Origin of the sequence: Brevibacterium salitolerans (assembly GCF_039531405.1) — a bacterium.
In the GTDB taxonomy this organism is placed as follows: Bacteria; Actinomycetota; Actinomycetes; order Actinomycetales; family Brevibacteriaceae; genus Brevibacterium; species Brevibacterium salitolerans.
The window spans coordinates 1-56557 of sequence record NZ_BAAAPZ010000004.1 but is presented as its reverse complement, the minus strand read 5'-3'; the positions used below and the strand labels follow the sequence as shown (position 1 = coordinate 56557).

Annotated in this window: 51 protein-coding genes (1 of these 51 cut by a window edge); 28 read left to right on the top strand and 23 right to left on the bottom strand. The window is 69.0% G+C overall.

Going from position 1 to position 56557, the window contains the following annotated elements; all coding sequences use genetic code 11:
• Both ABD240_RS05970 and ABD240_RS05965 read right to left on the bottom strand, forming a co-directional pair.
• Positions 1 to 1668, bottom strand: partial view of a class I adenylate-forming enzyme family protein gene (locus ABD240_RS05970; protein ID WP_344336179.1) — the 5' portion only. It extends 135 nt beyond the left edge of the window; the window shows 1668 of its 1803 coding nt (coding positions 1–1668); its start codon is at positions 1666 to 1668; its stop codon lies beyond the left edge, outside the window.
• 255 nt (positions 1669 to 1923) lie between these two features.
• A complete protein-coding gene (locus tag ABD240_RS05965; protein ID WP_291797974.1) occupies positions 1924 to 3090 on the bottom strand; it encodes a PucR family transcriptional regulator in 1167 nt (388 codons plus the stop codon).
• A gap of 146 nt (positions 3091 to 3236) precedes the next feature.
• Between ABD240_RS05965 and ABD240_RS05960 the strand changes: the two genes are divergently transcribed.
• From ABD240_RS05960 to ABD240_RS05950, 3 genes are all read left to right on the top strand, one after another.
• Positions 3237 to 3539, top strand: a complete 303-nt coding sequence (locus ABD240_RS05960; protein ID WP_344336175.1) for a hypothetical protein — start codon at positions 3237 to 3239, stop codon at positions 3537 to 3539.
• A 166-nt stretch (positions 3540 to 3705) separates the two neighbouring features.
• Entirely contained in the window at positions 3706 to 4365 is a 660-nt protein-coding gene (locus ABD240_RS05955; RefSeq protein ID WP_344336172.1) for a VOC family protein, read from the top strand.
• Between the two features lie 38 nt (positions 4366 to 4403).
• Positions 4404 to 5183, top strand: a complete 780-nt coding sequence (locus tag ABD240_RS05950; RefSeq protein ID WP_344336170.1) for a VOC family protein — start codon at positions 4404 to 4406, stop codon at positions 5181 to 5183.
• A gap of 164 nt (positions 5184 to 5347) precedes the next feature.
• Here the strand turns inward: ABD240_RS05950 and ABD240_RS05945 are convergent, their stop codons facing one another.
• Positions 5348 to 6070: an AAA family ATPase gene (locus ABD240_RS05945; RefSeq protein ID WP_344336168.1), complete on the bottom strand. Its 723-nt coding sequence runs from the start codon at positions 6068 to 6070 to the stop codon at positions 5348 to 5350.
• Positions 6071 to 6157: 87 nt separating this feature from the next.
• On the opposite strand from ABD240_RS05945, the gene ABD240_RS05940 reads away from it, so the two are divergent.
• Positions 6158 to 6334, top strand: a complete 177-nt coding sequence (locus ABD240_RS05940) for a hypothetical protein (protein WP_291797960.1) — start codon at positions 6158 to 6160, stop codon at positions 6332 to 6334.
• 26 nt (positions 6335 to 6360) lie between these two features.
• On the opposite strand, the gene ABD240_RS05935 is transcribed toward ABD240_RS05940, so the two are convergent.
• From ABD240_RS05935 to ABD240_RS05920, 4 genes are all read right to left on the bottom strand, one after another.
• Entirely contained in the window at positions 6361 to 8016 is a 1656-nt protein-coding gene (locus ABD240_RS05935) for a sodium:solute symporter family protein (RefSeq protein WP_344336164.1), read from the bottom strand.
• Between the two features lies 1 nt (position 8017).
• Positions 8018 to 8188 (bottom strand): hypothetical protein, encoded by a 171-nt coding sequence (locus ABD240_RS05930; protein ID WP_344336161.1) that lies wholly within the window; start codon positions 8186 to 8188, stop codon positions 8018 to 8020.
• 95 nt (positions 8189 to 8283) lie between these two features.
• Positions 8284 to 8955 (bottom strand): TetR/AcrR family transcriptional regulator, encoded by a 672-nt coding sequence (locus tag ABD240_RS05925; RefSeq protein ID WP_344336158.1) that lies wholly within the window; start codon positions 8953 to 8955, stop codon positions 8284 to 8286.
• Complete coding sequence (locus ABD240_RS05920; RefSeq protein WP_291797947.1) at positions 8952 to 10937, bottom strand: oxidoreductase; 1986 nt, start codon at positions 10935 to 10937, stop codon at positions 8952 to 8954. Before ABD240_RS05920 ends, ABD240_RS05925 begins: the two co-directional genes overlap by 4 nt.
• A 248-nt stretch (positions 10938 to 11185) precedes the next feature.
• Between ABD240_RS05920 and ABD240_RS05915 the strand changes: the two genes are divergently transcribed.
• From ABD240_RS05915 to ABD240_RS05880, 8 genes are all read left to right on the top strand, one after another.
• Positions 11186 to 11857, top strand: coding sequence for a TetR/AcrR family transcriptional regulator (locus ABD240_RS05915; protein ID WP_291797944.1), 672 nt, complete (start codon positions 11186 to 11188; stop codon positions 11855 to 11857).
• A complete protein-coding gene (locus ABD240_RS05910) occupies positions 11850 to 12542 on the top strand; it encodes a YqeB family protein (protein ID WP_291797941.1) in 693 nt (230 codons plus the stop codon). Before ABD240_RS05915 ends, ABD240_RS05910 begins: the two co-directional genes overlap by 8 nt.
• A gap of 321 nt (positions 12543 to 12863) precedes the next feature.
• Positions 12864 to 14489: an ABC transporter substrate-binding protein gene (locus tag ABD240_RS05905; RefSeq protein WP_291797938.1), complete on the top strand. Its 1626-nt coding sequence runs from the start codon at positions 12864 to 12866 to the stop codon at positions 14487 to 14489.
• Complete coding sequence (locus ABD240_RS05900) at positions 14489 to 15445, top strand: ABC transporter permease (RefSeq protein ID WP_291797935.1); 957 nt, start codon at positions 14489 to 14491, stop codon at positions 15443 to 15445. The genes ABD240_RS05905 and ABD240_RS05900 overlap by 1 nt, the downstream gene beginning before the upstream one ends.
• On the top strand, positions 15442 to 16521 hold the full coding sequence (locus ABD240_RS05895; RefSeq protein WP_344336152.1) for an ABC transporter permease: 1080 nt from the start codon (positions 15442 to 15444) through the stop codon (positions 16519 to 16521). Before ABD240_RS05900 ends, ABD240_RS05895 begins: the two co-directional genes overlap by 4 nt.
• On the top strand, positions 16518 to 18428 hold the full coding sequence (locus tag ABD240_RS05890; protein WP_291797928.1) for a gamma-glutamyltransferase family protein: 1911 nt from the start codon (positions 16518 to 16520) through the stop codon (positions 18426 to 18428). Before ABD240_RS05895 ends, ABD240_RS05890 begins: the two co-directional genes overlap by 4 nt.
• Positions 18429 to 18433: 5 nt before the next feature.
• Positions 18434 to 20149, top strand: coding sequence for a dipeptide ABC transporter ATP-binding protein (locus ABD240_RS05885; protein WP_344336147.1), 1716 nt, complete (start codon positions 18434 to 18436; stop codon positions 20147 to 20149).
• Positions 20142 to 20810 (top strand): GntR family transcriptional regulator, encoded by a 669-nt coding sequence (locus ABD240_RS05880; protein WP_291797921.1) that lies wholly within the window; start codon positions 20142 to 20144, stop codon positions 20808 to 20810. Before ABD240_RS05885 ends, ABD240_RS05880 begins: the two co-directional genes overlap by 8 nt.
• Before the next feature lie 57 nt (positions 20811 to 20867).
• Here the strand turns inward: ABD240_RS05880 and ABD240_RS05875 are convergent, their stop codons facing one another.
• The 7 genes from ABD240_RS05875 to ABD240_RS05845 all read right to left on the bottom strand — a co-directional run bounded on the left by ABD240_RS05875 (position 20868) and on the right by ABD240_RS05845 (position 27993).
• Positions 20868 to 21533 carry a YoaK family protein gene (locus tag ABD240_RS05875; protein ID WP_344336142.1) on the bottom strand — a complete coding sequence of 222 codons (666 nt, stop codon included), beginning with the start codon at positions 21531 to 21533 and terminating at the stop codon, positions 20868 to 20870.
• A gap of 210 nt (positions 21534 to 21743) precedes the next feature.
• Complete coding sequence (locus ABD240_RS05870) at positions 21744 to 22616, bottom strand: LysR family transcriptional regulator (protein ID WP_291797915.1); 873 nt, start codon at positions 22614 to 22616, stop codon at positions 21744 to 21746.
• 87 nt (positions 22617 to 22703) lie between these two features.
• Positions 22704 to 24239 (bottom strand): tripartite tricarboxylate transporter permease, encoded by a 1536-nt coding sequence (locus ABD240_RS05865; protein ID WP_344336138.1) that lies wholly within the window; start codon positions 24237 to 24239, stop codon positions 22704 to 22706.
• 42 nt (positions 24240 to 24281) lie between these two features.
• Positions 24282 to 24695, bottom strand: a complete 414-nt coding sequence (locus ABD240_RS05860; protein WP_291797907.1) for a tripartite tricarboxylate transporter TctB family protein — start codon at positions 24693 to 24695, stop codon at positions 24282 to 24284.
• Between the two features lie 176 nt (positions 24696 to 24871).
• A complete protein-coding gene (locus ABD240_RS05855; RefSeq protein WP_344336134.1) occupies positions 24872 to 25882 on the bottom strand; it encodes a tripartite tricarboxylate transporter substrate binding protein in 1011 nt (336 codons plus the stop codon).
• A 177-nt stretch (positions 25883 to 26059) separates the two neighbouring features.
• Positions 26060 to 26794, bottom strand: a complete 735-nt coding sequence (locus tag ABD240_RS05850) for a FadR/GntR family transcriptional regulator (protein WP_344336131.1) — start codon at positions 26792 to 26794, stop codon at positions 26060 to 26062.
• Positions 26795 to 26862: 68 nt separating this feature from the next.
• Complete coding sequence (locus ABD240_RS05845) at positions 26863 to 27993, bottom strand: L-talarate/galactarate dehydratase (RefSeq protein ID WP_344336128.1); 1131 nt, start codon at positions 27991 to 27993, stop codon at positions 26863 to 26865.
• A 216-nt stretch (positions 27994 to 28209) separates the two neighbouring features.
• Between ABD240_RS05845 and ABD240_RS05840 the strand changes: the two genes are divergently transcribed.
• Genes ABD240_RS05840 through ABD240_RS05830 form a run of 3 tightly spaced genes read left to right on the top strand, consistent with a single transcriptional unit; the run spans position 28210 to position 32146 of the window.
• Positions 28210 to 29142, top strand: coding sequence for a 5-dehydro-4-deoxyglucarate dehydratase (locus ABD240_RS05840; protein WP_344336126.1), 933 nt, complete (start codon positions 28210 to 28212; stop codon positions 29140 to 29142).
• Between the two features lie 50 nt (positions 29143 to 29192).
• The gene (locus ABD240_RS05835) at positions 29193 to 30812 is read left to right on the top strand and encodes an aldehyde dehydrogenase (NADP(+)) (protein ID WP_344336123.1); all 1620 of its coding nucleotides are present in this window, start codon (positions 29193 to 29195) and stop codon (positions 30810 to 30812) included.
• A complete protein-coding gene (locus tag ABD240_RS05830) occupies positions 30809 to 32146 on the top strand; it encodes an enolase C-terminal domain-like protein (RefSeq protein ID WP_344336120.1) in 1338 nt (445 codons plus the stop codon). Before ABD240_RS05835 ends, ABD240_RS05830 begins: the two co-directional genes overlap by 4 nt.
• A gap of 116 nt (positions 32147 to 32262) precedes the next feature.
• Here ABD240_RS05830 and ABD240_RS05825 read toward each other — a convergent pair whose 3' ends face one another.
• The 5 genes from ABD240_RS05825 to ABD240_RS05805 form a co-directional block, all read right to left on the bottom strand.
• Positions 32263 to 33792, bottom strand: a complete 1530-nt coding sequence (locus tag ABD240_RS05825; protein WP_291797883.1) for a tripartite tricarboxylate transporter permease — start codon at positions 33790 to 33792, stop codon at positions 32263 to 32265.
• A 1-nt stretch (position 33793) separates the two neighbouring features.
• Entirely contained in the window at positions 33794 to 34444 is a 651-nt protein-coding gene (locus tag ABD240_RS05820; RefSeq protein ID WP_344336117.1) for a tripartite tricarboxylate transporter TctB family protein, read from the bottom strand.
• Positions 34441 to 35439, bottom strand: a complete 999-nt coding sequence (locus ABD240_RS05815) for a Bug family tripartite tricarboxylate transporter substrate binding protein (protein WP_344336114.1) — start codon at positions 35437 to 35439, stop codon at positions 34441 to 34443. The genes ABD240_RS05820 and ABD240_RS05815 overlap by 4 nt, the downstream gene beginning before the upstream one ends.
• A 309-nt stretch (positions 35440 to 35748) precedes the next feature.
• A complete protein-coding gene (locus ABD240_RS05810; protein ID WP_344336111.1) occupies positions 35749 to 37068 on the bottom strand; it encodes a TM2 domain-containing protein in 1320 nt (439 codons plus the stop codon).
• 268 nt (positions 37069 to 37336) lie between these two features.
• Positions 37337 to 38758 carry a TM2 domain-containing protein gene (locus tag ABD240_RS05805; protein ID WP_344336108.1) on the bottom strand — a complete coding sequence of 474 codons (1422 nt, stop codon included), beginning with the start codon at positions 38756 to 38758 and terminating at the stop codon, positions 37337 to 37339.
• A 365-nt stretch (positions 38759 to 39123) separates the two neighbouring features.
• Here ABD240_RS05805 and ABD240_RS05800 point away from each other — a divergent pair, with 365 nt between their 5' ends.
• The 4 genes from ABD240_RS05800 (at position 39124) to ABD240_RS05785 (ending at position 42515) form a co-directional block, all read left to right on the top strand.
• Positions 39124 to 39450 (top strand): hypothetical protein, encoded by a 327-nt coding sequence (locus tag ABD240_RS05800; RefSeq protein WP_291794764.1) that lies wholly within the window; start codon positions 39124 to 39126, stop codon positions 39448 to 39450.
• Between the two features lie 7 nt (positions 39451 to 39457).
• Complete coding sequence (locus ABD240_RS05795; protein WP_344336105.1) at positions 39458 to 40072, top strand: class I SAM-dependent methyltransferase; 615 nt, start codon at positions 39458 to 39460, stop codon at positions 40070 to 40072.
• Between the two features lie 305 nt (positions 40073 to 40377).
• Complete coding sequence (locus tag ABD240_RS05790) at positions 40378 to 41196, top strand: carboxymuconolactone decarboxylase family protein (RefSeq protein ID WP_291794763.1); 819 nt, start codon at positions 40378 to 40380, stop codon at positions 41194 to 41196.
• On the top strand, positions 41193 to 42515 hold the full coding sequence (locus ABD240_RS05785) for a type 2 periplasmic-binding domain-containing protein (RefSeq protein WP_344336100.1): 1323 nt from the start codon (positions 41193 to 41195) through the stop codon (positions 42513 to 42515). The genes ABD240_RS05790 and ABD240_RS05785 overlap by 4 nt, the downstream gene beginning before the upstream one ends.
• Before the next feature lie 107 nt (positions 42516 to 42622).
• Here the strand turns inward: ABD240_RS05785 and ABD240_RS05780 are convergent, their stop codons facing one another.
• The 4 genes from ABD240_RS05780 to ABD240_RS05765 all read right to left on the bottom strand — a co-directional run bounded on the left by ABD240_RS05780 (position 42623) and on the right by ABD240_RS05765 (position 46356).
• Positions 42623 to 43396 (bottom strand): SDR family oxidoreductase, encoded by a 774-nt coding sequence (locus ABD240_RS05780; RefSeq protein WP_291791589.1) that lies wholly within the window; start codon positions 43394 to 43396, stop codon positions 42623 to 42625.
• Entirely contained in the window at positions 43393 to 44913 is a 1521-nt protein-coding gene (locus tag ABD240_RS05775) for a TRAP transporter large permease (RefSeq protein WP_344336096.1), read from the bottom strand. Before ABD240_RS05775 ends, ABD240_RS05780 begins: the two co-directional genes overlap by 4 nt.
• A 13-nt stretch (positions 44914 to 44926) precedes the next feature.
• On the bottom strand, positions 44927 to 45433 hold the full coding sequence (locus ABD240_RS05770; RefSeq protein ID WP_344336093.1) for a TRAP transporter small permease: 507 nt from the start codon (positions 45431 to 45433) through the stop codon (positions 44927 to 44929).
• A 140-nt stretch (positions 45434 to 45573) separates the two neighbouring features.
• Positions 45574 to 46356: an SDR family NAD(P)-dependent oxidoreductase gene (locus ABD240_RS05765; protein ID WP_291791596.1), complete on the bottom strand. Its 783-nt coding sequence runs from the start codon at positions 46354 to 46356 to the stop codon at positions 45574 to 45576.
• A gap of 223 nt (positions 46357 to 46579) precedes the next feature.
• Between ABD240_RS05765 and ABD240_RS05760 the strand changes: the two genes are divergently transcribed.
• The 9 genes from ABD240_RS05760 to ABD240_RS05720 all read left to right on the top strand — a co-directional run bounded on the left by ABD240_RS05760 (position 46580) and on the right by ABD240_RS05720 (position 56312).
• Entirely contained in the window at positions 46580 to 47644 is a 1065-nt protein-coding gene (locus ABD240_RS05760; RefSeq protein WP_291791599.1) for an LLM class flavin-dependent oxidoreductase, read from the top strand.
• A 40-nt stretch (positions 47645 to 47684) separates the two neighbouring features.
• On the top strand, positions 47685 to 48926 hold the full coding sequence (locus ABD240_RS05755; protein WP_291791602.1) for an acyl-CoA dehydrogenase family protein: 1242 nt from the start codon (positions 47685 to 47687) through the stop codon (positions 48924 to 48926).
• A complete protein-coding gene (locus tag ABD240_RS05750) occupies positions 48923 to 49795 on the top strand; it encodes an enoyl-CoA hydratase/isomerase family protein (protein ID WP_291791605.1) in 873 nt (290 codons plus the stop codon). The genes ABD240_RS05755 and ABD240_RS05750 overlap by 4 nt, the downstream gene beginning before the upstream one ends.
• Positions 49796 to 49798: 3 nt before the next feature.
• A complete protein-coding gene (locus ABD240_RS05745) occupies positions 49799 to 50590 on the top strand; it encodes an enoyl-CoA hydratase/isomerase family protein (RefSeq protein ID WP_344336087.1) in 792 nt (263 codons plus the stop codon).
• Positions 50591 to 50686: 96 nt separating this feature from the next.
• Complete coding sequence (dctP, locus tag ABD240_RS05740; RefSeq protein WP_344336084.1) at positions 50687 to 51973, top strand: TRAP transporter substrate-binding protein DctP; 1287 nt, start codon at positions 50687 to 50689, stop codon at positions 51971 to 51973.
• Positions 51974 to 51998: 25 nt separating this feature from the next.
• A complete protein-coding gene (locus tag ABD240_RS05735; protein ID WP_291791616.1) occupies positions 51999 to 52964 on the top strand; it encodes a phosphotriesterase family protein in 966 nt (321 codons plus the stop codon).
• A 13-nt stretch (positions 52965 to 52977) separates the two neighbouring features.
• On the top strand, positions 52978 to 54144 hold the full coding sequence (locus ABD240_RS05730) for a flavin reductase (protein ID WP_344336081.1): 1167 nt from the start codon (positions 52978 to 52980) through the stop codon (positions 54142 to 54144).
• 66 nt (positions 54145 to 54210) lie between these two features.
• Positions 54211 to 55398 (top strand): CaiB/BaiF CoA transferase family protein, encoded by a 1188-nt coding sequence (locus tag ABD240_RS05725; RefSeq protein ID WP_291791622.1) that lies wholly within the window; start codon positions 54211 to 54213, stop codon positions 55396 to 55398.
• A 128-nt stretch (positions 55399 to 55526) separates the two neighbouring features.
• Positions 55527 to 56312: a TetR/AcrR family transcriptional regulator gene (locus ABD240_RS05720; protein WP_344336077.1), complete on the top strand. Its 786-nt coding sequence runs from the start codon at positions 55527 to 55529 to the stop codon at positions 56310 to 56312.
• Positions 56313 to 56557: the final 245 nt, after the last annotated feature.

The following is a 56557-nucleotide window of genomic DNA, read 5'->3' as shown; positions in this document are numbered from 1 at the left end:
CGCCTCGCTGGGCGGCGCATCCGGGACCTCGGGCACGAAGTGGGCCTCCGGCACCGTGTCGCGGATCTCGTCGGGCACGGCGATGACGGCGACCTCGCTCACGCCGGGGGCCTCGGCCGCGGCCGTCTCCACCTCGGACAGGCTCACGTTCTCGCCCGCGACCTTGATGACGTCGTCGGTGCGGCCGATGAACCGGAGCCTGCCGTCGGGCTCACACACGGCGAGATCGCCGGTGAGGAACAGCCTGCGGCCGTGCTCGTCGCGGGTGAACGTGCGGGCGGTGGTCTCCGGATCGTCGAGGTAGCCCGCGAACAGGTCGACGCCGGGCTCGCCGTCCACGGCGATGACGCCCGGCTCGCCGGCGGGGGCCTCGGCATGGGTGACCGGATCAAGCAGGACGATCAGCCGCCCAGGGAGCGGACGGCCGATGGTCTCCGGCCGCGGCGGATCGGCGGCGTCGCAGGTGACCGCGGCGACGGTCTCCGTCATCCCGTACAGCTGCCGGGGCGCGCATCCGGCCAGGCGGCTCAGCCCCTCGTAGTGCGCGGTGCTCAGCGGCTGGGCGAACCAGACGTGCCTGAGCGCGAGCGGGGCGGTCTCCGGCGGCGTCCGCGCCAGGATCATGCGGGCCGGAGCCGCGAACAGGCTCGCGTGCGTCGCCTCCAGGTCCCGGCACTGCTCCGCCCAGCGGCTTGCGGAGAACCGCGGCGCCAGCGCCACGGAGGCGCCCGCGGCGATCGCGGAGGCGAAGCAGTAGTACTGCGCGTTCGCATGGAACAGGGGCAGGCTCACGAACCAGCGGTCCTGTGGGCCCAGGTGCGCGGCGGAGGCCATGGCGGGTCCCACCTGCGCGTAGTTGGCCTGTGTGAGCTCCACTCCCTTGGGGCGGGAGGTGGAGCCCGAGGTGAACATGATGGCCAGCCGGTCCTCCGGGGTAGGAGGGAGGGGAGCCTCGGTGGACTCGGCCGAGGAGGCGGCGGCTGCCGGGGAGGCGGCGGTCACCGGCGCGGCCGCGGACAGGGTGGAAGCCGCCGAGGCGGGATGGAGCAGGCCGCCGGGCGCGAGGTCCCGGCTCGTCTCCGTCAGTTCGAGGACTGCCATCGGCGAGTCATCCGCACGCTCGCGGTAGACGGAGGCCCGGGCCTCGGCACAGATGCCGAGGACCGGGGAGATGCGCGCGAGGTGGTCCGCGATGTCGCGGGAGCTCGATTCCGGGTCCACGGGGACGATCCAGGCGCCCATCCGGGCGGCGGCCAGCCAGACGGCGACGAACCCCGGGCAGTTCCGCAGGCAGACGTGCACGGCGTCACCGGGGGCGACCCCGTGCGCACGGAGGACGCCTTCTGTCCCGCGCACCACCGCGTCGAACTCTCGGTAGGTCCACTGTGCGGGAGGGCGCAGGGGCTCCGGATCGGCTGCGGGCGGTGAGGCGGCAGCGTGCTCCGAACCGGCTGCCGGAGGTGAGGAGGCGGCCTGTTCCGTGGACGAGGGCACGGGATCGGGGAACAGGAGGAAGGGCGCGTCCGGGCGGGCGGCGACTGTGGCCGCCCACAGCTCGGCGAACGTGTGCTCGGTGGGAGCCGCACCGGCGGACCGGTGAACGGCGGAAGGCGCGTGGGTGCCCGCCGCAGCGTGTTCGGCAGTCGACCTCTCAGGCGTCTCTGGCATGTGTGGTGCTCCCTGCTGTCCTCGTCGACAATGCGGCCTGCGCTGTGATGCCGGGTGCGTGGCGGGCGCGGTCGCAGCGCCTCCGCGTCACGCCTCTACCGAGGCAGGCTCTCGCTGTCGATTCTGCTCCGTGCGGGGGCCGAGCGCGAGAGAGCGCTCCCCAGACTTCAGCGGCGAAATCTGTAGATCTCCACAGTTCCGTGGCGTGCTGCTCCGGAGCCGTGGCGTCGTCTATTCCGGAGACGCAGCGCCCGCCTAGTCCGGTGACGCGGCGCCCGTGCCGTGCGGAGTTGCGGCGTCCGTGTCCCAGGCCTCCAGCGCCCAGGCGAGCTCGAACAGCTCGGGCAGCGTCTCCAGACGGCGCCCCGTGCGTTCGCGGCAGCGCTGCAGGCGGTAGCGGACCGTGTTCTCGTGTACGAGCAGCTCCTCGGCCGCCAGCCGCACATTCATGCCGACCGCAAGGAGCGTGCGCAGGGTGGAGAGGAGCTCCGCTCCGGTGGCGGTCCGCGGTCGCAGGGGCGTGAGGAGGCTCTGGACCAGGTGATCGCCGATCTCCGGCTCCTCCGCCACGGCGAGACGCCAGGAGCAGGTGGACAGTGTGTGGACGCCGGGTTCCCGGGTGCGGACGAACCGCCATATCCTCTCTGCGATCCCCGCGGAGGACGAGAGCTCCGTGAGCGGTGCCGGCGTGCCCACCGCCACGGGTGTGCTCACCCGGAGAGCGGGCGGCTGTGCGGCCAGGCCGATGATCCGCTCACCCACCTGCGCCAGCAGGGCTGCGGCATGGGGGCCGCGGCAGGCGCGCTCCAGTTCTGCGAGGAAACGGGCGGGGCGCTCCGGCGGCGGGCCGGCGATGAGCACCGAGTAGGAGTGCTCCGGGTCGATGCCGAAGCCCACCGCGCGGTGCAGGACGTGCGGCTCGTCCGCACGGTCCTGGAGGAGGTCCGTGACCAGCGAGCCTCGGGCCAGGGAGTGCTGGACGGCTTCGGCGCCGGCATGGTCCCGGTACTCCGCGGCCGCTCCCGCCACGAACCAGTCGCCCACCTCCCAGAGCAGCGTGGACCCGGTGAGGGTCTCCTCGGCCGGCAGACCGTGCTCCTGCGCGAGGCTGAGGAAGCGTGCGTGGGTGACGCTGAGGCAGATGCGGTAGGCGCGGATGATGTCCTGGATGGGGACGCCTCGTTCGATCCGGTCGCGCGTGGTGTCCCGGTCCTCGCCGACCTGCGCGCGGGTGGGCGCGCTGCGGCTGATGAGCGTGTCGACGCCGCGGCTCACATTGGTGCGGGCGGATTCCAGGATCAGGGCGCGCGGCACCGCCGCATAGGAGGCCAGCTCCGTGAACAGACGGTCTGCGGCCTCGTTCGCGATGGTCTCCTGCGAGTCTTTGAGCCGTTCTGCGATCTGGGCAATCGTCACCGTCATGAGCCAAGGGTGCCAGAGGAGGCCGTCTCCCGGTGCTCCTCCCTCCCGGCGGTGCTGCACGCACCCCCTTTTGCACACCCGGCGGAGCGAGTAGCGTCGATGGCACCGCTCCTCTGAGCGGCTCCGTCGAGCAAGGGGAGGATGCCATGGCAGACCAGAACGGACACGACGGCAGGAACGGTCCCAGCCGTGCGCGGGAGGCCGCTGACGGTCCCGGCCCCACGCGCCGCGGGGACAGCGGTGAGGAGTCCAGCGGCAGCGGTGCGCTGGACGCGGTCAACGACGCGGCGCGGAACGTGCTGGGGGACGCGGAGGTCGATTACGACGCAGAGGTGGGGTATCGCAGAGCGGACGAGGAGGAGATCCAGGAGCTCGCGGCACAGCACGGCGACGTCATCACCCGCAATCCGGACGGCACGCACACCGTGACGGCCCGCCCGGACGACTGAGACGGGCCCGCCCGAGGCCCCTGCGGGATCGGCGTGTGCGGCCCGCCCGGACCGGCTGGCTGGTTGCCTGGCCCGCCCGGACTGGCACTGGCCGCTCGGCTCGGCCTGCTTGTCCGGCAGCTGGCAGCGTGTGACCAGCCGGTGCGTGGATCTGTATCGTCGGGGCATGGCTATCCCGCAGATCCTCGACCATCTCGTCTACGAAGTCCCGGACCTGGAAGCCGGTGTGGCCGCCTTCGCGGAGCGCACCGGTGTGACGCCGGTGTTCGGGGGCCGGCACGTGGGCCTCGGCACCGCCAACTACCTGGTGCGGCTGGAGCCGCAGGGCTGGGTGGACGAGGGCCGTCCGCGCACCTATCTGGAGATCCTCGGTCCGGACCCGGAGCAGGTGATTCCGGCCGGGACCGCGCTGCCGCTGGGTGTGCACACGGTGACGGAGCCGGTGCTGCGGACCTGGGCGGTGAGGCCGCAGGACTTCGACGCCGCCGTGCAGGCCGCCGCCGATTCCGGTGCGGACGTGGGCGAGGTGCGCGACATGTCCCGCCGGGACCCGGAGGGCACGCTCCTCGAGTGGCGTCTCACCTCCCGTGAGGAGCTGCCGCATGACGGGCTCCAGCCCTTCCTCATCGACTGGCAGCAGACGAGGCACCCTTCGCAGGCGGATCTGCCGGTCCTCACGCTGGAGTCGTTCGAGGTGCTCGTGCCTGAACCGGAGGACTTCGCGGCCGTGCTCGCTGCAGTCGGTGCTCCCGACACGGAAGTGGCGCAGGGCGACGGTCTCCTCCGCGCGGTGCTCGCCGGCCCCACCGGCTCGGTCGAGCTGTGAGCGAGGCCGTGCCCGCGCGGGGCGGTGAGAGTGAGGCCGTGCCGGCGCGCCCCACTGCGAGCGGGATCCCCTCCACCTTCGATCACCTGGTCGTCGCGGTGCCGGAGCTGGCGGCCGGGGTCGCCGAGTTCGAGGAGCTCACCGGGGCGAAGTCCGTGCCGGGCGGGAGCCACCCGGGCCGCGGCACGGCCAACCACCTCGTCCCGCTGATCCCACGCGGATGGGGCGCGGACTCGCTCACCTACCTCGAGATCCTCGGACCCGATCCTGCGCAGGACCCGGCACTGGCCGCCGCGCAGCTGGCGGGCTTCGACCGGATGGCCGCGCAGCGCTGGGCCGTCCACCCGGACGATCTCGATGCGACGGTGGCTGCGGCGGACGAGGCCGGAGTGGACTACGGCGCCGTGTTCGACATGGCACGGGACACCCCGGAGGGAGGCCGCCTCGAATGGCGCCTCACCCGGCGCGCGCCGCTGGCGTACGGCGGGGCTCAGCCCTTCCTCATCGACTGGGCGGAGTCCCCGCATCCGGCTCGGACGCTGCGCCAGGGCGCTGGTGATCCGGCTTCCGCGTCCGAGACCGGCTCGGCAGCCGCTCCGGGCGTCAGCGGGGCGGGAGAAGCGGCGCTCACGCTGGAACGTCTCGAATTCTTCGCTCCGGACCCCGCGGCACTGGCGACTGCGCTGGGAGTGCTCGCGGCCTCGGGCGCGGGTGACGGTTCCTTCACCGTGGAGGAGGCGGCGCACCCGGGCTTCCGTGCGGTGCTCTCCGGGCCCCGTGGAGAGGCAGTGCTGGAGACGCCTGTGCGGCAGGAGTGAGGCGGCGTGGGGGGCGCACCAGATCCGTGCGACCCGTCGTGTCATGGAGTCTGGACGGCCGTGCAGATGAGCTTGTCTTAGTTCCTAAAGTGTGGTGCTCGCCTTCCGGGCCTTACCTTAGTCCTTAAAGTACGGACGTTGCTGCTGCTTCCCTCACTTAGCGCTCATCGAGGAGGTGCCGGAGGTAGCGTTCCGGCGATTCCAGGTAGCGCTTCCAGTGCTGTACGAGCTCTAGGCGCTCCCAGTCGGTCTCCCGCAGACCCCACGCACCCACCTCGAGGATCCGCGCGCCCGGGAGGGAGGCGAGGATCGGGGAATGGGTGGCGCAGAGGACCTGGCCGCCCGCTGCCGCGAGCTCGCTGAGCGTGGACAGCAGCCGGGAGCGTGGAGCTGAAGGAGAGCGCCGCCTCGGGCTCGTCGAGGCAGTAGAAGCCGGGCCGGGTGAACCGTGAATCGAGCAGGGCGTTGAAGGACTCCCCGTGGCTCAGCTGGTGGAACTGAGGATCGGCGGGGCCCTGGACGCTCTCCATGTACGTGTAGAGGGAGTGCATGGTCTCCGCCCGGAGGAAGAAGCCCCAGCGCCGCTTGCCCGCCCCGCGTTGGAGCAGGAGCCACTCCGCCAGTGGGGATTCCGTGCGCCGGGTGACGTGGCGGGCATGGGTGCTTCCGCCCTCCGGGTTGAGGCCGTAGGCCTCCGCGATGCCTTCGACGATCGTGGACTTGCCGGAGCCGTTCTCACCCACGAGGAACGTGACTCCGTGATCCAGCCGGAGCCCCTCCGCCAGGATCTGAGCCACCGCGGGCACGGTCATGGGCCACGTGCCGGAAGCGGGTGCTGCGTCCTCGCTGTGCCGGACGGAGACGACCGGCGGCTGATCGAAGTCCATGCCTCCGAGTGTGCCAGGAGCCACGGACGCGAGGGTTCCCCCGGCGCGCTGTTGCGCCTGCGCTCCCGCGGCTTCTACCGTGGAGGTATGAATAGGAGCACCGTGTGGAGCGTCGTCGGCGCGATCCTGGCACTCGTCATCGCCTGGTGGCTGGTGGGGATCGTCTTCTCCCTCGTGCGGCTCGCAGTCAAGCTCCTCGTCGTCGCGGCGGTGGCCGTGGTCGTCTATCTGCTGATCAAGCGGGCCTTCAGCTCCAAGGAGTGACAACCCGGCGTCCTGCTCCCGGGCCCTCAGCCTGCGAAGGGGGCGTAGGGGACCACGTAGAGCGCAATCAGAGCGACGCTGCAGAGCGCGAGGATCGCCACTGTGACGATCATCCACGTGCGGGTGACCCGATAGTTGGCAGGGTCCTGATCCTCGGCGGGCACATGCATGAGCTTCCTGCGGAAGGCGTTCCCGGCCTCCGGCGGTTTCGTGCCAGTGTTGCCCACCACGGTGGCGATGATGGAAGCGGCGAATCCCAGGATTGTGGAGTTCAGGAAGTCCGGAAGCTCCAGACCGCCGAACTCACTGAGCGATTCGAACACAGCCACCACTGCGAATCCGGCGATCATTCCGGATGCTGCGCCACGGGCGGAGAGCTTCTCCGACCACACGCTCCAGAATGCGATGGGCCCCCACGAGGCTGCGAAGAGAGTCGCTGCGAAGTAGCCGATGGTGAGGACCGCCGGCGGAGCCACTGAAGTCACGGCCAGCACCGCCAGTCCGACCACCAGCATCGTCCACCGTGCCACCCGGAGGCCCGCGGTGTCGTTGTCCCCGGCTGCCGCCTCGGCCCCGACGACACGAGTCTCCGCGTCCCGCCGGCGGTTGCCGGAGAGGTAGGGGAGCACATCGTTCGCAGCGGAGAACCCGATCAGAGAGAGGAAGGATGCCGCGGAGGACAGACCTGCAGCGACGATGCCGGTGACGGCGATGACCCCCAGCAGGGAGGGCAGGACATTCTGCGCGGCCCAGATGAATGCGGTTTCCGATGGCTCGATGCCCGAGTCGAAGAGGTTGATCGAGAACCCGCCGAAGGTGAGGAACAGATAGGTGATGGCGAGGGCCGCGGTGGCGAACAGCGCGGAACGGATTGCGACGTGTTCGTTCCGAGCCATGAGGAAGCGACTCGACTGCCACGGACTCACTGCGACCACTGTGCACCACACGATTCCGAACGTGACGGCGTAGATGACGGCCTGCAGCGGCGACCCGATGTAGTTGTCCGCACCCGTGAGTCCGTGCCAGGCGATGCCGTCAGGCTTCTCTGCGAGCTGTGCCATCTTCTGCATGGCGGCGACCGGCCCGCCTGCCCTGCCGATCAGCCACCCCATGCCGATGATCGCTGCGGCGGTGAACACGACGAACATGATGGTGTCGTTGACCAGCACTCCTCGTGAGCCGGACAGCAGAGTGAAGATCGTGTACGCAGCCCAGACTGCGATGAGGATGACCCATTGGGGAACATCGATGAGCTGTCCCATCACCAGGACCAGACCCTGTGTCACCGCCACCAGGTACAGGCCGATCCCCATGACAACCATGATGCCGGCCAGGGCCTGGAGGCCGGGTGAGTCGAAACGCTTGCCGAAGTACTCCGGGACGGTGAGCGCCTGGGAACGGCGGAGGTATCTTCCGAAGAAGACCACCCCCACCAGGTATCCGGAGATGTTGAACGCGGTGAGGAGCAGCATGACGAGTGGGTATCCGTCGTAGGAGAATCCCAGCTCGCCCATGAATGAGACCGTCGAGAGGAATGACGCGACGAGCGTGCCCGCGACGAGGAAGGTGGGGGCGGCGCGGCCGGCCACGTAGTAGTCGGACTTGTCCTTCACCGTCCGACCCACTGCCGCGCCGATCACCAGATAGAGGACGAAGCTGCCGAAGATTGCGAGTGCGAACACCTCAGCTCTCCTCCTGTCCCGCCGGAGTCTGCCGTGTGCTTCCGGGCACACGCGGCTGTGACGGCTCCCCCGGAGGCCTGCCGTAGTCGCGGCGCACCACGGTGAAGCCGATGAAGATTGCGAGGATCGGTACGGCGCTGTACACGATCGACACGATGATGGATCCCGCCATTGGGTCTTCCTTCCTCCGGAGGCAGGGCCTCCGTATCAGTGGGGACGAACGGACGCAGAGCGTTCGCGCGACTCGTCCCGCTTGTGATCGCCTACTCAGTCACGAGGCGTGTCCGTCTCCGGGCACGCGGGTGGCTTCTCTGCTGGAGTACGCACTCCCAGCAGGGCGCGCGCAGTCTGCTGCAGAACGGATTCGATCCGTGCGACGTCCGTGCCGCACGCACCGGTGGCATGCGCGATCTCGAAGCCGTCTAGCTGTGCGAGGAGCGCATCGACCGCGATCTCAGGCGCTACCCGCGGAGAGAATGTGCCGTCGGCGACACCGGCGTCGATGAGATCCCGGATCACCTGCTTCCACGTGAGGAAGACGCTGTCCAGCAGCGCCAGCAGCTGAGGATCGCGTGCGGATGCGGCGACGAGTTCGATCCACAGGCGCGTGCGCATGGTGAAGTCAGCGACGTGCAGGAAGTCGTGCAGCGCCTGCCGCAGACCCTCCCACGGGTCCTTCTCACCGAGGACGGGCGGCTTCACCCGGTTCACGACGTCCTCCGAGTGTCTCCTGTAGGCGGAGAGCACCAGCTCCTCCCTCGAGTCGAAGTAGTACTGGATCGTGCCGATGGACATGTTCGCGGCTCGTGCGACGTCCTTCATCCGCACGCCGGCTGTGCCGCGTTCGCTGATCTGCTCCAGTGCGGCAGAGAGGATGGTCGCCTTCCGCTGCTCCACCTCGTTCTCCGTCAGAGCCGGCCGCCCGCCGCGCGTGCTCATGGGCGGACCCGCGCGGTGTCCGGCTGCAGAATGAACTCGTTGGCTGCGACGAGGCCCTCGTAGACGGCCTCCTCCACAGTTCGCGGCGCCCTGCAGTCTCCGATCCGCACCGTGGGGATCGCGCCGAAGTCCACGTCCGGCGTCTGCGCCCGCGGCGGGTGGTTGACGATCGTCGTCGTGACGTCGTCGACTTCCAGCACCTCATCGCAGAGAGTGGACTGCAGATAGGCGGTGCTCGCGTCGAGGCCGGCGAGGCGGACGTCATTCACGAACGTCACGCCGGAGCGCACGAGTTCCGCCATGAGCGCGGTCCGCGTGTACTGCTGGACGGCGGCTCCCGGGGAGCTCGCCGCTGTGGCGAGGGTGACCGGGCGCCTGCGGGCCAGCGCCACGGCGATCCCCAGACCGGCCCAGTCTCCCTTCCAATCGGCGATGAGCACACCGCCCCGGGCGAGTTCGTGCGTCTCCGCGAGGAACTGCCGGGCAGTGAGGATCTCAGGTTCGTCGATGAGTTCGACCGCGGGCTCACGATCGGTGGATCCGGTCGCCAGGAGGACCTGATCCGGGGCGAAGGAGTCGAGCATCTCCTCACAGAGCGGCGCTCCGGTGAGGATCGAGGCCCCGGCGCGGCGGGCCTCGGCCTCGAGGTTCGTCACCGCACCTCCGAACTCGGCACGGTGCGGCAGCCGTTCGGCCAGCAGCACCTGCCCGCCCACGCGGCGCTCACGCTCGACGAGCAGCACCTCGGCTCCGGCTTCGGCGGCCACGGCTGCTGCCTTGAGGCCCGCGGGACCGCCTCCGACCACAAGCAGCCGCGCTCTCCTCCGCACGGCGGGGCGAGGGAGGAAGGTCAGCTCTCGTCCCGATTCAGGATGCTGGATGCAGCTGATGCCCACGCCCTGCTGGAAGTGTCCGATGCACGCCTGGTTGCAGCCGATGCAGGCGCGGATCTCATCGACCGCGTCCCGTTCTGCCTTCACTGCGATCTCTGGATCACAGATCATCGCCCGGGTCATGATGCAGAGGTCGGTGAGGCCCTCGCGGATCGCCTGTTCCGCCTCATGGGGCTGGTTGATCCGGCCCGCGACCATGACGGGGAGTTCGGTGGCCTTCTTCACCTCCGCTGAGAGCCGACCGGCGTAGACGGGTTCGTACTGCATGGGCGGCACGATGTGCTGAGCGCCCTGGAGGGTGGAGGAGTCGCCGGCCGTCACGGAGATGTAGTCGAGCAGTCCCTGGTCCTCCACGGCGCGGACCACCTCGAGGAACTCGCCGCTCGCCATGCCGTTGCTCGTCAGGTCGTCGCCGGAGATGCGCAACCCCACCACCTTGCCGGGACCGACGGCGGCGCGAGTGCTCTCGATCGCTTCCAGCAGGAATCGCATGCGGCCCTGCGGCGAGCCGCCGTACTCATCGGTTCTGGTGTTCACACGGGGGTTGATGAACTGCACAGGGAGGTAGCCGTGGCTTGCGACCACCTCGACGCCGTCGATTCCGGCGCCGCAGATGCGCGCGGCCGCGCGTCCGTATCCCCGGATGATCTCCCGGATGGTCCCGATCTCCAGGGGCTCGGGTATGACGTGGAAGCGCTCCTGCGGCTCATCGCTGGGCGCCACTGCCTGCGGAGCCATTCCCTGTTCGCCGTCCATGACCTCCCGGCCGGGGTGGAAGAGCTGTGCGAGGATGCCGGCGCCGTGGGCGTGGACGGCATCCGCGACCGCCCGGTAGCCGTCCGCGGACTCCGGCTCCGTGGCCATGAGGACGTGGCTCGTGTAGCGGGCCGTCTCGTGCACCCCGGAGACCTGCAGCACTAAGAGGCCCGCCCCGCCCGCGGCCCGGCGCTCGTGATAGGCCACCAGGTCCGGGCCGATGAGTCCGTCCTCGGCCAGCATGGTGTCGTGTCCTGACGAGACGATGCGGTTGCGCAGGCGGAGCGGGCCCAGGCTGACAGGGCTGAAGAGGTGAGGGAACAGCGAAGACATGGAGCGGCCTCCTCATTGAGTGCTCATTATTAATATGAGAATATTATGAAGTGAACTGAGAGTTCGCAAGGATGTGACGGATCTGCCGGCCGGTCCGGAGCGAGTCCCCGGCAGCCGTGGTGGGTCGAGCGGAAGTTCTCGGGATCGGTGGGAAGCCGTGCGGGTGGGCATAATCGCGGCGTGCCGGTTCGCGCACTCCTCTGTACACTATTAACTGATCACTCAGTTAATGAATGGAGGCGAGTCTCATGGCGCGCCCTGTCGATCCAGCCCGCGCCGCGCAGCGTCGTGCGGCGATCATCGGTGCCGCTGCCCAGCTGTTCGCCATGCAGGGGTATGCCAGCACCAGTGCGGCGCAGATCGCCCGCGCAGCCGGCGTGAGCTCCGGGACGGTGTTCTACCACTTCGGCGACAAGGCGGCGGTGTTCCGGGCGATCTTCGAAGCCGACCGTCCTGACGCCGAGGCCGCTCTCGCGCGGGCTTCCGCGTTCCGGAATCCCCTCACCGGCGCTCTCTGGCTGTTGGAGCAGCAGGCCGCTGACGCGGGGAGTCCCTATGCGGCAGGCCTCGTGGTGGAGCTGCTGCGCCGTGCGGGAGAGGACCCGCAGCTCCTCGAAGTCGTCGAGGGGACTGCGGAAACGCTTCGCACCGGGCTGGCGGAGATGCTGCGCAGTGCTGCCGAGCGCGGGCTCGTCGCAGACCTCGGGGACCCGGAAGCCGCTGCGGCGTGGCTTCTGGCGATCGTGGATGCGGCCTTCCTCAACGGCGGTGAGGGGCGCGACGTCACCGGTGAGGTGCGGCGGACTGCGCTGGGCTATCTCGGTGCCGGGGACCCCGGCGCCGGGGACTCCGAATCTGAAGATCCGGGGCCAGCGGACTCTGGGGTTCAGGGGCATGAGGAAGGGAATGGTCATGAGTGAGCCTGTCGTCGTGAAAGTGCCTCGGCGGTGGACCGCGGGGTTCTGCATCGCTGGAGCGCTGGTGGGCCTCGGTGCGGCCTTCGTGGTGCGGCCGGTCCTGGGCTGGCTGCTGGGGCTGCTGGGAGATGCCCCAGCGCCTCTGCGACTGGCCGGCCTGCTCCCGTTGCCCTGGGCCGTGCCCGTCCTGATGCTCGCGGGCCTGGTGGCAGGGCTGCTCATCGCTGCGGGCTGGAGCGAGGGGCTGGGCCGCGTGGAGGTGGGCGCTGGCGGCGTGCGAGTGGTGCGCAAGGAGAGCAGCAGGTTCGTCCCGTATGCGCGCATTGCCGAGGCCTACGCGGACGCGGACGAGCTCGTGCTCGCAGATGCGCGGGGTCTGGAGCTGCTCCGCGCACCTACGGATGGAGTGCTCCTCGCGCAGCTGGAGGCGGCGTTCGCTGCACATGGACTCCGGTGGCGGGGGCGGGGCGATCCTCGCGAGGCCGAGTACCGGACCTGGGTGGACGGCGAAGAGGCGCTGGAACCCGAGGCTGAGGAGCTGCTGCGCTCTCGCGGCTACGCGCTGATGGACAAGAAGGAGGGAGAGGCGTTCCGAGCGCGGGAGTCGCTGCTGGAGCTGGGCATCGTCGTCCGTGACCGGGACGGGAATCAGCAGTTCCGCCGTGTCGAACCGCCCGAGGCCGCCTGAGCCTCCTGAACTCCAACCTTCCATCCCAGGGCTGGGCCCCCTCGGGCTGCGTGATCCCGCTGCTCCGGAAGTTACGTCTGCGTACAGGCCGCCCAACGCGGCCCGTACGCAGACGTAACTTCCGGGTGAGTGTGTGAGAGTGCGCACGAGGGGGGTGTGCGGCGGGGGCGGGGAGCGGCGGCCACCCCGAACGTCCGCACTGTGGACGGCTCATGGACTTCTCAGACTCCGGAAATGTATACAAAGAGTCTGACGGCAGAGAATTGTGTTCAATCTGCCCTGGCGGATCGCAGCTCCGCGGGGCGGGGGACGGGAGCCCATGTGACGACCAGAAGACGGCAATCCCTCGCGGTGCTCTCCGCGGGCGCACTGGCGCTCGTGCTCAGCGGCTGCATCCCGCTCCAGGACCTGGGCCCCGCGCCGCAGCGCGAGGACGTGACGGAGGTGGAGTTCGGCGACCGCGCCCCGGCCGAGGGCGGCGATCTCGTCATGGCCCTCTCCTCCGAACCGGACCGCCTGGACCCCACCACCTCGAACTCCCTCTACACCCGGTACGTCATGCAGACGATGTGCGAGAAGCTCTACGACATCGATGCGAACGGGGCGATCGTCCCCATGCTCGCCGCGGAGATGCCCCGGATCTCCAAGGACGGGCGCACCGTGGACATCCCGCTGCGCACGGACGACGTGCGCTTCGCGGACGGCACGGAGTTCGACGCGGACGCCGTCGTCACCACGCTCACCCGCAACCTCACGGACGAGGACTCCGCCCGGGTCTCGGAGATGGGGCCGGTGGAGGACGTCGTGCCCCTGGACGAGGACACCGTCCGGGTCACCTTCGAGACCCCCTTCGCACCCTTCACCGCGGCGATGGCCGACCGCGCCGGCATGATCATGTCGCCCACGGCGCTGGAGGAGAAGGGCGACGACTTCGGCGATGCGCCCGTCTGCGTGGGCGCGTTCAAGTTCGCGGAGCGGATCCCGCAGACCAGCATCACCGTCACCGCGGATCCGAACTACTACGCCCGCGACGAGGTGCACCTCGACAGCATCGAGTACCGCATCATGACGGATGCGAACATCCGCGCCGCCAACATCCGCTCCGGTGACGTGCAGGTGGCGGACATGATCTCCCCGCAGGACATCGATGCGCTGCAGCAGGAGTCCGGGATCGGCACCCTGGCGGTCGAGTCGCTGGGCTACCAGGGGCTGACCGTCAACCTCGACCGCCTGCCCGAGGGCGCGGAGCCCACGCCGCTGTCCGAGGACCCCCGGGTCCGTCAGGCCCTGTCCATGGCGGTGGACCGCGAGGCGCTCGTCAACACCGTCTTCAACGGCTGGTACCTGCCCGCCTGCTCCGGCATCCCGGACTCCTCGCCGTTCGCCTCGGAGGCCAGCCGGACCTGCCCGGAGTACGACCCGGCCGGTGCCAAGCAGCTCCTCGAGGAGGCCGGCGCTCCCGTTCCGTACCCCATCGACGTCCAGGTGACGAACTCGCAGGACTCGCTGCGGTTCGCCCAGGCGCTCCAGGCGCAGCTGGCCGAGGGCGGGTTCGACCTCAGCATCCGTCCGGTCGAGTACACGGCCCTCCTGGACGTGCAGGACCGCGGCGACTTCGAGGCCGTCCAGCTGGGCTGGTCCGGGCGCGTGGACCCCCACGGCAACCTCTACAACTTCCACTACACGGGCGGCGGCAACAACTACACCGGCGTGGACGACGCGGAGCTCAACAGGCGCCTCGACCGCGCAGCGGAGCTCACGGACGTGGAGGAGCGCGCGGACGCCTACGGCGAGGTCGTGGACCGGCTGCAGGAGATCGACTCCGTCATCTACCTCTACCGTCAGCGCAACCTCACCGCCTACACGGACGACATCGCGGGAGTGCAGGTCTACTCCGACGGCGTCGTCCACCTGTCCCGTGCCGGATTCCTCGAGGAGGAGAGCTGATGCTCCGCTTCACAGCCGTCAAGGTGGGCGAATCGCTTCTCACCTTCGTCCTCGCCGCGATCGTCATCTTCTTCGGCGTCCGCGCGCTGCCCGGTGATCCGGCGCTCGCGATGGCCGGGGAGGAGGCCACCCCGGAGCGCGTCGCCCAGATCCGCGCCGACCTGGGCCTGGACGCGCCGGTGGTCGTCCAGTTCGCCAAGTTCCTCGGCAGCATCGTCACCGGGAACCTCGGCGAATCCACCCGCACCGGCCAGTCCGTCACGGAGATGATCGCGACGACGCTGCCGGTCACGCTGTGGCTCGCCGCCTACGCGATCCTCGTCGCCGTGGTCGCGGGCGTCCTGCTGGGGATGCTGGCCGAGCGCTTCCGCGGCCGCCTGCCTGAGGCCCTCGCCAACTTCGCGGCCCTCATAGGGCTGTCCGTGCCCAACTTCTGGCTGGGCCTCCTCGCGATCCTCCTGCTGGCGGTGACGCTGGGATGGTTCCCGGCCTCGGGCTACGTGGACGTCCTGTCCGACCCGCTCCGCGGCATCTACTACCTCACCCTCCCGGCCGTCATCCTGGGAACCAGCCTCGCCGCGGTCATCACACGGCAGACGCGGGCCTCCATGATCGAGACGATGGGCACGGACTACGTGCGCACGGCCCGCGCCAAGGGGCTCTCCCGTCCGCGCATCCTGTTCCGCTACGGACTGCGGAACTCGCTCATCGTGCTCGTGACGATCATCGGCCTGCAGCTGGGCGGACTGATCTCCGGCGCCGTCGTCACGGAGCGCATCTTCGCGCTGCCGGGACTGGGCAAGCTCACCCTGGACGCGGTGTTCGCCCGCGACTACCCGGTCATCCAGGCCGTGGTCCTCGTCATCACCGCGGCCTACATCGTCATCAACCTGGCGGTGGACCTGCTCTACTCCGTCATCAACCCCACCATCCGGACAGGAGCTGCGCACGCATGACCGCTCCACACCCCTCCGCAGACACAGCCGCGGCATCCCGGGCCGGGACCGAGGCCGGCTCCCCGCCCGCTGCGGGCTCGCCGGGTGCCGCTCCCGCCGCACACCGCCGCCGAGGCGCACTCGCCACCCTCGTCCGCACGCCTCTGGGACTGCTGGGCTCCGTGCTCGTCGTCCTCTCCGTGGGTGCCGCGGTGTTCGCACCCTGGCTCGCCCCCTACGGCTTCTCGCAGACGGACTTCGCCCACCCGTACCAGGTCCCCGGCACGGTGGGCCACGTGCTCGGCACGGACGACCTCGGGCGCGACTCCCTCTCCCGCCTGCTCTTCGGCGTGCGGGCCTCCATGCAGGTGGGTCTGCTGGCCGTCGCCCTCGCCGTGGTGGTGGGCGTGCCGCTCGGCCTGCTCGCCGGCTACTGGAAGGCCTGCGACCGGGTCATCTCCCGGCTCACGGACGTGGCGCTGGCGTTCCCGTTCCTCATCCTCGCGGTGGGCTTCGTGGCGATCGCGGGAGCCAGCCTCACGAGTGCGGCGGCGGCCCTGGGGATCGCGCAGATCCCCACCATGATCCGGGTGGTGCGCGGCGAGACGCTGCGGCTGAAGGACCGGGACTTCATCCGCGCCGCGCACGCCATGGACGCCTCCGCCTGGCGGATCCTGTTCGTCCACATCCTGCCCAACGCGGTGAGCGCGATTATCGTGCAGGCCACCGTCATCATGCCCACCGCCGTGATCGGCGAGTCCATGCTGTCGTTCCTGGGCCTGGGCATCCAGCCGCCCAGCCCCAGCCTCGGCATCATGCTCTCCGACGCACAGCAGTACATCTACCGAGCGCCGGCCGCCGCGGTATTCCCCGGCCTGGCGATCCTCGTCATCTGCCTCGCTTTCAACCTGTTCGGCGATGCGCTGCGGGATGCGCTGGACCCGGGCTCCGCGCTCGCGCGGACCTCGCGGCGTGAGCGCCGGGCGCTGCGGGCGAAGAGGCGACAGGAGCGCGCACGCGGCACCATGATGGAACGAGACCAGAACGGAGACGTGCTCGCGGAGACGGGCGCGGCAGCGAAGGAGAACGACCGATGAGCGCTTTCGTCACCCCCAGCGAGCACACCACGCGGCCCACCCTGCAGGGCACGTTCGGCATGTCCTCCTCCACCCACTGGCTCGCCACCGCGGCCTCGCAGTCCGTGCTGGAGCGCGGGGGCAACGCCTTCGACGCGGCGACGGCCGGGGCCTTCGTCCTGCACGTGGTCGAACCTCACCTCAACGGGCCGGGCGGGGACATGACCGGCCTGTTCGCCACCGCCGAGGCCCCGGGCACTCCCGTGGTGATGATGGGCCAGGGAGCAGCCCCGGCGGGCGCGACGGTGGAGCACTACCGTTCGCTGGGCCTCGACCTCGTGCCCGGCGCGGGCGGTCTGGCCGCCGCCGTGCCCGCCGCGGTCGATGCCTGGCTCCTGCTCCTCCAGGAGCACGGCACCTGGGAGCTTGCGGATGTGCTCGACTGCGCGATCGGCTATGCCGAGGACGGCTTCCCCATCCTTGCGCGCGTGACCAAGCAGATCGAGTCCGTGCGCGAGCTCTTCGAGCAGCACTGGCCCAGCAGCGCCGCGCAGTGGATCCCTGACGGCCGCATCCCCCAGCCCGGTGAGCTGTTCCGCAACCCCGAGTACGCGCAGGTGCTCCGCGAGCTCATCGCCGCCGGGGAGAACGCGAGCACGCGCGAGGACCGGATCGCTGCCGCCCGCCGCGAGTGGGCGACGGGACGCGTGGCGAAGCTCGCGAGCGAGTTCCTCTCCCGCCCGCACCGCCACTCGGACGGCGGTGACTACGCCGCGGTCATCACCGAGCAGGACTTCGCGCAGTCGTCCGCGCGGTTCGAGGAGGCAGCGACGATCGAGTTCCGCGGGCACACCATCGCCAAGGTACCGCACTGGAGCCAGGGCCCCGTCCTGCTCGAGGCGCTGCGCATCCTCGACGGCTTCGACGACGAGAGGCTCGACCCGTCCACGGAGCTGGGCGCCCACACCGTCCTCGAGGCGCTCAAGCTCGCACTCGCGGACCGGGACGCGCACTTCGGCGACAACGACCTCGACCTGGACGAGATGCTCTCCGAGGAGTACATCGCGAGCAGGCGCGCGCTCATCGGCGAGCGGGCCTCGGCGGAGTCCCGCCCCGGCACCGTGGGTGGCAGCTCCGGGGACCTGCCCCGTCTCGTCACCGCGGCGGAGTTCGCCGCCACCCAGTCCGCGGACCTCTCCAGCTTCGGGGTGGGCGAGCCCACCGTCCCGGGTGCCGGCGCGGGACGTCCGGCGGAGGAGCCCGCGCCCGAGGCCGGCGCGGCCGCTCCCTTCACGGCCGCGGATCCGGCCGAGCCCGGTGCGGACGAGACCGGTGCGGTCCGCGGCGACACCTGCCACATCGACGTCGTGGACCGGTGGGGCAACATGATCTCCGCGATGCCGTCCGGCGGCTGGCTGCAGTCCTCGCCCACCATCCCCGGTCTGGGCTTCTGCCTGGGCACCCGCCTGCAGATGATGTGGCTGGACGAGGGACGGAACGCCGCTCTCACGCCGGGTGCGCGTCCCCGCACCACGCTCTCGCCCACGCTGGTCCTCCGCGACGGACAGCCGGTCATCGCGCTCGGCACGCCGGGCGGCGACCAGCAGGACCAGTGGCAGCTCCTCCTCGTGCTCCGGCTCCTGGTGGGCGGCTACACGCCGCAGCAGGCGATCGACGCTCCCGCGATGCACACCACCTCGCTCGTGGGGTCGTTCTGGCCCCGCACGTTCGAACCCGCCGGTGCCCTCGTCGAGGACCGGCTGGGCGAGGACGTCATCGCAGGCCTCGAGGCGCGCGGCCACCGGGTCACCCGTGCCGGTGACTGGGCGCTGGGGCGGCTCTCCTGCGTCACCCGTGACCCGGAGACCGGACTGCTGCAGGCCGCTTCGAACCCGCGCGGCGCGCAGGGCTACTCGGCAGGAAGGTGAGCGTGATGGATGAGGCGACTTCCGCCGCGGCGGCAGGCACAGACGGCACCCCGGTGCTCGAGGTCTCCGAGCTCACGGTGGCCTACGGCGCCACGGAGGTGCTCCGCCGCGTCTCCTTCACCCTCGGGGAGGGGGAGCGGATCGGCATCGTCGGCCAGTCCGGCTCCGGCAAGTCCACCACGGTGGGTGCGGTGCTCGGTCTGCTGTCCGGGGCCGGCCGGGTGACCGGAGGGTCCATCCGCTATCGCGGAGAGGAGATCGCCGGCGCGCCGGAGGCCCGGATGCGGGCCCTGCGCGGGCGCTCGATCGCGCTCGTGCCGCAGGACCCCATGACCAACCTCAACCCCTCCATGCGCGTGGGCGATCAGATCGCGGATGCGCTGCGGACCTACGGCACGCACGGGCGCGCGGAGGTCGAGGCGCAGGTGGTGCGCCTCATGGAGGAGGCGGGCATCCCGGAGGCGGAGCGCCGCCGGAAGCAGTTCCCGCACGAGTTCTCCGGCGGCATGCGTCAGCGCGTGCTCATCGCGATCGCCCTGGCCGGCGACCCGGACCTCATCATCGCGGACGAGCCCACCTCCGCGCTCGACGTCACGGTGCAGAAGCAGATCCTCGATCACCTGCAGCGCCTCGTGGACGACCGCGGGGTGTCCCTGCTGTTCATCACCCACGACCTCGGTGTGGCCTTGGACCGCACGGACCAGATCCTCGTCATGCACGACGGGAAGGTGGTGGAGGCCGGAGCACCCGCGCAGGTGCTCTTCCACCCGCAGGACGCCTACACGGAACGGCTCATCGCGGCCTCGCCCAAGCTGGCGGTGCCGCCGGAGGAGGATGTGCCCGAGGCCGGGGCAGGAGGCGGAGCGCGCGCAGCGGCCGGGGCGGCCTCGGCTGCGGGAGGTTCAGCGGCGGACGGCTCGGCGGCCGGCGACGGCCGGGACCTCGTGCTCGACGTCCGGGACCTCACCAAGGTCTACCGCCTGCGCGGTCGCCGGGAGGAGCTGCGTGCGCTCGACGGCGTGAGCTTCCAGGCGGAGCGGGGGAAGACGACCGCGATCATCGGCGAATCCGGCTCCGGCAAGTCGACGACCGCCAAGATCGTGCTGGGGCTGGAGGCTGCGACCTCGGGCGAGGTGGTGCTCGACGGCACCGCCGTGGCGGGCGGGACGAAGGCGGACCGGGCACGGCTGCGGCGCTTCACCCAGCCGGTGTTCCAGGACCCATACTCCTCGCTGGATCCCACGATGTCCGTGGAGAGGATCATCGCGGAGCCCCTCGCTGTGTTCCGGATGGGCACCCGGGCGGAGCGCAGGGCGCGCGTGCGCGAGCTGCTCGACCAGGTGGCGCTGCCGCAGTCCGCGGCGCAGGCCCGTCCCGGCGAACTGTCCGGCGGGCAGCGGCAGCGCGTCGCCATCGCCCGGGCCATCGCGGCGAGGCCGCCGCTGCTGGTGTGCGACGAGGCGGTCTCCGCGCTCGACGTGCTGGTGCAGGACCAGATCCTCGAGCTGCTCCGTTCGCTGCAGCGCGAGCTGGGCGTGTCCTGCCTGTTCATCACCCACGACCTCGCGGTGGTGGCGGACTTCGCGGACGACGTGGTCGTCATGCGGGCCGGCCGGATCGTGGAGGCCGGCAGCGTGCGCAGCGTCATCGAATCGCCGCAGCATGAGTACACTCGGAGCCTGATCGACGCCGTCCCGGGGGAGCAGCTCACGCGTGTCTAGTCCAGCCGCCGTCCGCGTCACCGAGCAGGTGCGGGCGGACATCATCTTCGGCCGCATCGCCGCGGGCACGCGGCTGACGGAGAAGCTGCTCTCCGAACGCTATGCCGTCTCACGCGTGCCGGTGCGCGAATGCCTCCGCGCGCTGGAGGCGGAGGGACTCGTGGAGGTCCGCTCCTATGCGGGGGCCACCGTGGTGGCACCGCACGAGGAGGACCTCGAAGTGCTCTTCGACCTCCGCCATACGCTCGAGACGGAGGTGGTGCGCCGCGCGGCGCTGCGTGCGCAGGAGCAGCTGGACCTCGACGTGCCCGGTGAGGGGTGGTGGGCCCTGCGGCGTGCCGCGACGGCGGTGCTGGAGGAGGGCGACGCCGCTCTGGCCGCCGGCGAGGCGGCTCGGCTGCCCTCCTGCAACCACCGGTTCCACCTGCTGCTCGCGGAGATGAGCGGCGCGACCTCCCTGCTCGGCATCCTGCGGCAGGTCTCCGGCCGGATCGAGAGGCTGTTCTCCGTCGCGGGCACGCATCGCGGAGGCGGGGCGTGGGACGAGCACCGGGCCATCCTCGCCGCGGTGCTCGACGGCCGGGCCGAGGACGCACCGGCGCTCATGGCCGCGCACCTGGAGCGTTCGCGTGCCGGACTGCGGGCTGCGAAGGTTCGCTAGTTCCCTGCGGTGCCGGCTCTGCCGGGGGCCGGGGTGCTGATCGCCCGGAAGAGGGCCTCACACCCTGTGGCGTGTGCAGTGGCCCAGGACGGCGACAGCACCGATGATGATCGCGGTGAGGAGGACGCCCAGCCACAGGTTCACCATGAGGGTGAGCGCGCCCACGAGAGCGCCCAGCAGGATGCAGGCGATGGCGAGGATGCGGCGGGGCCATTTGTCGCCGGACCCTCCGGCCAGACGGGATTCGCTGGCCAGCCCCACCATCGTGGAGGTGACGACGACCGTCGTGACATCTGCGACTCCCACCTTGCGTGCGGCTGCCGCCTGCATGCCCATGACGAGGGCGAGGACTGAGGTGGTGACGGTGCCCGCCGTGTGGTTCTGCGACGGATCCACGGCCATGACGAGGCCGGTGAGCCCGAAGCAGCCCCCGGCGACGATCCCCATGACGGTGGTGGTGCGCCCGGTCCACTCGCCCTTGCCCGTGGGCTTGAGAATGCGGCCGGCGAGCACAGCGCCCAGCATGAAGCCGGCGAAGGCGAGGAGGGGGCGGAGCACCGGGATCCCCTCCGCCCCGGCCAGGCCCATCCCGAGGATCACGACGTTGCCGGTCATGTTGCCGGTGAAGACCTTGTCGTAGCCCAGGTAGCCCACGGCGTCCACGATGCCGGTGGAGAACGTGAGGGTGAGCATGAGGATGAGGTGGAGAGTGGCTTTGGTCATGCCGTGATCGTATACAAACAGCGGAAAGTGCCGGGCGGTGGGGTCGCTACGTCTCTGAGCAGACCGGAGCGGCGTGGCCGATGGTTCCCGTCTGCGGATTCGCCGCCTCGGTGATCCGAACCGGGCGGATCCGCAGACGGGAACGAAGAACGCGCCGGCTCGGGTCTGTTCTGTGTCGGCTGGCACAGCGAAGGGCACTTTCACTCCTGCTCAGGACAAGGCAGAGACGAATGCCGCCAGTGCGGGATTGCTGCTGTCGGGGCGCCACAGCGCATGGAGGTGAACGACATCCGCGTCGAAGTCGGAGAAGCGAAGGTACTCGACGCCGGGGACTCTGCCGGCTTCGGCTGATTCCGGGACGAAAGCGACACCGTGACCCCCGGCGACGAGACTCACCATGGTCATGATCTGTCCGAGAGAGTACTTGACTCGGCTCGGTTCAATCTCGAAGTTCCCCACGATGATGTCGTAGAAGTATCGCGCCTTGGTGGCTGAATGCATGATGACCGACTGTCCGCGGATGTCCGACTTCGTGAGTTCGCGGTCAAGCTGCGCCAGGTCTGAGTCGGCTGGAACCGCGAGCAACAGCCTCTCCTTGAGGAGCAGTCGTGACTCCAGATGCGGCAGCGGAGTGTGCAGACGCCCGAGCGCCAGGTCGATGCGCTCTTCGTCGAGAGCCTGGAGCTGTTCCGCAGTCACCATCTCCACGAGGTCGATGTCCAGGTCCGGCAGCTCAGCCTTCACGGTGCTGAGTAGGCCGCTGAGAGGTCCGAAGCCCGCCGCGGCGGTGAACCCCATCCGGACCAGGCCCTTTCTCCCGGAGGCCACCCGGCGGGCGCCCTCCGGTGCCCGCTCGGCCAGGCCCAGCAGCTTGCGGGACTCGGTGAGGAAGAGCCGTCCGGCAGCCGTGAGTTCGACGTTGCGTCCTCGGCGGTCCAGAAGCTCGGCACCGACGTGGCGCTCGAGCTTCTGGATCTGGCGGCTCAGTGGGGGTTGCGTCATATTCAGCTCGAATGCGGCGCGTCCGAAGTGAAGATGCTCCGCGACCGCGACGAAGCAGCGCACCTGGTCCAGGGTGTACATGGCAGCTCCAATGCTCTCAAGTGCATCAAAGTATCAGAACACTGTCATCTCCAGCGGAGGCGCTGTCTGCTCTGTCGCAGGCCTGCCTCACCGGCGGCCGCTTGCCGGTTCCTCATCCGCGGAGACGACCGAGCGCGCGGGCCCCTTCTTTCCGAGCACCAGCTTGAGCACCAGTGGAACGAGGAGCACGAGTACGAAGAGCACGAGGATCGTCACTGCGATCGGATGGTTCGTCACCTGCGTGACATCGCCCTGGAACATCATGAGCGAGCGGCGGAAGTTGTCCTCCAGCAAGGAGCCGAGGACGAACGCCAGGACGAGAGGTGCTGGATCGAAACCCATCTTCTTCATGAGGTACCCGATCACACCGAACGCCACGACGACGAGCACCTCGAAGAAGCGGTTGTTGATGGTGTATGCCCCAATGCAGACGATCATGAGGGTGATCGGTGCCAGGATGGTGGAAGGGACGTCGAGGATCTTCACGAACAGACCGATGAGCGGGATCGACAGCACGATGAGGATGATGTTGCCCAGATACATCGAGTTGATGACGCCCCAGAACAGACCGGGGTCCTCACTGACGAGCTGTGGCCCGGGGGTGATCCCTTGCAGCATGAGCGCACCGAACATCACAGCCATCGTCGCATTGGCGGGTATGCCCAGGGTGAGCAGCGGGATGAAGGAGGAGGTGGCGGCGGCATTGTTCCCGGTCTCCGGCCCGGCCACGCCCTCGATGGCTCCCTTGCCGAAGCGGCTCGGATCCTTCGCCAACCGCTTCTCCGTGCCGTAGGAGACCATTGCGGAGACGGTGGCTCCTCCGCCGGGGAGGAGCCCGAGGAAGAATCCGATGAGGCCCCCGCGGGCGATGGGGCCGGCAGACTGCTTGAGATCCGCCTTGGTGGGAAGCACCTTGTCCACCTTGACTCGCAGCGGCTGCGGTAGATGACGTCGTTCCAGCGCGTAGAGGATCTCGGTGAGGCCGAAGACGCCCATGGCTATCGGGACGAACTGGAGGCCGTCAGCGAGTTCGAGGCTGCCTGCCGTGTAACGCATCTCCCCGGTGAAGCCGTCCCGGCCGACGACTGCGAGCAGCAGGCCGAAGGTGGCGGCGATGAAGGCCTTCACCCGCGAGCCGTTCGAGATGGTGGCGACCAGGAGGATGCCGAGCAGGGTGAGCGCGGCGTACTCGGGCGGGCCGAACCGCAGCGCCCAGCCTGAGACGATGGGTGCGACGAAGGTCAGCGCGACGATCGAGATCGTGCCGCCGATGAACGAGGCGATGGCACCGATGCCGAGTGCCTTGCCCGCCTGCCCCTTCTTCCCCATCGGGTAGCCCTCGATCGCGGTGATCGCGGAGCTCGTCTCACCGGGGATGTTGAGCAGCACCGCGGTGACGGTGCCGCCGTAGATGCCTCCGTAGAAGATGCCCGCGAGCATGATGATCGCGGAGACGGGCTCCATGCCGTACGTCAGCGGCAGCAGAATCGCGATGGTCGCTGCCTGGCCGAGGCCGGGCAGTACGCCGATGACCATCCCGACCAGCACGCCGACTAGGCAGAAGAGGAGGTTCATCGGTTCGAGGACGACCGAGAAGCCCTCGATGACAGGTGCGAAGTCCATGGGGTCAGTGCCTTTCTCAGGGACGCCGGGCAGCGGGGGCGATCAGAACAGGTGTGGGATCGAGATGCTCAGACCCGTGACGAAGATCAGGTAGAGCGCGAGGACGGCGAGTGCGGAGATGAGTGCCGACTTCAGCAGCTTCTCGCCTCCCAGCACCTTCATCCAGAACACCATGAGGAGGAAGCCGGGAATCTCGAATCCGATGACTGGCATCAATTGCACCGCGATGACGATGCTGAGCGCGCCTACGCCCACCGACATCGCCCGGCGGGTGATCCTCTCCGCGTCCGTGAAGGTCTTCGCCAGGGACATGAGTGCGAGACCGAGGACGATCAGCAGCACGGAGAGGATCGCCGGCCAGGTGCCTGCCCGGGGAGCGGTGAGAGTGCCGAAGCCGAGGTTCAGGGCCACCGCGAGGGAGCCCGTGCCCATGAGCGTGGCCACGATCCCGCTCACCAGGTTTGCCAGGGCTCCTGCCGGCGTCTCCTCGGCAGAGCTTCCCCGCGCCCTCGCGTCCGCGCTCATCGCAGCTGAGATCTCAGCGGCGCTTTCATGCTCGCTCTCGCGTACACCAGCGTGAGCACTGGTCTGCTTCTCATCCACGGCGTTCTCCTCCTCGAACGTTCCAGTGGTCAGCTCTGGCTGCCGCCGAGGTCGATGTCGTTCTCCTCGACCAGTGCGGCATAGCGGTCTGCCAGCTCGGTCCACTGCTCGCGCACCTCGTCGCCGGAGATCTCCGCGGGGGTGAGGAAGTTGTCCTCGTTGAACTGCTGGTACGCCTCCGTCTGGGTGATCTCGGCGACTCCCTCGCGGAGCGTGCTCAGCACCTCCTCATCGGCGCCCGCGGGCAGCGCGAGTGCGCGGTACTGGGAGACGGGCACGTCGTAGCCCTCCTCCACCGCGGTGGGGACATCGGGCAGATAGTCGACCCGTTCCTCGGCGAAGGTCACGACCGGCTTGATGGTGCCGGCCTCGATTTGTGGCATGGCCTCACCCAGCTGGATCGTGGCAACCTCGACCTGACCGCCCATCACTGCGGTGAGCGCGGGCGCCCCGCTGTCGAACGGCACTTCGTTGCCCTCGATCTCCGCCTCATTCATGAGCAGCAGCTGCGCGAGCTGACTCGCCGTCCCCACACCGGTGGTGCCGTAGGAGACGGACTCGTCAGACGTGACCATGTCCTCGACGGTGTCGATGTCGCTCTCCGCATTGGCGACCATGATGTAGTCATCCTGCGAGAGACCCATGATGATATCGAGATCGTCGAGATCGACCGTCTCCTCCTCGGATGCGGTCAGGGAAGTGACGGTGATGAGGGAGGCGTTGAGGAGAACGAGGTTGTACCCGTCCGGTTGCATGCCGGCTACTTCCTTCGTGGCGACGGCACCGTTGGCTCCGGGCTTGTTCTCCACGGTCATCGGCACACCGAAGGCGTTCTGCGAGCCGTCCGCCACCGACCGCGCGATGAGGTCGGTGCTGCCTCCGGCGCTCTGTCCCACAGTGAGGGTGATGCTCTGATTGGGGAAGTCTTCGTCGCCCCCTCCGCCGGTGACGTTGCCGCAGGCGGTGAGGGTGAGTGTCAGGGCTGCAGCTGCGCCGGAGGCGAAGACCAGTGGCAGGCGGGTGCGGTGGGTACGGAACATGGTGCTCCCTTGCAGTGAGTTTCCGGGTGACTTCGGGCCGTGAGCGGTGTCACGGATGAGGTGCCTCATGAGCCTAATGACGCTTTTCAATACCTGTCCAAACCATTTTCTGTATCAAGTGATGCACTGAAAGCATTGAATGGAGCATGGTTGCGGCCGTGTGGCCGGCGGGGGCGCTTATTCGAGTTCCCGCAATGAGCGAGTGAGGTGCCAGGCCATCGCGGCGGCGGCAGCGCGGGAGTCCTTGTCCTGAACTGCCTCGATGATCATGCGGTGTTCCTTCTGCACGGTCAGTGCGTGTCCATCATCCCCAGTGATGCGGGATGCAGGCATGCCGATCATCGCCGGGCCCAGCCATGTGAGTGCGCCCGCAAAATATGGATTGCCCGAGGTCTGAGCGAGTGTGCGATGCAGGTGGTAGTCCGCCGCCAGGCTGTCGGAAGCATGTGCGCCCGCCGTTTCGATTGCGATTGCGGCCTCTTTCAGGGCGGCCAGATCGGCGGCCGTGCGGCGCTCCGCTGCCAGCGCGGCCGCATCAGGTTCCAGTGCCAGCCGGAACTCCAGAAGTGCCGCCGGGTCTGGTCTGAGCGGCGGGGCCCCTCCCGTGGAACCAGATGGTGATCCGGCGCGGGGTCCTGTATTCGGCCAGGAGCCGTCGGACGGGTTCCCGGTGTCCGAGCCATACACCGCAGTGTGCGGCACCGCGAGGACGTAGGTGCCACTGCCGCGTGCCGAGCGCACCAGGCCCTCGGCGCGCAGAATCCCGATGGCCTCGCGGATCACTGTGCGGCTGACCGTGTGCTCCTTGGCAAGGTCGTTCTCGCTGGGCAGGCGCTCACCAGGCGTGAGCGCGCCTGTCACGATGCGCTCGCGCAGCGCCGTGACGACCGCGGAGGCCAGGGTGGTGGACATCGAACTCTCCCTGCGGATGAGTAGTGCGGACGGTGGCACGGCGTGAACGGTGCCCCGGAGTGGAAGGCTCAGGTTCCGGTGATCGTCACCGAATCCGTTGTCCAGGCGCGTGCCTGCTCGCTGATCGTGAAGCCCAGGCCGGGGCGATCGGGAACGATCATACGGCCGTCCCGTGTTTCCAGGCGCTCCTCGAACAGGGGATCGAGCCAGTCGAAGTGTTCCACCCATGGCTCCCGCGGGTAGCAGGCGGCCAGGTGCAGGTGGATCTCCATCGCGAAGTGCGGCGCGAGGTCGAGACCGGCCTCGTCCGCCAGCCGAGTCAGCCGGAGGAACTGGGTGATGCCGCCTACGCGTGGGGCATCGGGCTGGATGATGTCGCAGGCGCCGTGGCGGATGAGCTCGCGATGCTCAGCCACGGAAGCCAGCATCTCACCGGTCGCGATGGGTGTGTCGAGGGCGCGAGCCAGCTGTGCGTGCCCCGCCGCGTCGTAGGCGTCCAGGGGCTCCTCGATCCACACGAGGTCGAGGTCCTCGAAACGGCGGCCCATGCGCAGAGCCGTGGTGCGGTCCCACTGCTGGTTGGCATCGACCATGAGCGGCACCTCTCCTATGTGCTCGCGCACCGCGCTCACACGGCGCACGTCCTCGGCCGTGTCCGGCAGCCCCACTTTGATCTTGATGCCGCCGATCCCGGCTTCGACGGACCGCGAAGCCGCCTCCTTCACCTCTTCGAGCGAGGCGGAGAGGAATCCGCCGGAGGTGTTGTATGTCCGCACGGAGTCCCGGTGGGAGCCGAGGAGCTTGGCCAGGGGGAGCCCTGCGCGCTTGGCTTTGAGGTCGTAGAGGGCGATGTCGATCGCCGCGAGCGCCTGTGTGGCGACTCCGGACCGTCCCACCGAGGCGCCGGCCCACAGCAGCTTCGTGTACAGCTTCTCGATGTCGTTGGGGTCCTCGCCGATCGCGGCGCCTGCGACCTCCTTCGCGTGGGCGTACTGGGCGGGGCCGCCCGCTCGCTTCGAGTAGCTGAAGCCCACGCCTTCGTGTCCCTGGCTGGTGCGGATCTCCGCGAACAGGAAGACGACCTCGGTCATGGGCTTCTGGCGGCCGGTGAAGACCTTGGCGTCGGAGATGGGGCAAGCCAGGGGCAGTGTGATGGACGACAGGGTGATCGACGCGATGGTGTCAGGGGAGTACGGCATTGTCCTCTTTCCGATGTGGGATCCGCTGGATGCGGTGTCATCCGGGCTACGGTGCCCAGACGATGAGTATGACAAATTATATATAAGTCATACAACTAGATTCAGTGATTTCCTGATGCTCCTAGGGCATCACTGGATTCTATAATGGGCTTGGACTTGCATGATTGAGCGCTTCTAGTGTCGATGTGAGCATCGTTCCGTTCACCAAGGAGAGCCATGAGCCAGTTCGCCCCCGAAGACCTCGCCGCCCACCTCAAGGACGGTCTCCTGTCCTTCCCCGTCACCGCTTTCGACGCAGAAGGCGAGGTCGATCTCGCCAAGGTCTCTGCGCACGTGGAATGGCAGGCGAGCTACGGCGTGGCCGGACTCTTCGCCGCGGGTGGCACGGGCGAGGGCTTCAGCCTGACTCCGGCCGAGGCCAAGGACGTTGTCGGCGCTGCCGTCGCAGCCTCGCGCTCCGAGGTGCCGGTGCTGGGTTCCGCAGGAGGCAACACCCGCCAAGCCGTGCAGAATGCGAAGGACGCGCAGGAGGCGGGTGCTGAGGGCCTGCTCGTGCTGCCTCCGTACCTCACGGAGAGCGACCAGGAGGGCCTGTACCGGCATGTCTCCGCGATCTGCGCGGCGACCGACCTGGGCATCATCGTCTACAACCGGGCCAATGCCCACTACGCGCCGGAGACCGTTGCTCGGCTCGCTGAGAGCCACGCGAACTTCATCGGATTCAAGGATGCGCACGGCGACATCGAACACCTCGGCAAGATGTATGCCCTCAACGGCGACCGTCTCTTCTACCTGGGGGGCCTCCCCACCGCAGAGACTTTCGCCCTTCCGCTGCTGCAGCTGGGTCTGAGCACCTACTCCTCCGCCATGTTCAACTTCGTCCCGGAGTTCGCACTGGAGTTCTACGCGGATGTCCGCGCACAGGACCGCGACGCGGTGAATGAGAAGCTCAACCGCTTCGTCTTCCCCTACCTGGACATCCGTGATCGGGTGAAGGGGTACGGCGTATCCATCGTCAAGGCCGGACTGAAGGCGATCGGCCGCGACAACGGCCCCGTCCGGGCGCCGCTTCAGGATCTCACCGAGGCGGATCTCGCCGATCTCAGCGCACTCATCGAGCGAGCAGGCATCGCACCGGCGCTCCACTGACAAGACATATCCGGCAGGCTGACCAGACACACAGGAGAAGGAAGAGCAGAATGGCACTCACCGGACATTCGATCATTGCGGGGGAGACCTCCCCCGGCGGGAACGGCAGCACACGGGCCGTGAATCCGTCAGACAACGGTGAGCTGGAACCGGCCTATTCGTTCGTCGGTGAGGCTCAGGTGGAGCAGGCAACACGTGCCGCCGAGGAGGCCTTCGCTCAGTACCGCGACACCGACCCCGAGCGCCGCGCGGCGTTTCTCGACGCCGCGGCCGATCGCATCGATGCGGCCCGCGATGTTCTGGTGGCCCGCGCCATGCAGGAGACCGGCCTGCCTGCGGCCCGCCTCGTGGGGGAGACCGCGCGCACCACCGGGCAGCTGCGCATGTTCGCCTCGGTCGTCCGGCAGGGGGACTTTCACGGCGTCCGGATCGACCCGGCCCAGCCTGAGCGCACCCCGGCGCCACGTGTCGATCTGCGTCAGCGGAAGGTTCCGCTGGGGCCGGTCGCAGTGTTCGGCGCCAGCAACTTCCCGCTCGCCTTCTCCGTCGCCGGTGGTGACACCGCTTCGGCGCTCGCCGCCGGCTGCCCGGTGATCGTCAAGGCTCACAACGCCCATCCCGGCACCAGCGAGATTGTGGGCCGGGCCGTGACCGAGGCCGCTGCCGCCACCGGCATGCCGCCGGGTGTGTTCTCTCTGCTCTACGGACCCGGCGCCCAGGTGGGGCAGGCACTCGTGAAGGACCCACGCATCACCGCAGTGGGCTTCACCGGCTCCCGCAGCGGTGGGCTCGCTCTCGTCGAGGCCGCGAACGCACGTCCGGTGCCGATCCCCGTCTACGCGGAGATGAGCTCCGTCAACCCCGTGTTCGTGCTCCCCGGCGCACTCACCGGCGACGTCGAGGCGCTCGCGCAGGGATTCCTGGGATCCGTCACGGGGTCCAGCGGCCAGCTGTGCACCTCGCCGGGCCTGCTCCTCGTGCCAGCGGGAGAGGCTGGTGACCAGCTCGTCGAGGCGATCGCCCAGGCCTTCGCCGGCTCGACCGGACAGACCATGCTCACTCCGGGGATCCACCGCGCCTGGCAGGCCGGCGTCGCGGCTCTGGCCGCCCGGCCCGAGGCACGGAAGGTGGCCGAGGGGACGGCGGGCACCGGCGAGAACGCCCCGGCTCCGGTCGTCTTCGAGACCACCGCCGAGGCTTTCGTCGCGGACGAGGTCTTCTCCCACGAGATCTTCGGTGCCGCCTCGCTCATCGTGCGCTACGACGATGCGGCGCAGCTGCCGGAGCTGGCCTCAGGCATGGAGGGCCAGCTGACGGCCACCCTGCACCTCGCGGAGGCGGACCACGCGGCCGCGCTCGCTCTCCTGCCGGTGCTCGAGCGTCTTGCCGGACGCATCCTTGTGGGTGGCTGGCCCACCGGGGTCGAGGTGGGACATGCCGTGATCCATGGCGGGCCGTTCCCTGCGACCTCGAACAGCGCCACCACCTCCGTGGGCAGCCTTGCGATCGAGCGCTTCCTGCGCCCCGTCAGCTACCAGTCGCTGCCGGAGGCGTTGCTGCCTGCGCCGGTGCGGGACGAGAATGCATACGGTCTGAACCGATGCCTCGACGGGACGGTGACGGTCGCAGGCACGGCCGGTGCCATCGCAGAGAGGGGAGCCCGAGGATGAGCGCGCACAGCCCCACCATCGCGAAGGTCGAGGTGATCCCGGTCGCCGGGCACGACTCGATGCTCATGAACCTCTCGGGAGCCCACGGGCCGTTCTTCACCCGCAACATCGCGCGGATCACGGACAGCGAGGGCCGCGTGGGGATCGGCGAGGTGCCCGGCGGGGAGGCCATCGCCGCGACTGTCAGGGATGCCGCCGAGGTGCTCCTCGGGCAGCCGGTGGCGCGCTTCCGCTCGCTGCTGCGTGAGGTCCACACAGCCTTCGCTGTGCGCGACGCGGGAGGTCGCGGACAGCAGACCTTCGACCAGCGCATCGCGATCCATGCCCTGACCGCAGTGGAGTCGTGCCTGCTCGATCTGCACGGGCAGCACCTCGACGTACCGGTGGCCGAGCTCCTGGGGGAGGGGCAGCAGCGTGCGAGCGTGCCGGTGCTCGGCTACCTCTTCTATGTGGGTCCCGTCGACCGGACGGGGATGCCGTACCTGCGTGAGCCGAACGCGGTGGATGACTGGGCCCGTCTGCGCCGTGAGGAGGCCATGACGCCGGAGTCTGTGGTGGCGCTCGCCGAGGCCGCACAGAAGCGGTACGGCTTCCGCGACTTCAAGCTCAAGGGCGGGGTGCTTCCTGGCGAACAGGAAGTCGAGACCGTCTCCCGGCTGAAGGAGCGCTTTCCTGAAGCCAGGATCACCCTCGACCCGAATGGCGGCTGGCTGCTGGAGGACGCGATCCGCTTCGGACGCATGATGACGGATGTGGTCGCCTATGCGGAGGATCCCTGCGGTGCCGAGGGACGCTTCTCCGGCCGGGAGATCATGGCGGAGTTCCGGCGCGCCACGGGCCTGCGGACGGCGACGAACATGATCGCCACGGACTGGCGGGAGATGGCGCATGCCGTGCGCGAGGCCTCTGTGGACATCCCGCTGGCGGACCCGCACTTCTGGACGATGGCCGGATCCGTACGCGTCGCACAGCTCTGCAGCGACTTCGGCCTGACCTGGGGCTCGCACTCGAACAACCACTTCGACGTGTCCCTGGCGATGTTCACCCAGGTGGGCGCCGCCGCTCCGGGGGAGATCACCGCCCTGGACACCCACTGGATCTGGCAGGACGGCGAGGGCCTGACGACGGAGCCCCCGCGCATCGGGGACGGCGAGATCGCCGTGCCGCAGCGTCCCGGGTTGGGGGTGGAGCTCGACGAGGAGCGGCTGGCCGCAGCGCACGAGCTCTACCGTGAGCACGGCCTCGGCGGGCGCGACGACGCGGTGGCGATGCGGACGATCATCCCCGGATGGGAGTTCGACCCCAAGCGACCCTGCATGGTGCGCCAGACGTGAAGGCGCGCTGACCTTCTTCGCATCTGCTGTTTCGCCGCGCTGCACCACGGCAGGACGGCGAAACAGAAGACGGGAACGGATGGGGCATCCGTTCCCGTCTGTCTGTGCGGAGAGACTCAGCCGTCCACGTCCGTCATGACGTTGCCGCGCTCGCGGCGGCGCTGGGCGAGCTTGCCGAACAGCGAGGCGCCCACCACCGCGATCAGGACCAGGTACAGGACGATCGAGATGGGGCTGGACACGAACACCGCGTAGTTCCCGCCGGAGCTCAGCAGCGCATCGCGCAGGCTCGACTCCGCGAGCGGTCCCAGCACCATGCCGATCATCAGCGGTGCGAGCGGGATGTCGAAGCGCCGCATGGCGAAGCCCACCAGGCCGATCCCCACCAGCATGAACACGTCGAACACGCTGTTGGACGTCGCGTAGATGCCCAGCATGCAGAACACCGTGATGCCCGCGTACAGGTACGGCTTGGGAATGAGCAGCAGCTTGGCCCACAGCGGTGCGAACGGCAGGTTGAGGATCAGCAGGACGATCATCGCGATGAAGAAGCTCGCGAGCAGTCCCCACACCAGGTCCGGCGCACGGTCGAACAGCAGCGGCCCCGGCTGCAGGCCGTACTGTTGGAACGCCGCCAGCATGATCGCCGCGGTGGCGGACACGGGCAGGCCCAGGGCGAGCAGCGAGGCCATGGCGGTGCCGGTCGTCGCGTTGCCCGCGGCCTCGGGAGCGGCGAGGCCCCGGATGGCACCGGTGCCGAATTTGTTGCGCCCGCTGCGTTTGTCCAGCCTGCGCTCCAGGCCGTAGGCCATGAAGGTGGGGACCTCGGAGCCTCCCACAGGCACGACGCCGAAGGGCAGGCCGATCCCGGTGCCGCGCAGCCACGCCGGCAGTGCCTCGCGGAACTCCTTCCCGGAGAGGAACGGCCGGCCGGAGCTCTGGATGACCATCGCCCCCGGGTCCCGGCGCAGGCGGGAGGCCACCCGGAACACCTCGCCCAGGGCGAGGACCGCGACCGTGACGGTGACGAGCGAGATGCCGTCGAACAGCTCCGGCACACCGGAGGTGAAGCGCTCGGTGCCGGTGACGGAGTCGATGCCCACCACGGCGATCGCGAGCCCGAGCACCAGGGACGCGAGGCCCTTGAGCACGGAGTCGGAGACCACCGAGGAGGTGGCGACGAAGGCGAAGAGCGCCAGGCCGAAGTACTCGGCGGGGCCGAAGAGCGTGGAGAACGCCGCGAGGGCGGGTGCGAGGAAGACGACGACGGCGCAGGAGATCAGGCCGCCGGTGAACGCACCGATGGCCGCGGTCGCGAGAGCCTGCGGAGCCCGCCCGGACTTCGCCATCCTGTGACCCTCGAACGTCGAGGCGATCGCGGATCCCTGGCCGGGGGTGTTCATGAGGATCGCCATCGTGGAGTCCCCGAAGAGACCGCCGAAGTACACGCCGGCGAACATGATGAAGGCCCCGGCGGGGTCGAGGGCGAAGGTCATGGGCAGCAGCAGCGCCACCGCCATGGACGAGCCCAGTCCGGGCAGCACGCCCACGGCCGTGCCCAGCAGACAGCCGACCATGACCCAGAGGAGATTCATCGGGGTCAGCGCGGTGCCGAACCCGTCGAGGAGTGAGAAGAGCGGTTCCATGTCAGCGGCCTCCCCCGAAGATGAGTCCGCTGGGCAGATCGACCGCCAGCAGGACTCCGAAGATCAGATACACGGCGGACGAGAACAGCAGCGCCATCGAGATGTCGAAGAGGACGCGTGTGGAGCCCATGGACCGTGCGATGCACCAGAACAGGAGCGCGGCGGCGAGGATCCACCCCACCGGGACGAGCAGCACGGCGAAGGCCAGGCAGCCTCCCACGGCCCAGGCCAGACGCGGCCAGTCCGAGTACCAGGAGTGGACGCGCCCCACCTCCTCGGGGTCCGTGAGGGCGGCCATCTCCGGCAGCTGCGGCCGGCGGATGATGTCGACGGCGATGAGCACCGCGATGATGTAGAGCGCGGTGATGATGAGCCCCGGCATGAACTGCGGTCCGGGCTTGTCCGCGTCCTCGGCGACCTTCATCGTCAGCTGGCCCACGAGCATGTAGGTGGCCAGTGCCGCGAGGATGAGCGGGAAGAGCAGACCTGCCCGGCCCGTCCACCAGCCGCGTTCCCGGACCTGCTCCGTGCCGTGGACGGCGATCTCCGCGGCCTGGTCTGGAGTGTGCGCGGAGATGACGGGGCCCGCAGAGCCCGCTCCGGGGCCGTTCCCCGCACCCGAGGCGCCGGTGGGATTCGATGAGGTGTTCACAGTCCCAGCTCCTTGAGGAGGGTGGAGGTCTTCTCCACGTCGTCTGCGATGAAGGCGTCGAGCTCGTCGCCGGTCTCCCAGGCGTCGGCCCAGGCGTTGCGCTCCAGCGCGTCCTGCCATTCCGGCGTCTGGCGCATCTTCTCCAGGAGGGCGAGCTGCTGCTCGAACTCCTCGTCCGTGATGCCGGGGGCGGCGAGCATGCCCCGCCAGTTGGCGAGCTTCACGTCGAGGCCCTGCTCCGTGAAGGTGGGGATCTCCGTGCCTTCGATCCGCTCCGGTCCGGTGATGCCGATGGCCTTCACGCGACCCGCCTCGATCTGGTCGGACACCTCGTTGTAGCCGGTGGAGGCGTACTTCGCCGTGCCGTTGAGCAGGGCCTGGATGGCCTCGCCGCCGCCGGACTTGGGGATGAAGGTGATGTCCTGCGGGTCGATCCCGCCCGCCAGCGCGAGCTCGGCGACGACGAGATGGTCGAGCGATCCCGCCGATCCGCCCGTCCAGGGGGTTCCCTTGGGATCCTGCTTCCACTCAGCGATGAGATCGTCCGCGGTCTCGACGGGGGAGTCTGCGGGGACGATCACCACGTCGTAGTCCTCCGCGATCTTCGCGATGGGCCGGACGTCGTCGTAGCCCACCGGGGAGTCGTTGATGAGGATGCCGCCGGTCATGGCGGAGCCGGTGGCCAGCAGGGTGTCGGAGCGGCCGTTCATGGTGGTGAAGCGGCCGAGCCCGATCGTGCCGCCGGCGCCGGGGATGTTGACGACCTGGGCGTTGCCCACGAGGCCGCCCTGGCGGAGGGCCTGCTGCTGCTCGCGGACGAAACCGTCCCAGCCGCCGCCCGGGCTCGCAGGGGCGATGAGCGTGAGGTTGGCGGAGATGTCCGGCGGTGCGGATGCCTTCCTGACGGAGACGACCATGGCCGCGACGACGGCCAGAGCCGTGATGATCGCGTAGATCGTCATCGCCGTTCTCCGCACACCTTTCGATGCACTCATGATGAACTGCTTCCTTGATTCATTGGGGTTGGAGAGCGCAGCGGTTCACAGGAGGTCTCCACGGTGAGACTCAGCTGCCCGGAGGGCGACCATTCATCGGTGAGGAGGACCACGCGGCCCACTGTGCTGGTCAACTGTAGCCTGAACAGTCCCTGAGAACAGGTGTGTGCGGGTGCTGCGTGTCTCGGTGATCCGGGTGCGATGAGGACGGAGGCGGAGAACGGCCGAAGGGTTGCGCCGGAGTGACGGAGGCCGGCCCGCAGTCTCCTGCGGGCCGGCCTCCGGTTCTGCGTCGTCAGTGCGCGCGCATCACTGCGGCGTGATCTCCCAGTCGCCGTCCGTCGTGACGGTCACGAGGCCGGGGCCGGGCTCCAGGTCACCCGTGCCGGACCACGCGGTGCTGGACTCGGACACGACCAGCGTCGGGAAGACCTCGGCGTAGTCGGTCTGGCTGTACTCGGCCACGAACATGCCCATCTCGCCGTCGGTGCTGATGGCGTGCGTGCCGCCGGAACCGTCGTAGAGATAGGAACCGGAACCGGAGCCGGATTCCGGCAGGGTTTCGAGGGTGGACACCGGTGTGATCGTCACCGTCCAGTCGCCCTCGCCGTCGACGTTGAGCGCCGCGACTGGATCGGAGTACTCGGAGGCGATCCAGGCGGCGCTGCTGGTGCTGGGGGTGCCGAAGTCCGTGCTGAGGTAGACGTCCGAGGAGCTCTGGTTGTCCTCGCCGACGCTCTCGAGCATGCCGTAGTCGTAGTCTTCGCTCGGTTCGTAGTCGAAGACGATGACCGCACCCCGGACATCGGCGGGGAAGTCCACCTGTCCGCTCCCGGAGCCCGACTGCTCGACGGTCTCGAAGGTGCCGAAGTTGGCCTCGGCCCATTCCGCCGCGGCGCCGCCGTCCGCACCGGAGTTGGAATCCCCTTCCGCAGACGGACGCTGCGGTGCGCTGCTGCTCGACGAGCCGCCCGTGCTGCCGCCGCCGGAGGCCGCGGCGAAGATGCCGGTGGCGACCATCACGATCGTCATGATGATGCCGAGGATGACCCCCAGGCCCCAGACGATGAAGGTGACGAGGCGGGCCATCTTCTTGTTCTGTTCGTAGCCGGCGAGGGGGCGGCCTTCGGTGTCGCGGGTGGCGCCGAAGAGGGTGCGGATGACGTCGATGAGGGTCCAGATGCCCAGGCCGCCGGCGGTGAGGAGTTTGGCGATGGCGGTGCCGAATTTGCCGAGGTAGAAGCGGTCTGCGCCGAAGGAGCCGAGGAGCCAGCCGAGGAGCCAGGTGGCGATGAAGGTCTTCTGGGATTCGCTGGTGGTGGCAGTGCCGAAGGGGCCGCCCTGTGGGGCGTAGCCGGCGGCCTCGGCCCCGTAGGCCTGCGGAGCGGCGTATGCATCCTGGCCGTAGGCGTCCTGACCGTACTGCGGGCTGCCGTACTGCTCGTTCCCGTAGGGTGCAGAGGCCCCTGCCGGCTGGCCCGTCCCGTAGCCGCCGGGCGCGGAGCCGGATGCCTGGCCGTAGGGGCTCTGCGGGTAGGCCCGCGTGCTGTCGTCTCCGCCACCGGGGCCGTAGGGCAGTCCGGTGTGGGGGTTGATCCCCTGGGGGCCGTAGCCGGGGGGCTGTGACATCGCTGTGCTCCAGATCTGTGTGCGACCGGCGGACGTCGCTGACGCACACTGCCGCAGAGGACCTGGGAAGGCGCCGCTGAGGGCGGGTGCGGAAGTCGCCGGAACCGCGGGTGAGGGGGCTCTCCTGCGGGGTTGTTCCTTACCTCGCAAGTTTGTCACAGGAGCCGCACGCAGTCCTCGGCGCGGTTATCACAATGAACAGATGTGGCCGGGGACGGAAGACGGGGCCCGGGCGGTCTCACCGACCGCGCGGGCCCCGCAGGTCACGTCATTCGAGGGTGAGGGACCAGTCCCCGTCCGCGTCGACGGACATGACGGAGGGGCCGGCGGACACATCCACGGAGCCCGACCAGTCGCCGATCTCGTTGACCAGCAGACCCGTGGAGAGCGCGTCCCCGTACTGCCAGATGATGAAGTTGGACTCGCCGGAGTGCTCCGCCTGCGCCGTGGTGCTCTCCCCGTCGTACAGGTAGACCCCGCTGCCGGTGCCGCTGGCGTCCGGCTCGAGCTCCGGGGCGGAGCTCACGGGCTCGATGGAGACGTCCCAGCTGCCGCCCTCGAGGGAGATCTCCGAGACCTCGGGCATGTAGGTGTCCGCCGCATTGAACATGAGGGTCGTCTCGGAGTTCGGCGGGACGAACTCGATGAGGCCGGAGGTGGTGTCGCCCGCATCGTCGAGGGAGTTGAGGGTGAGTCCGTCGCCTCCGGTGGACACCGTGACGATGGCGCCCGTGACGCCGGAGGGGACCGCCCACGAGTCGTTCCCGGAACCGCTGATCTCCTCCGCCTCGAAGGTGCCGTAGGTGTCGTCGGCCCACTGGGCGAGATCGCTCGCGGCGGGTTCCGCCTCGGTCTCCGCCTCCTCGGTGGCGTCGGGAGTCGGCTCCTCGGCCGCCTCGGTCTCCGCGGGCTCCTCCGCGGCCTGGGAGGTGCTCTCTCCAGTCGGGTTCTCGTATGTCGCGGCACCGGCACCCATGAGCGCGATCGTCACGATGAGCGAGATGATGCCCGCCACGACGCCGATCCCCCAGACGATGAAGGTGACGAGGCGGGCCATCTTCTTGTTCTGTTCGTAGCCGGCGAGGGGGCGGCCTTCGGTGTCGCGGGTGGCGCCGAAGAGGGTGCGGATGACGTCGATGAGGGTCCAGATGCCCAGGCCGCCGGCGGTGAGGAGTTTGGCGATGGCGGTGCCGAATTTGCCGAGGTAGAAGCGGTCTGCGCCGAAGGAGCCGAGGAGCCAGCCGAGGAGCCAGGTGGCGATGAAGGTCTTCTGGGATTCGCTGGTGGTGGCAGTGCCGAAGGGGCCGCCCTGTGGGGCGTAGCCGGCGGCCTCCGCCCCGTAGGGATCCTGGGCGTGCTGCGGGGATCCGTAGGCGTTCTGACCATAGGAGTCCTGGCCGTACTGAGGGGAGCCGTACTGCTGGTTCCCGTACTGGTCGTTGCCGTACTGCGGGCTGCCGTACTGCTCGTTCCCGTAGGGTGCAGAGGCCCCTGCCGGCTGGCCCGTCCCGTAGCCGCCGGGCGCGGAGCCGTAGCCGGGCTGAGCGCCGTAGCCGCCGGGCGCCTGGCCGTAGGGGTCCTGCGGGTAGGCCCGCGTGCCGTCGTCCCCGCCGGAGACGTCACCAGGGCCGTAGGGCAGTCCGGTGTTGGGATTGATCCCCTGGGGGCCGTAGCCGGGGGGCTGTGACATCGCTGTGCTCCAGATCTGTGTGCGACCGGCGGTCCCCACGACTCACACCGCCGCTGCGGACCCGGGGCGTGGTGGAGGGTGCGTGTGCGGAACCCGCCGGAACCGCGGGTGAGGGGGCCTCTCCTGCGGGGGTTGTTCCTTGCCTCGCAAGTCTGACACAGGAGCTGCGCACGGGTCGCGGCGCGGTTATCACAATGAACAGATCTCCTCGGACGCAGATCAGCACCGGGCGGATGAAGGAGATCTGTGAGGCCCTCGCAGCGGCGACGGGGTGCTGATGCCGAGGCGGCCTCTTCTGCAGGGGCAGGCGTGGCTCGGCCCGGCGCGCTGGTCCGATGGGCAGGTCCCGCCGCTAGACTCCGAACATGGCTAAGGACACGATCTTCAAGGACGCAGCAGAAGTCAGCACGGCACCGGTGGTGGCCCTCGGTCTGGTGGGCGGATACCTCACCGCACGGGAGACCCTCATCCGTCCGCTGGGCGGTGCGGTTCTCGCGGCGGCCGGGGCCTACGCCGGCCGCACCTGGCTGAAGAAGCGCGGAGTGCCCACCACCGTGGGCCTGTCCGCCGCGTATGTGCTGGGCTTCGGCCTCTCCCACCCGCTCGCCAAGAAGATCGGTGCGTGGCCGGCAGTCCTCGCGGTCACCGGTGCGGCCGCCGGCGCCTCCTACCTCCTCGTCGACCGGGACTGAGCGCAGCGTGACCGGTGTGGAGCCGCACGGCAATCTGTGGACGGCGGCCGTGGAGCGCGATCCCGCGCACGCGCGGAACTACGCGCGTCGCTGGCGCACCCTGGCGGAGTCCGGGCAGGACATCTACGGAGAGGCGCGATTCGCCGATGCGATGGCGGAGCGTGAGTCGAAGATCCTCGACGCCGGCTGCGGCACCGGGCGGATCGGCGGCTGGCTGGCCCGGCGCGGCCACACGGTGACGGGTGTCGATCTCGATCCGCACCTCATCGACGTGGCGCGCGAGGACTTCCCGGACGTGAGCTGGCAGGTGGGAGATCTGGGGGAGATGGACCTCCGGGAGCCGTGGGGCTCGCAGAAGCTCTTCGACCTGGTGGTCATGGCCGGCAATGTCATGACCTTCGTGGCCACGGACGAGCGTGTGCGGGTGCTCGAACGCATCCGCGCGCACATGTTCGACGATGCGCGCTTCGTCTGCGGATTCGGTGCCGGGCGCGGTTACGGGTTCGAGGAGTTCCTCGCGGACGCCGAATCTGCCGGACTGGGGCTGAGCCTCCGGCTGGGAACCTGGGATCTGCGGCCGCCGTCGGACGACTTCCTGGTGGCGGTGCTGGCGCCGCGCTGAGTTCACCGCACGGATGCGTGTGCAGCCACCCACTTCTATGTGGGTGGCTGCACACGCATCCGGGCACATGTTTCTCGAACGGCAGAGGAACGCGGCGGGGGCTCCGGAAAGCCGCCTCCCCGCCCACGTATGGGCGGGCGTCTCTGTGGATGAGCGGTGTGCCCGCAGAAGGCGGCCGATGCCCGGAAGAAGGACGTGCGGCAGCGGTTGTCGCCCAAAAACTATATAGACATGTCTGTCTATTAACTTCATAATGGGGAGACCACAGGCGCACACGGTGAAGTGGGCGCCGGAGAGGTCTCACCATGGTTCACGCACACCCGGATGAGCTGAGACGGGAGTTCGAGTCCGCCCACGGCCATTGGTCGGAGGAGCTCGACGCCCTGCTGGCCGCGGACCCGCGCTACTTCGCGGCCTATGACCGCCTGCTGCGCGTCACTGCGCACAGGGGCGCGCTCACGGCGCGGGAACGCGAGCTCATCGCCGTCGCGGTCAACGCCCAGGTCACGTATCTGCACCCGGCCGCCACCCAGCTCCACATCGCGCAGGCGCTGCGGGCGGGGGCGAGCGAGGCGGAGGTGATGGAGACCCTGCAGCTCGCAGCGTCCCTGGGCACGCACTCGATGCTGGTGGGGGTGCCCCTTGCCCATGAGGTGTTCGCACGTCTGGGGGTGGCGGAGCAGGTTGCGGATGAGCCCGCCCAGACGCGGCACAGGGCGCTCAAGGAGCGCTTCATCCGGGAGCGTCGGTACTGGTCGCCGGGCTGGGACACGGTCCTCGCCTACACCCCCGAGTACTTCGAGGCGTATCTGGACGTCTCCAGCATCCCCTGGAACCACGGAGAGCTCCCCGACTGGTTCCGGGAGCTCGTCTACGTGGCGATCGACGTCGCCACCACACACCTGTTCACCGCGGGGATCAGCGTGCACACGGAGAAGGCGCTGCAGTACGGCGCAAGCCCGGCGCAGGTGATCGACGTGATGACGATCGCCAGCAGCATCGGCATCGACACCACCCTCATGGGCGCCCGCGCGCTCGTGCGCGCCTCCCGGGTGCGGGGCGAGCGGACCGGGACCGGCCAGGAGGACACGCCTCCGGCAGAAGAGAAGGAAGCCACGACATGACACCACAGTCACGGCCGTCACGACGGCTCGATCACGCCCACGCAGGGCTGCGGGCGGCCGCGCTCCTCGCGGTGCCCCTCCTCACCTTCGCCGGCTGCTCCAAGGCGGACCGCGAGAACGGGGGAGCGGCCTCGGCTGCGGGGGAGGGCGTGCCGGCGGGGGCGAGCATGGAGGAGTACCAGGAGGCTCTCGCGGACGTCGACCCCATCGACCTCACGTTCCAGGTGTCGTCCGCCACCGCGGAATCCACCTCCGGCCAGCGCGATGCCGCGTTCGCCGAATCCATCGAGGAGTGGTCCGGCGGTGCCATCACCGTGGAGGTCATGTACGGCAACTCCGTCGCCCCGCCCGACGACATCGCCGGTGCGCTGGCCGACGGCAGGCTCGATCTGGCGCACTGGCTCACGTCCTACCACGCGGACGAGATGAAGGCCTTCGTGGACGTGCAGAACTCCCTCGTCTCCCTCCCCTCCAGCCCGCTCCAGGGTGAGATCGTCTCGCACCTGGTCGCGCAGGAGGCCTCCTTCGACTCCCCGGAGGTGATGGCCGAGTTCGAGGCCCAGGGAATGACCGTGCTCAACCCGTACAACACCTTCGGCGCGACCGCACTCGCCTGCACGGAGGAGAAGGCGAGCACCTCGGACTTCGCGGACAGTCAGATCAGGGCCAATGCGGCCGCCCAGACGCAGCAGATCGAGGCGCTGGGCGGGTCGAGCGTCTCCCTCCAGCTCGCGGAGACCTACGAGGGGCTGCAGCGCAACGTCATCCAGTGCACCTTCGGCTCGCCCACCTCGATCACCGGGTTCGGCTGGGTGGAGACCGCGGCGAACGTCTACGTGCCGGAGGACAGCAGCTTCGTGTCCGGGCCCGGCAGCATCGTCGCAGGCGCCAGCTGGGAGCAGCTGCCGCTGGCGGCGCAGCAGCTGATCTTCGACCGCATGGTCTCGTACAACCTCGCAGAGCTCGGCAACTCGTTCGTCTCCACACAGGCCCTGGCCGCGGGGGCGCAGGAGCACGGCGGAGGGATGCACTTCCTCGACGCGGAATCGAGTGCGGCGGTGCGAGAGGGCAATGAGAAGATCCTCGAGGGCGTGCGGAGCTCCGAGAACCTCGACGGTGAGCAGCTGCTCGAGGACGTCGGAGCATCCGCGGAGAGGTGGACGGAGATCACCGAGGAGCTCGGCTACGTGGACGAGGGCGACTACCTCGACTTCGCCCAGTGGTATCAGGGCAGCGGCGAGGTGGTGGACACCGAGTACCTCACTCCGCTGATCGACCGCTTCTACGAGGAGGTGCTCGCAGAGCGCCGACCGGGCTGAGGCCGCCTCGGGCCGAGCGCACGGCGGCGGGCCGTCCGGGAGTGCACCAGTGGTGCGGCCCGGCCGGCCCGTCGCTCTGCCCCGGCGTCGCTCTGCCCCGGCCCGGTTCAGAGCAGACCGCGGAGGCTGTTGCCCGCGGTCTCCCCGCCGTCCACCGCGATCGAGGCCCCGTTCGTGAAGCGGGACTCGTCGGAGACGAGGTGCGTGACGAGGTGGGCGATCTCCTCCGGTGCGCCCACCCTGCCGGCCGGGATCTGGCCGATTCCCCGCCGGAGACCTGCCGTGAGCGGGGTGGCGATGCTGCCCGGGTGGATGGAGTTCACGCGCACGCCCTGTTCGCCGAGCTCCAGCGCGGCGGTCTTCGTGAGCCCGTGGACGCCCCACTTGGAGGCGCTGTAGGCGGCGGAGCCCTTGAAGCCCACGAGTCCGGCGATGGAGGAGATGTTGACGATGGACGAGCTGCTCCGCCTGAGCAGCTCCGGCAGCGCCGCCCGCATGCCGAAGAACACCCCGTCCAGGTTCACGGACATCACCCGCCGCCAGTCCTCCGTCGTGGTCTCCCGCACCGTGCCGCTGCCGCCAGTGCCGGCGCAGTTCACCAGCGCGTCGAGCCGGCCGAAACGGTCCACCGCCGCCTCGACGGCACCGGTCCAGGAGTCCGGGACGGTGACGTCGAGCAGGACGAAGCGGGCGCGGGCCCCGCCCAGGGCAGACGCCTGGGCGAGACCCGCCTCCTCGCTGCGGTCCGCGAGGACGACCCGCGCGCCCTCGGCGGCCAGCGCCCGCGCTGAGGCGAGGCCGATGCCCGAGGCCGCCCCGGAGACCAACACGACCTTGCCGGCGACACGGGTGCCGCCGGCCGGATGCGCGTCCGTGCTCATTGCGCCTGCGAGATGCTCGGCAGCCAGAGCGCGAGGTCGGGCCAGGCGATGAGGAGCAGCAGGAAGGCGATGGACAGCGGCAGGAACCACAGCAGGGAGGTGAACACGTCTCCCAGACTGATGCGGACCCCGGTGTTGATCTCCTTGCGCTTGCAGAGGTTGTACACCACGTAGGAGAGCACACCTACGGGCGGCGTGATCATGCCGATCTCCCCGAGCAGCACGATGAAGATGCCGAACCACATGAGATCGACGTCGAACGCGGAGAACGTGGGCAGCAGGATGGGGATCGTCAGCAGCATCATCGCCATGGTGTCGAAGAACATCCCCATGAAGATGTAGAGGACGATGAGCACGCAGAGGAAGGCGAAGCGCGAGAGTCCCAGGCCGGTGATGAAGCCGGTGACGGCCTCGGCGAGCCCGGTGACCGCGAGCATGCGGGTGAGCATCTCCGCGCCGATGAGGATGAAGAAGACGGCGGCGGAGGCCTTGACGGTGTTCACCGCGGCCGCTGTGACCTGCGCCAGCGGCTTGTCGCGCCAGGTGTAGAACACTGCGAGCACCAGGGACATTCCGGCGGCCGCGGCACCTGCTTCGCTGGGGGTGAAGACGCCGGTGAACATGCCGCCGAAGAGCACGAGCATGATGAGCGGGAAGCCCCAGATCTTGGCGAGTGCGTCGAAGCGCTCGCCCCATGTCACCGTCCTGTCCTCGTGGGCCTGCGCATTCCTACCGCGGCCCACGAGCGTGGGGAGGAAGATGCCGATGAAGAGGAACATCAGCGCGTAGGCGAACGCGATGGCGAGACCGGGGACCACCCCGGCGATGAGCTGCGGGCCCACGGGGACGGAGGCGATCCCGGCGTAGACGACCAGGAGGATGCTCGGGGGGATCAGCTGGCCGGGCAGGCCCGCGATGATGATGGTACCCACCGCGACTCGCCTGTCGTATCCGGCTCTGAGCATCTCGGGTATCCCCGCGCGGCCCAGGGCGTACGTCATACCGATCGTCGATCCGGAGACGGACGCGAGCCCGGCACCCGCGGCGGTGGTGCCGATGCCGATGCCGGCCGGGAGCCAGCCGAACCAGAGGTCCGTGGCGCGGTAGAGGCGCTGTGTGAGGCCCGCCTGGGTGAGCAGCAGCCCCATGAAGATGAACAGCGGGAGCACGGTCATCGACCAGGACGACGACGCGGTGAAGGCCGAGGTGGACAGCACATTGGTGAGCGCGAGGGTGCCGCTCACGTAGTAGATGCCGAGCACGCTGGCGAGACCGAGCGCCACGGGGATCGGCATGCCCATGAACATCAGCGAGACCATCAGGGCGATGGCCCAGAGCCCGGACGCCACATCGCTGACCGAGGTGAAGAGGCCGATCGCGCAGGCGAGGCTGATCCCCGCCGAGACGAGGAAGCCCAGGGGCAGCCGTCCCCGCGGTCCGCCCCGCGTGCGCGCACCGGTCCCTGTGGGTGGGGTGGTCTGATTCTCCACGGAGGAGTCGGAGGTGGTCGGAGACATGGAGGAACCCCTCTCAGAGAACTTCTTCTTCGGGGTCGACATTGATCGACCGTCCTGTTCCTGTGTTGATCTCGTCCTCCGGATGTCTGAGCGCGAGCAGCGCGTCCATGACGAAGACGAGCACGCAGAGAGCCATTCCGACCGGCACCAGGTAGTAGAAGGGCCAGACGGGCAGCGAGGTGATCCCCGCCGTGGCGCTCACGGAGGTCTTCTTCAGCGCCTCCTCGAGGCCGTACCAGGCGAGGCCGGCGCACAGCAGTGCGCCGGAGAGGAAGCCTGCGAACTTGAGCAGGGCCAGCGAGCGTGCGCCCATGCGCTCGGTGGCGATGGTGACGACGTAGTGCTCCTTCCACACCTGTGCGCTGGGAATGGCGAAGAGCACGATGATCGGGAGGATCCACTGCGCGGCGATCTCGTTGGCGCCGTGGATGGGGGCTCCGAAGAACGTCCGTCCCAGTGCATGGGAGACGCTGAGCACGATCAGCGCGACGAGTGCGAGCGCGGCGATGCCTGACAGCACCCGCTCAAGGATTCTGACGGTTCTCAACATGGGTGGGACTCGCTTTCTCGAGTGTGCGAGAGGCTGCGCGACGATGCGGTGGACGAGGCTCCGCGGAGCGGACGCGGACGGCGAGTCCGCGGAATCGCGGCCGGGCGGCCTCAGCGGACGAAGGGCGTTCGCGAGGTGAACTCCCCGCGGATCCCGCCGTCGATGCGGATGACCTCTGCGTTGATGTAGGGGTTCTGCGCGATGTGCAGTGCGAGCGCGGCGAACTCCTCCGGCCGGCCCACGCGGGCGGGAAAGGGCACATGGCGGGTGAGCTTGGGTGTGCCGTCCAGGATGGGGGTGTCGAAGAGCCCCGGCGCGATCGAGGCGACGCGGATGCCGAAAGCCCCCATCTCGCGGGCGAGCGGCAGCGTCATGCCGATGATCCCGGCCTTCGAGGCCGAATAGGCGGACTGCCCGGCCTTGCCGTCCGTGGCCGCGCCGGAGGAGGTGAGGACGATGAAGCCCCTCTCCTCACCCGCGGGCACCTCGCGGGCGGCCATGGCCGCAGCGGCGTGGCGGACCATGACGAACGATCCGAGGAGGTTCACGCGCAGGGTGCGCTCGACAGCCCCGAGGTTGTCCGCCGGCCGCCCGCTTTCGGGGTCGAGCAGGTGACCCGGCTGTGCGGGACCGAACTCCGCGATCCCGGCGCAGTGCACCAGGCCGACGACCTCGTGCGAGGCTGCCGCCTCCGCCACTGCCCGGGCCACCGCCGCGTCGTCGGTGACGTCGACACGCGCGGGGAAGAACGGTTCTCCGCGCTCCGCGGAGGGCTGCTGTTCCGTCCGGTCGAAGCCGTGGACCGCGAACCCGGCGTCCAGGAACGCGCGTGCGGCGGCGGCGCCGAGGCCGCTGCCCGTGCCGGTGACGACGACTGCTCTGCTGTGCTCCATCTTCACTCCTCGCTGAGTGCAGGTCCCCGTGGGGAGGGCCGATCCCGGACGAAACTATACACACCTATATCACTGCGGTGTCCAGATCTCAGACGAGATGATTTTGAAGCCCGCTATTGCGCGCCCAGCCAAGCAGATGCAAGATGTATATAAGCTTGTATAGAAACAAGTCTGAACCTGAAGCCGTGCGCCCGCGCGGCAGCGACTGACAACGGAGGTAACAGTGAGCCACGACCAGCTGCACTTCGGCATCTTCTGCCTGACCAACGTGCCGGACTGGACCACGGAGCGCGAGGCCGTCCACAAGAACCTCGAGCAGATCCGCCTCGCGGACGAACTGGGCTTCGAGGAGGCCTGGGTCGCGGAGCACAACGCCCGTCAGTACGGCATCATCTCCTCCTCGCAGGTGCTGCTCGCGGCCTGCGCCGGCACCACGCAGAACATCCGCCTGGGCTCCGGCGTCACCCGCCTGCCCATGAACCACCCGCTCAAGCTCGCGGAGGACTTCTCGCTCCTCGACGTGATCAGCGACGGCCGCCTGAATTTCGGCATCGGCAAGGCCTACGACCTGCTCGAGTTCCAGGCCTACGACATCGACCCGGACGAGCGCGACGAGCGCTACCAGGAGACCTTCGACATCATCATGGAGGGCTGGCGCACCGGGAAGATCAGCTACAAGGGCAAGCACTTCCAGGTCCCGGGACGGGGCGAGCAGGCCACGGAGATCCAGCTCATGCCGATGCCGCTGCAGAAGCCGCACCCGCCGGTCTTCGTGATGGTCTCGCAGACGGAGGCCTCTCTGCGCGCCGCCGCCCGTCAGGGCTTCGCCTTCGTGATGGGCCAGCTGCCCACGTGGGAGGACATGGCCCGTCTGGTCGGCATCTACCGCGAGGAGGCGCGCGACGCCGGCCGCAGCTATGACGAGATCGACGAGCTCGTCGCCCGTTCCTCGCAGCTCAAGGCGATCCATGTCTCCGATGACCGGGCCACCGCCGCACAGGAGTACGAGCAGGGCCTCATGTGGTACCTCAGCATCCTCAGCAACCGGGCGAAGGTGGGCCTGGGCCTCAACGAGCTGAGCTTCCAGGACTACCTCGACAAGGGGGCCATCATCCTGGGCTCCTCCGACGACGTCGCGCAGCAGCTCGAGGACTACAAGTTGGTCACCGGGATCGGAGGCCTCGTGGGCTGGTTCGACGCAGGCAGCCAGCCGCAGCAGCAGGTGCTGCGCTCCATGACCAAGTTCGCACGGGAAGTGCGTCCGCAGCTCACCGGCGCCGCGTCCTGACGTGGCCGCGCATCTGACACAGCACACGAAGAGGTCACGGATGGCAGACAGGACAGTGACAGAGGCCCAGGAGCACCGGGAGATCATCGAGGCCCTCTTCGGCTTCGTGGACAAGGCCGTCGCACCCATCGAAGAGGAGCACGCCGAACTCCTGGCGGACGAGACCCGGGTCTTCGACGAACGGGGCCTCATGTCCCCGGAGTACCAGGACATCAGCAGGCAGGTGCGGGAGCTCTCCGCGGAGGCCGGCTTCTACTCGCTCTACGGTGCGGAGGAGCTGGGCGGGGGCAACCTCTCCGCAGCCGGCATCGTCGCGATCCAGGAGGCCATGCACCACCGGTACGGGCCCAACCGCTCGGTCGTGCACGAATCCGTCATCCCCTCGCCGTTCACGAACGGCCTGTCCCCGCTCCTGCTCGAGCTGGACGAGGGACTGCGCGAGGAGAAGCTCGAGGCGATCGCGGCAGGCACCGCGACGCTCTGCTTCGCGCTCTCCGAGCCGGACGCCGGATCGGACGTCTTCAACCTCAAGACGAGGGCGAGCGCGGTGGACGGAGGCTGGGTCCTCAACGGCCAGAAGCAGTGGATCTCCAACGCCGCACACGCGAGCCACGCCTTCGTCTTCGCGGTCACGGACCCCGAGGCGTTCAAGGCGCGCACCGGGGGCATCACCTGCTTCTTCGTCGACACGGACGCGGAGGGGTTCTCCGTGGACACGGGCATCCCCATGATGGGCAACCGGGGCTCCAACGCCACGATCATCTCCCTCACGGACGTGCACGTGACGCCGCGGCAGATCGTGGGGGAGGAGGGGAAGGCGCTCAAGCTCGCACTGGGCGGCATCAGCCGTGGCCGCCTCACGATGTCCGCCACGTGCGTGGGGCTCGCCCGCTGGGCGCTGGACATGTCCCTCGAGTACGCGAACACCCGCAGGACGTTCGGCAGGACGATCGGCGAGCACCAGATGGTGCAGGCCAAGCTCGCGGAGATGGCGATGGAGATCTATCTCTGCAAGTCCGCCGTGCTGCGCACCGCGGAGATGGTGGACGCGGGGGAGGCCTCCGTCAAGGAGACCTCGATCATCAAGGCCCGCTGTACGGAGATGGTCGGCCGGGTCCTCGACGAGGCGATCCAGATCCACGGCGGCCTCGGGCTCACGAACGAGCTGGGGCTGGAGGCGGGATACCGCTTCGCACGGATGCTGCGCATCCCCGACGGCACCTCGGAGATCCAGCGCCGGACGATCGCCAGGCGCATGCTGGCGGGGGATTCGACGCTGTGAGCGGGGCGGAGCGGACCGGCGCTGACCGGCACGACCCCACCGCTTCCCGGGACGGCGCCGTTCGCGGCGGGGCGGGGGCTGACTTCGCCGTGCTCGAGGTGGTGGAGCGGGAGCTCCGGGACGGCGTCCTGTACGTGCGGATGAACCGGCCCGAGGCCAAGAACGCGCTGAGCGTCGAGCTGCGGGCGGATCTGCGCACGGCCTTCCTCGAGGCGCACGACGATCCCCGGGTGCGCTGCCTGGTGCTCACCGGCAGCGGCGGCAGCTTCTCCGCGGGGGGCGATGTGAAGAGGATGGGCGGTCCGTCCACACCTGCGCACAACGCCGGCCGGATCGCCCTCGGCCGCGAGCTCGCGGAACTGCTGCGCGGGGTGCGCAAGCCCACCCTCGCCGCCGTGGAGGGCCACGCCGTCGGAGCGGGATTCGGTCTCGCCCTCGCGACGGACATGATCCTCGTCAGCGAGAGCGCACGGTTCCAGTACGGCTTCATCAAGCGCGGACTCGCCCCGGACAGCTCCGTCCCCTACCTGCTCGGCCAGCAGATCGGCACCCGCACCGCGATGTACTACGGCATGACCGGAGAGGTGATCGACGCGGCCCGTGCGATGGAGCTGGGCATCGCGGTGAGGTCCTTCGCCCCGGAGGAGTTCGCGGACGGGGTCCACGCCTTCGCCCGCTCGATGGCGGAGGGGCCCACCCAGGCGCTCTTCGCCACGCGCAAGGCGGTGCAGGCCGCCGCGGATCTCAGCTTCGCCCAGACCTGGGACTTCGAGTCGTTCGCCTCCGCGGTGACCTCGACGACCCAGGACCACAAGAACTCCGTCGCCGCCTTCAAGGCGAAGACGCCAGTCCGATTCCAAGGAGAATGACCGATGCCCCTCGTCTCGACGGAGCGCTTCGAAGCGGAGCGCTATGCGACGGTGACCCTCGACCGTCCGGAGAAGCTCAACGCATTCAACGACGAGCTGCTGGACGACCTCTTCAGCGCACTGGACGCGCTGGCGAAGGACGACGCCGTCTCGTCCGTGATCATCCGCGGCAGCGGCGGCAACTTCAGCGCCGGCTACGACGTGGTCTCCGGGTACGCCTCTGCCAGCGCCTATGCGGACTGGCGGAACCTGCAGGAGAAGATCGACCTGTGGGAGCGCATCTGGAAGTATCCCAAGCCGCTCATCGCCGCGGTCGAGGGGCACTGCCTGGGCGGGGCGACCATGCTGGTGGCCTGCTGCGACCTGGTGGTCGTGTCCGAGACCGCCAACATCGGCTGGCCCTCCATCCCGCTCGGCGGCGGTCTGCTGAGCACGGTGTCGCTGTGGCACATCGGCATGCGCAAGGCCAAGGAGCTGAGCTACATCGCCGGCAACGGCATGACCGGGGTGGAGGCCACCCAGCTGGGCTGGGCCAACCAGGCGGTTCCGGCGGAGGAGACGACCGAGGCCGCCGCGACGCTGGCGCGCCGGGTGGGCAGGACGCCGCTGGACCTGCTCTACCTGAAGAAGAACGCGCTCAACAGGGTGTTCGACCGGCAGGGCTTCACGGAGGCGCTGCGGGCGGGCGCGGAATGGGACTCGATCTCGCACACGGCGGAGTCGATCGATGCGGTGAAGGCGCAGATGGCGGAGCTCGGCCTCAAGGGCGCCATCAGGCACTTCAGCGGTGACTGAGGTGAGCGGCGGCACCCGCCGCCGCAGCGAGGACGCCGCAGCGGCAGGCACCGCGCACGGCATGAGGACACGGACAGATACAAAGGGGTATTCGTGATGAGGACAGGACATATGAGGCTGGCCGCCGTGCCCGTGGCGCTGGCGGCGGTCGTGGCGATGACGGGCTGTTCCAAGGCGGACAGCGGCGGAGGCGGCAGTGCGGGAGGCGAGGGCGTCGCCGCGGACGCGACGATCGAGGAGTACCGGGCGGCGTTCGAGGACGTCGATCCCATCGACCTGAACTTCCAGGTGGCCTCCCCCAACCCGGAGGCGCACGCGTCTCTCCGCGATCGTGAGTTCGCGGAGTCGCTCGAGGAGTGGTCCGGTGGGAAGATCACCGTCAACATCCACTACGCGGGATCGGTGGCCGCGCCCACGGAGGTGCCGGCGGCGCTCACGGACGGGCGCCTCGACATGGCCCACTACTACACCACCTATGAGCCGCAGGAGATGCCCGGCTTCGTGGACATGACGACCTCCATGGTGCAGGCTCCCTCCACACCGCTGGTGGGCGAGATCGTCAGCCACGCTGCCCTCCAGGAGGTCTCCTTCAACACCCCGGAGATCATGGAGGAGTTCACGAGCCGCGGCATGCACGTCATCAACCCGGCCAATCCCAACGGCAACATCTCGATGGTGTGCGCGGATGAGCGGAGCACGCCCGCGGATTTCGAGGGCGCGCAGATCCGCGGCAACGCGGCCTCCCACAAGGTGCAGGTGGAGGCGCTGGGCGGCACCATCACCTCGGTCGAGCTGGCCGAGGGCTATGAGGCCTTCCAGCGCGGCATCCTCGACTGCTCGCTGCAGTCCCCGGCCACGGCGCTGGCCGTGGGCTGGCTCGAGGTCGCGCCCCACGTGTACTTCCCGCAGGAGCAGAGCTTCGCCCCGGGCCCGGGATCCCTGGTGGCCGGCGCCAAGTGGGAGCAGCTGCCGCTCGTGGCGCAGCAGCTGATCTTCGACCGTCAGCGCGAGTACACCAGCGCCGAGTTCTTCAACGCCCTGGAATCGGTGCGGGAGACCTCGGACGCGGCGTCGGCGGCCGGAGGCAGCGCGCAGTACCTGGACGCGGAGTCCGAGGTGGCGCTGACCTCCGCCAACGAGGGCCTGGTCAAGGGCCTGGAGGAGTCCGAGAACCTCGACGGCGCCGCGCTCAACACGGCGGTGAAGGAGAGCATCGACAAGTGGACGGGCATCTCCGAGGAGCTCGGCTACACGGACGAGGGTGGTTTCGAGGACTTCGCCTCCTGGTACAAGGGGAGCGAGGACTTCGAGGACCGGGAGTACCTGCAGGCGATCTCGGACCGGATGTTCGACGAGATCATCCTCCCCCACCGCCCCAGCTGACCACGCGATCCAGGAGGACGCTGACATGATCCCCACCCTCACCGGCACGGTCGCCGCTGCGGAGCTCGGCCGCACCCTCATGCACGAGCACGTGTTCGTGCTCAACGCGGAGCTCGTGCTCAACTACCCCGAGCTCTTCCCCGTGGAGGAGATGGTCGCGCGGGCGGTGACCGTGCTGGAGGGGGTGAAGGCCACCGGGATCGACACCTTCGTGGACCTGTCCGTGATGGGCACGGGCCGCAACGTGCCGGTGCTCAAGCGGATCGCCGAGCAGGTGGACCTCAGCATCCTCGTCGCGACGGGGTGGTACACCTACCACGAGGCGCCCGTGTTCGCCCAGCTCAACGGGCCGGGCAGGCTCTTCGACGGGCCGGACCCGCTCACGGAGATGTTCGTCCGGGACATCCGCGTCGGCATCAGCGACACGGGAGTGCGGGCCGCCGTCCTCAAGTGCTCCGCAGACCGGTACGGCATGACCGAGGGCGTCCGGACCGTCATGCAGGCGGTCGCGGACGCCCACCTGGAGACGGGTGCTCCCATCTTCACGCATTCGGACACCGGGAACGGCACGGGGCTCGCGCAGCAGGACTACTTCGAGTCACGGGGCATCGACCTGTCCGGTGTGGTCATCGGACATGTGGGGGACACCACGGACATCGACCTCCTGCGGCGCATCGCGGACCGCGGCTCCGTGCTGGGCATGGACCGGTTCGGCCTCGAGTCGAGGCTGCCCTACGCCCAGCGCATCGACACCGTGGTCCGCATGTGCGCTCTCGGCTATGCCGACCGCATGGTGCTCTCCACCGATTCCTCCGTGTTCAGCATGAACTTCCCGGACGAGCACCGGCGGACGGATCTGCCGCTGTGGGATGCGCGGGCGATCATGTCCAGTGTGGTCCCCGACCTCCTGGCGCGCGGTGTGTCCGAGGCGGAGATCGAAACGATGATGACGGGCAACGCGGCCCGGATCCTGGCCGCCGGCCGGAAGTGAAAGGACGAATGTGATGAGTGCTTTTGACAGTGACGAGTTCCGCCGGGTGCTGGGATCGTTCCCCACCGGCGTCGTGGTGATCACGGCGGCTGACCCGGACGGCGGTGCGCTGGCCATGACGGTGGGCTCCTTCGTCTCCGTCTCCCTCGACCCGCCGCTGGTGGGCTTCCTCCCGCAGAAGACCTCCTCCTCCTGGGCCGCGCTGCGGGCCAGCGGGACGAAGTTCGGCGTCAACATCCTCGGGAACACCCAGGAGGACGTCTGCCGCGCGGTGGCGAAGCGCAAGACGGACAAGCTCGACGGCTTCGACTGGTCCCCGTCCGCGCACGGGAACCCGCGGCTCGCGGACGCGATCGGCTTCATCGACTGCGAGACGCAGGACGTGTTCGACGGCGGCGACCACGACATCGTGGTGGGCCGGGTGGAGGCGCTCGAGACCCTGCGCTCCCACCTGCCGCTGCTGTTCTTCCGGGGCGGCTACGGTTCCTTCAGGCCGGGGTCCATGACGCTGGGAGCCGGCATCTCCTCCGCCCGCGTGGCGCAGCTCGACCTCATCCGCCCGCACATGGAGCGGCTGGCGGCGGACCTCTCCACGGAGGTCACGGCGATGTGCATGGTCGACGAGGACATGGTCACCGTCGCGGCCGCGGGCACGGACAAGCGCTCCACCCGCGTCACCAGGGTGGGCCGGCACGTCCCCTTCATGCCGCCCATCGGCGGCGTGTTCGCCGCCTTCGGCGGTCCGGAGATGGAGTCGCGCTGGATGTCGCAGGTGCACGACGACGCCGACCACGTCGCCCGCGACAACTTCGAACGGGGCCTCGAGCGGGTGCGCAGCTCCGGCTACGCCTACGGCATCGGCCACGAGACCGGGCTCGCCATCGAGATCGCCTCGGCCTCCGCCGGACACTCGCCCGCCGCGGAGAACCGCCGCGAGCTCTCCGCGGCGATCAACGCGGCCTCGGCGCACTTCAACAACACGACGGTGGAGAAGGCGGGGGAGTACGAGTTCCACTCGGCCACCGCTCCCGTGTTCGACAGGGACGGGACCTGCGTGTTCTCGCTGACGGTCTGGGGTCCGGACGGCCTCAGCCGCGGCACGGACGTGCTCGCGGTGTTCGACAAGCTCACCCGTGTGGCGGAGACCTGCACCTCCGAACTGCGTCATGCCGCGGTCTGAGGGGCGCACCGCCGCGCTCCTCGCCGCGCGCCGTCCATCCGAACGTCCTCGAAGAAGCGGAACCCCATGCTCACGTCCTTCGCAGATCTGACCGTCATCGAACTCGCGCACATCTACAACGGCCCGTACTGCGGACTCATGTTCGCCCACCTGGGTGCGGAGGTCGTGAAGGTCGAACCGCCGGCCGGCGAGAAGCTGCGCGGGCGGGCGCGGGACGACGCGGACCCGCAGGAGTTCATCATGCTGAACTCCAACAAGAAGAGCGTCGCCCTCGATCTCAAGAGCGAGGCCGGGCGTGAGGCCCTGCTGAAGCTCGTGGACTCCGCGGACGTGCTCATCGAGAACTACGCCCCGGGTGCGCTGGAGCGGCTCGGGCTGGCCCCGGACGCCCTGCTGGAGCGGAATCCGCGACTGGTGGTGGCCTCGGGCAAGGGCTACGGCTCCTCCGGTCCGTACGCGGAGCTGCCCGCCATGGACCTCACCGTGCAGGCGATGTCCGGTGCGATCGCGACGACCGGGTTCCCGGACGGGGCGCCGGTGAAGGCGGGACCGGCGTTCACGGACTTCTCCGGCGGCATCCACCTGTTCGGGGCGGCGATGGCCGCGCTGTACGACCGTGAGCGCACGGGGGCCGGCCGCGTCGTGGAGGTGTCGATGCACGACACGATCTACCCCATGCTCACCTCTGCGCTCAGCGGTCTCTACAACTATCCGGACCGCGAGCTGCCGCAGCGCACGGGCAACCGCCATTCGGGCCTGGCGATGGCTCCGTACAACGTCTACCGGGCGGCGGACGGCTGGCTCGCGATCATCAGTGCCGCCGAGGCCCACTGGCAGGGGGTGTGCCGCGCGCTGGGGCTCGAAGCGCTGCTGGAGGATCCGCGATTCACCACGGTGTACGAGCGCGCCGTGCACATGGATGCCCTCGACGCAGCGGTCACCGAGGTCACCTCGACCCTCACCCGGGACGAGATCACCCGACGGCTGGGGGCGCACAAGGTGCCGTCCGCGCCGGTGAAGGAGCTGAAGGAGGTGGATGAGGACCCGCATCTGCTCGCTCGCGGGATGATCCGGTACGTGGACCACCCCAAGAACGGCCGGGTGCCCACCGTGGGCAATCCGCTGCGCATGTCCCCGGACTGCGGGACGGAGCCGCTCACCCCGGCACCCGCAGTCGGTGCGGACCAGGTGGAGGTGCTCGTGCGGCTCGCCGGTCTGTCCGCGGAAGAGGCGGAGAGCCTGCTGGGCCGATGAGCGGGCTCACGGAGGACATGCACGGGAGAAGGAGAGAGGAGGTGTCGAACACAGAGCCGTCGATTCCGCACAGCGAAGTTCATGTGCCGGAAATGGCGACACGTGGACAGGGGCGACACAATCGGAGGATGAACCAAGCACTCGGGAAGTTCCCTGCGGCGGTCGATGCGGACATCGAGGACGTGCGCTTCGCACTCAGCGTGTGGAGCGGAGTCTCCGATCCCGCGGAGCCCAAGAACAAGCGGGGGATGCGGACTCGTCAGCACCTGCTCGATGCGGGGACCCGAGCGCTGATCCGGCACGGCTACGTCGACTGCGCGGTCGAGGACGTCCTCCAGGAGGCCGATGTGTCCCGCGGCACCTTCTACGCGCATTTCAAGAGCAAGAAGGCCCTGTTCGCGGCGATCATCGAGCGCTCCATCGCCTCTCGTCTCACCAGTACGGATGTGAGCGAGATGGACGTCCCCCTGATCCGGGACCGGATCGAGGCATCGGTGCGGAAGTTCCTCGATTCGTTCCATCAGACCCTGGGTCTGTCGCTGGTGATCGAGCAGGTTGCGCATCACGACGAGAGCTTCCGCCGGGTGCGGCTGCTCATCCGCGACAGCTTCGCCCGGAGGATCGCGAAGGGCATCCGGAGACAGCAGGCGCAGGGCTCCGCCGATCCGGAGGTCGATCCTGCCGAGGCAGCGCTCGCCATCGTGTCGATGATGAGCTACTACGCCCAGACGGAACTGGGGTGGCGCGGCCGGCAGCCCAGCGAGGAGATGGTCGACCTGCTCACCCGTTTCTGGGTGAAGGGCATCTCCCTCCGGGAGGACGCGCCGGTCCGCGGGCAGGACGCAGGGACCGGTCGGACGCAGACGGCGGCACAGGGACAGGGATCGGGCGCATCGAGCACGGCTGCGGAGTGAGTCCCCGCGTCCTGCGTCAGAGGAGCGCAGCCGGGCTGGGTGCGGTCGTGTCGAGGACAGCCGTGTCGAGGACGGTCGTGTCGAAAGAGCAGGACAGTCGCGTGAACGGGCTGTCGAATGAGTACGTCAGCTGAGTGAGTACGTCAGCTGGATGAGCACAACAGAGTTGGATGAGCACAGAGGAGTGCAGTGATGTCGTTGTATCAGATTCTCAACCCTGCGACCGGTGAGGTCGTCGAGGAATA

Excerpts from the sequence above, each read along its gene's own strand:
- ABD240_RS05925 (WP_344336158.1), bottom strand. The coding sequence starts at position 8,955 with ATGAGCACGCGCGGCGGGCGGCCGGCTCTGACGGAGAACGAGGTGGAG.
- ABD240_RS05960 (WP_344336175.1), top strand. The coding sequence starts at position 3,237 with ATGGCAGACCAGAACGGACACGACGGCAGGAACGGTCCCAGCCGTGCG.
- ABD240_RS05865 (WP_344336138.1), bottom strand. The coding sequence starts at position 24,239 with ATGGACTTCGCACCTGTCATCGAGGGCTTCTCGGTCGTCCTCGAACCG.
- ABD240_RS05890 (WP_291797928.1), top strand. The coding sequence starts at position 16,518 with ATGAGCGCTTTCGTCACCCCCAGCGAGCACACCACGCGGCCCACCCTG.
- ABD240_RS05850 (WP_344336131.1), bottom strand. The coding sequence starts at position 26,794 with ATGTCCACCACCCTGGCCTCCGCGGTCGTCACGGCGCTGCGCGAGCGC.
- ABD240_RS05955 (WP_344336172.1), top strand. The coding sequence starts at position 3,706 with ATGGCTATCCCGCAGATCCTCGACCATCTCGTCTACGAAGTCCCGGAC.
- ABD240_RS05920 (WP_291797947.1), bottom strand. The coding sequence starts at position 10,937 with ATGTCTTCGCTGTTCCCTCACCTCTTCAGCCCTGTCAGCCTGGGCCCG.
- ABD240_RS05815 (WP_344336114.1), bottom strand. The coding sequence starts at position 35,439 with ATGAGTGCATCGAAAGGTGTGCGGAGAACGGCGATGACGATCTACGCG.
- ABD240_RS05745 (WP_344336087.1), top strand. The coding sequence starts at position 49,799 with ATGCCCCTCGTCTCGACGGAGCGCTTCGAAGCGGAGCGCTATGCGACG.
- ABD240_RS05930 (WP_344336161.1), bottom strand. The coding sequence starts at position 8,188 with ATGGCGGGATCCATCATCGTGTCGATCGTGTACAGCGCCGTACCGATC.
- ABD240_RS05910 (WP_291797941.1), top strand. The coding sequence starts at position 11,850 with ATGAGTGAGCCTGTCGTCGTGAAAGTGCCTCGGCGGTGGACCGCGGGG.
- ABD240_RS05790 (WP_291794763.1), top strand. The coding sequence starts at position 40,378 with ATGGTTCACGCACACCCGGATGAGCTGAGACGGGAGTTCGAGTCCGCC.
- ABD240_RS05835 (WP_344336123.1), top strand. The coding sequence starts at position 29,193 with ATGGCACTCACCGGACATTCGATCATTGCGGGGGAGACCTCCCCCGGC.
- ABD240_RS05870 (WP_291797915.1), bottom strand. The coding sequence starts at position 22,616 with ATGTACACCCTGGACCAGGTGCGCTGCTTCGTCGCGGTCGCGGAGCAT.
- ABD240_RS05755 (WP_291791602.1), top strand. The coding sequence starts at position 47,685 with ATGGCAGACAGGACAGTGACAGAGGCCCAGGAGCACCGGGAGATCATC.
- ABD240_RS05895 (WP_344336152.1), top strand. The coding sequence starts at position 15,442 with ATGACCGCTCCACACCCCTCCGCAGACACAGCCGCGGCATCCCGGGCC.
- ABD240_RS05735 (WP_291791616.1), top strand. The coding sequence starts at position 51,999 with ATGATCCCCACCCTCACCGGCACGGTCGCCGCTGCGGAGCTCGGCCGC.
- ABD240_RS05725 (WP_291791622.1), top strand. The coding sequence starts at position 54,211 with ATGCTCACGTCCTTCGCAGATCTGACCGTCATCGAACTCGCGCACATC.
- ABD240_RS05875 (WP_344336142.1), bottom strand. The coding sequence starts at position 21,533 with ATGACCAAAGCCACTCTCCACCTCATCCTCATGCTCACCCTCACGTTC.
- ABD240_RS05840 (WP_344336126.1), top strand. The coding sequence starts at position 28,210 with ATGAGCCAGTTCGCCCCCGAAGACCTCGCCGCCCACCTCAAGGACGGT.
- ABD240_RS05830 (WP_344336120.1), top strand. The coding sequence starts at position 30,809 with ATGAGCGCGCACAGCCCCACCATCGCGAAGGTCGAGGTGATCCCGGTC.
- ABD240_RS05805 (WP_344336108.1), bottom strand. The coding sequence starts at position 38,758 with ATGTCACAGCCCCCCGGCTACGGCCCCCAGGGGATCAATCCCAACACC.
- ABD240_RS05845 (WP_344336128.1), bottom strand. The coding sequence starts at position 27,993 with ATGCCGTACTCCCCTGACACCATCGCGTCGATCACCCTGTCGTCCATC.
- ABD240_RS05780 (WP_291791589.1), bottom strand. The coding sequence starts at position 43,396 with ATGAGCACGGACGCGCATCCGGCCGGCGGCACCCGTGTCGCCGGCAAG.
- ABD240_RS05825 (WP_291797883.1), bottom strand. The coding sequence starts at position 33,792 with ATGGAACCGCTCTTCTCACTCCTCGACGGGTTCGGCACCGCGCTGACC.
- ABD240_RS05810 (WP_344336111.1), bottom strand. The coding sequence starts at position 37,068 with ATGTCACAGCCCCCCGGCTACGGCCCCCAGGGGATCAACCCCCACACC.
- ABD240_RS05885 (WP_344336147.1), top strand. The coding sequence starts at position 18,434 with ATGGATGAGGCGACTTCCGCCGCGGCGGCAGGCACAGACGGCACCCCG.
- dctP (WP_344336084.1), top strand. The coding sequence starts at position 50,687 with ATGAGGACAGGACATATGAGGCTGGCCGCCGTGCCCGTGGCGCTGGCG.
- ABD240_RS05855 (WP_344336134.1), bottom strand. The coding sequence starts at position 25,882 with ATGTTCCGTACCCACCGCACCCGCCTGCCACTGGTCTTCGCCTCCGGC.
- ABD240_RS05965 (WP_291797974.1), bottom strand. The coding sequence starts at position 3,090 with ATGACGGTGACGATTGCCCAGATCGCAGAACGGCTCAAAGACTCGCAG.
- ABD240_RS05945 (WP_344336168.1), bottom strand. The coding sequence starts at position 6,070 with ATGGACTTCGATCAGCCGCCGGTCGTCTCCGTCCGGCACAGCGAGGAC.
- ABD240_RS05940 (WP_291797960.1), top strand. The coding sequence starts at position 6,158 with ATGAATAGGAGCACCGTGTGGAGCGTCGTCGGCGCGATCCTGGCACTC.
- ABD240_RS05775 (WP_344336096.1), bottom strand. The coding sequence starts at position 44,913 with ATGTCTCCGACCACCTCCGACTCCTCCGTGGAGAATCAGACCACCCCA.
- ABD240_RS05785 (WP_344336100.1), top strand. The coding sequence starts at position 41,193 with ATGACACCACAGTCACGGCCGTCACGACGGCTCGATCACGCCCACGCA.
- ABD240_RS05900 (WP_291797935.1), top strand. The coding sequence starts at position 14,489 with ATGCTCCGCTTCACAGCCGTCAAGGTGGGCGAATCGCTTCTCACCTTC.
- ABD240_RS05730 (WP_344336081.1), top strand. The coding sequence starts at position 52,978 with ATGAGTGCTTTTGACAGTGACGAGTTCCGCCGGGTGCTGGGATCGTTC.
- ABD240_RS05720 (WP_344336077.1), top strand. The coding sequence starts at position 55,527 with ATGAACCAAGCACTCGGGAAGTTCCCTGCGGCGGTCGATGCGGACATC.
- ABD240_RS05915 (WP_291797944.1), top strand. The coding sequence starts at position 11,186 with ATGGCGCGCCCTGTCGATCCAGCCCGCGCCGCGCAGCGTCGTGCGGCG.
- ABD240_RS05800 (WP_291794764.1), top strand. The coding sequence starts at position 39,124 with ATGGCTAAGGACACGATCTTCAAGGACGCAGCAGAAGTCAGCACGGCA.
- ABD240_RS05765 (WP_291791596.1), bottom strand. The coding sequence starts at position 46,356 with ATGGAGCACAGCAGAGCAGTCGTCGTCACCGGCACGGGCAGCGGCCTC.